This window comes from Amycolatopsis sp. NPDC041971, from assembly GCF_055588925.1.
Genome location: NZ_JBVJCE010000025.1, coordinates 1 through 56,247 on the forward strand (window position 1 = coordinate 1; position 56,247 = coordinate 56,247).

The following is a 56,247-nucleotide window of genomic DNA, read 5'->3' on the forward strand; positions in this document are numbered from 1 at the left end:
AGAGTAGGACACCGCCGGACTAACCTTGAAAACAAGGTCTGGGACCTGGTCGAGAACCCCGAGTTCTCCCAGGTCCCAGACCTTTTTTCCATACCCGGACCCCGCACCACCCGTGCCCAACCGGACGACACGACCTCGCGGCCCCCGCCACACCGTGTCGTCCGACCAAACACAAGAGTCATCCACCTGATCACACGAATCGCGGAACCACACACCCGTGACTGAACCCGTGACTCACGTGACCAGAGACGTCACGGATCCAGACACGCGAGTCACGGGCTCAATCACGCGAATTACGGGGCTGGTCACGCGAGTTACGGGGTGGGGCGCGGCGTTACGGGCGGGGCGGGGCGGCGTAGGTGGTAGATGTCCATGATCCAGCCCTTCCGTGAGCGCGCCGAGGCGCGGACGGAGCGGATCTCCGCGGCGAGGCCGGCGGACAGGGGGCCCGAGAGCAGGAGCTCGTCGGGGGTGCCGAGGTACGCGCCCCAGTAGATCTCCAGGCCAGTGTCCGCGAAGCTGGTGAACGTGCAGTTCGCGTCCAGCATCACGAACACGTCGTCCACGTCCGCGGGCCAGCCCGCCTCGAGGCGACGGCCGGTGGTGACCAGTACCGGGCGCCCGATCTGGTTCATCGTGGTCCGGTGTCGCGACGTCAGCGCGGCGACGCTGCTGACGCCGGGGATGACGTCGTACTCGAACTCGACGGTCCCTCGGGCTAGTACGGCGTCCAGCAACGTCAGGGTCGAGTCGTAGAGCGCCGGGTCACCCCAGACCAGGAAGGCACCCCGCTCGCCGGGGCCGAGTGAGGCGATCATGCTCTCGTAGACGTCGGTCCGGAGCCGGTGCCAGTCGGCGACGGCCTTCCGGTAGTCGTCAGGAGTACGGTCGCGTTCGGGGTCCGGGGCCCGTACGACGCGGTAGCCGGGCTGTTCGACGAAGCGGTCGAGGATCTCTTGGCGCAGGCCCACCAGGTCCTGTTTCTCCGACCCCTTGTCGAGGACGAAGAACACATCGGTCTCGTTGAGCCGCCGGACGGCCTGGACGGTCAGGTGTTCCGGATCGCCGGCGCCGATGCCGATGGCGGAGATCTTCCTCATTTCCGCAGTGTGCCCGCACCCTCTGTGTAAACCCCTACCCCCACTGGGTATAAAGGAAGTGATCGCTTCGCCCGTCCCGCAGAGGAGTTCGTACCGATGGCCGAAACCACCTACACCGTCAAGGGCATGTCGTGCGGACACTGCGCCTCCTCCGTCACCGAGGAGGTCAGCGGGATCGCGGGCGTCAGCGCCGTGAACGTGGACGTCACCAGCGGCCAGGTGACCGTCACCAGCGAGTCTCCGCTCGACGTCCAGGCCGTCGACGCGGCCGTGACCGAGGCCGGCTACGAACTCGTCTCGTGAGCACCGTCGTCAAGGTGTCGGCGTTCGCCGCGGCTCTGGCCGCGGTGTTCGCCCTCGCCTGGGCGATCGGGTCCGCGGTCGGGCCCCTGAACGAATCGCCCGCGCCGACCGGCGAGCACCACGGGCAGCACCCGGGAGGCACCCCGTGAGCGTCGGGACATCCCAGCGGGTCGAACTGGCCATCGGCGGGATGACCTGCGCGTCCTGTGCCGCGCGGGTCGAACGCAAACTGAACAAGGTCGACGGCGTCTCCGCCACGGTCAATTACGCCACCGAGAAGGCGCAGGTCGACTTCCCGCTCGCGGTCTCGGTCGACGATCTGGTCGGTGTCGTCGAGTCCGCGGGCTATACGGCCCAACCGCCCGAACCCGACGAGGACGACGACCAGGCCGCCTCCTTGCGAACGCGGCTGCTGGTTTCCGCCGTGCTCGCCGTGCCGGTGATCGTGCTGGCGATGGTCCCGGCCTGGCAGTTCGCCTACTGGCAGTGGGTCTCGCTGGCGCTGGCTGCCCCCGTCGTCACCTGGGGCGCGTGGCCGTTCCACCGCCCGGCTTGGACGAACTTCCGCCATGGCGCCGCGACGATGGACACCCTGATCTCACTCGGCGTCGCGGCCGCCACGCTCTGGTCGCTGTACGCGCTGCTGTTCGGCACCGCCGGGGTGCCCGGGATGCGGCACGGCTTCGAGCTGACCATGGAACGCGGGTCCGGCGCGGGCAACCTCTACCTCGAGGTCGCCGCCGGGGTGACCACGTTCCTTTTGGCCGGCCGCTATTTCGAGGCCCGGTCCAAGCGCCGCTCCGGAGCCGCTCTACGGGCGCTGCTCGAACTCGGCGCGAAGGACGTCGCGGTGCTCAAGGACGGTGTCGAGAGCCGTGTCCCGATCGGCGAGCTGAAGACCGGCGACGAGTTCGCCGTGCGGCCGGGGGAGAAGATCGCCACCGACGGTGTCGTGACCGGCGGCGGATCGGCCGTCGACGTGAGCATGCTGACCGGTGAAGCCGTCCCGGTCGAGGTGACCGCCGGAGACGCCGTCGTCGGCGGGACGGTGAACGCGGGCGGCAGGCTCGTCGTCCGTGCCACCCGGATCGGCGCCGACACCCGGCTCGCGCAGATGGCGCGGCTGGTCGAGGACGCGCAGAACGGCAAGGCGCGGGTCCAGCGGCTCGCGGACCGCGTGTCGGCCGTGTTCGTGCCGGTGGTGATCGCGCTCGCGGTCGGCACGCTCGGCTTCTGGCTCGGCGCGGGCAGCGGGGCGGACGCCGCCTTCACCGCCGCCGTCGCGGTCCTGATCATCGCCTGCCCGTGCGCGCTCGGCCTGGCCACGCCGACGGCACTGCTGGTCGGCACCGGCCGCGGCGCGCAACTGGGCATCCTCATCAAGGGACCGGAGGTGCTCGAGTCCACTCGCGCGGTCGACACCGTCGTCCTGGACAAGACCGGCACGGTGACCTTGGGGAAGATGAGTCTGACCAACTTGTACGGAGCAGCCGAGAGCGAAGTGCTCCGGCTGGCCGCGGCGGTCGAGCACGCTTCCGAGCATCCGATCGCCCGGGCGATCGTCGCGGCCGCCGAAAAGCGGCTGGGTGAGCTGCCGCCGGTCGACGGCTTCCGTAACGTCGAGGGTCTTGGTGTCATCGGTGAGGTCGAAGGCAAGACCGTCCTGGCGGGCCGTGCCGCTCTCCTCGATCGGCACGGCATCCCCATCGGTGACGAGTTCGCCCAGGTCAAGGCGACTGCCGAGGATCGTGGCGCGACCGCCGTCGTCGTCGCCTGGGATGGCGAGGCCCGTGGTGTGGTGGTCGTCGCCGACACGGTCAAGCCGACGTCGGCGCGGGCCGTGGCGGAATTGAAAGCGCTTGGGCTGCGGCCGGTCCTGCTGACCGGCGACAACGTCGGCTCCGCGAACGCCGTCGCGGCCGAAGTGGGGATCGACGAGGTCATCGCGGAGGTGCTGCCCACCGGCAAGGTCGAGGTCGTCAAGCGGTTGCAGGCGGAAGGCCGCGTGGTCGCCATGGTCGGTGACGGCGTCAACGACGCGGCCGCGCTCGCGCAGGCCGACCTCGGCCTCTCCATGGGTACCGGGACGGACGCCGCGATCGAAGCGGGCGACCTGACGCTGGTGCGCGGTGACCTGCGGGGGGCCGTGGACGCCATCCGGCTTTCGCGCCGCACGCTCGGCACGATCAAGGGCAATCTGTTCTGGGCGTTCGCCTACAACGTCGCGGCGCTGCCGTTGGCCGCACTCGGCCTGCTCAATCCCATGATCGCCGGGGCCGCGATGGCGTTCTCCTCGGTTTTCGTCGTCACCAACAGCCTGCGGTTGCGACGGTTCGCCGGCGTGGCCTGATCAGGAACGGACCAGCCGGGCGATGGCGTCGGACGCCTCCCGGACCTTGAGGTCGGCCTCCTCGCCACCCGCGGCGGCGGCTTGGACCACGCAGGTGGCGAGGTGCTCGTCCAGCAGTTCGAGAGAGAACGACTGCAGGGCCTTGGTGGCGGCGGACACCTGGGTCAGGATGTCGATGCAGTATTTGTCCTCTTCGACCATCCGCTGCAAACCGCGGATCTGTCCTTCGATCCGGCGCAGGCGCTTGAGATAGGCCTCCCGCTCGCTGCCGTAGCCCGTCATCGTGCACCCGTTCTCTCGTCCCTCACCCGTCGGCGATCACTATACCCACCCCGTGTATGTGCCCGGGAGCTCGAAATTCACGGGTGCCAGGATGTCGAAGACGATCCGGTGGCTCCGACTCCTGCGTGAGCGGCCGGACATCCGGCCCGGCGACCAGGAGGAACACCGATGAAGTACCTGATCATGATCACCATGAACCCTACCGCCTGGGACGCTCTTCCCGAGGAGGAGCGCAACGAGGTGGTCGCCCGCATCGACCCTTTCATGAAGAAGCTCACCGAGAGCGGCGAATTGCTCGGGACGCAAGCGCTGGCGGAGCCGAAGGAGACCGCGGTGGTCCGGGTGCGTGACGGCGTCCCGGTGGTCACCGACGGCCCGTTCGCGGAGTCGAAGGAGTACCTGGCCGGCTTTTACCTGGTCGAATGCGACAGCAAGGAGCGGGCGATCGAGATCGCGGGCCAGATCCCGGACGCGCACATCAACGCGATGGAGATCCGGCCGGTGGTGTTCTCCTCCGGACTGGGTTTGGACAGCCAGGCGTAGCCCGCCCGTCGAGGGTGGCAGTGGGGTCCGGGGCCTAAGCGGTGGCCGCTTCGGCGCCGGCGCGGGCTTCGGCCCTGCTCCGGCGCTGAACGGGCACCTCCGGTTCCGGGGAGTCGGGCACGGCCAGTACCGAGCCGGCCTCGGTGAGCAGTTCACGGCAGCTGACCAGTTGTTTCAGCACGTCATCGCGCAGGCGGAGGGACACGTCGGCTTTCTGCCGCGCTTCGGCGACCAGGCGCTCGCTCTCTTCGGCGGCGGCGTCGAGCAGTTTCCGCGCCCGCTCCTGCGCGGCTTCGTCCCGTGCGGCGAGCGCGCGCATCGCCTCCGCGCGGCGCAGCGTCATGGCGCGTTCGAAATCTTCGGTGATCCGCTTTCGCTCCGCCTCGGCCTTGGCGGCTTCTTCGGCGGCACGGGCGGTGATGTCGTCGGCTTCCTCGCGGGTGAGTTCCAGCATCCGGCGCGATCGTTCCTGCAACGCGTCCGGAGCGATCGGCACGCGGCTGATCCGGTCGACGCTGGCCTTCAGTTCGCGGTTTTCCTCTTGGGTGGCGGTGAGTTCGGCGGCGAGAGCCTCACCGCGGCGGATGGCCTCGTCGCGTTCGGCTTCCACTCGTCGTAGTTCGGCTTCCACCTCGCGAACGAATTCCCGGACCTGAGCGCGGTTGAATCCACGCCACGCCAGATCGAAGCCGGGTATCTCCATTGGTCACCTCCACAGTGGTCGATGTGTCGCCATTGGGCGCTTTCCCTTACAGCGCACGGGCGTTGCCACACGGGGCTTTCATCGACCAGTGTGCCTGAAGCCGCGACGACATGCGCCAGGGGTGGGTGGTCTTTGCGGTGAACGGTCCGCGCAAGCGGGAAGAAGGGTGATCCGGGGAACGATGAGAGAATGGACGATCATCCCTTGCCCCCACTGGAGGTGGCCGCGTGACGAGCAGCCGAATTCGGGTCCCTGGCCGGAATCCGGCGACCGCGGCCGAAGGGTATCGGCAGGTCAGGGAGAACATCGCGATCCTGCTCACCGATCACGCGGGCGCGGGCGAGCGGGCCGTCCCGGCGTGTCCACAGTGGACTGTCCGGGAGCTGATCGCCCATCTGGCCGAGATCTGTGATCGGGTGATCACCCGGTTCGGCGGCGAGGCCTGCCCGATTCCGGAAACGGCGTCGGTCGCCGAATTGCTGCGGCTTTGGCTCGAACGCGGCCCCGAGGCCGACGCGCTCCTCATCGCCGACGGTGACGGCAAGAGCCGCGGCGACATCATGGTGATGGACGCCTTCACCCACGAACTCGATCTCCGGTACGCGCTCGGTGCCCCGCCGCCCGGGGCGCACGGGGCCTGGCTGCGGGGTTTCGAAGTGCTCGTCAGCGGTCTCGGCGCGTCGCTGGGCAGGCATGGGCTGCCCGGCATGCGGATCGAGACCGAGGGCGCGACCTGGATCGCCGGTACCGAACCGGTCGCCGCGGTGCTCTCGGGTGAGCCCGTGGACCTGTACCGGTCACTCGCCGGGCGCCGGAGCCCGGCCCAGATCGCCGCCTTGGAGTGGCTGGGCGATCCGGAGCCGTGGCTCCGGGCCTTCACCTGGGGGCCGTTCGCCCCGCCGGACGAGGAGATCGAGCGCTGATCAGCCGGTCGGGGACATCGAGGACAGCGCCGCGGCCAGTGCGAGGACCACGGCCACGATCAGCACCTCGACCCCGACGCTGACCCGCAGTTTCCGCAGGTCGGCGGTCGCCACGCCGGTGCCGCCGCGGCCGGGGATCCCGCGCCGGACCGCGGCGCGGCTCAGGTTCGCCACCAGCAGCAACGCGGCGAACCCGGTGAGCTTCAGCACGAAGACGATGCCGTACGCCGACGTCCAGAGCGCCTCCACCGACGGGACCAGCCGGAAGCCCAGATACGCGCCGCTGACCACCATGATCACGATCGACCAGGTGGCGATCGGATGGAACCTCGCGAGCGCCGGCTCGGCGTCGGCCGCCGAGTACTCGCCGCGCAGGAGTACGGCCAGCTGGATCAACCCGCCCACCCAGACGGCCATGGCGCCGAAGTGCGCGAGGTCGGCGCTGACCGCGAGGAACATGATCTTGTCGGCCACCGCGTGCCCGGTCGCGGAGAAACTCAGCATCACGATGAACCCGGCCGCGATGCCGAGGTTCTCGTAGCGCGACCGCGGCCGCTGTGGCAGCTCACCCGCCAGCAGCCGTCGCACGATCACGGCGAGCGCGACGATCGCGGCCAGGCGCAGGAGCAGGAGCTTCCCGTACGCCACCCGCAGGGTCGCTTCGATCAGAGCCGGGTCGAAGACCGCGCCAACCCCACGGCCCGCGACATACGGGCCTTGCAGCAGGAACCCGGCCACGGCCGTGACCCCCGAGAGCCACAGTCCGGTGGTGATCAGCTTCCGCGCCGCCGGATCGGTCCGGCCTCCCGGACGGCAGACCAGCACGAACACCATTCCGCCGAGCAGCGCGACACCGCCGAAGGAACCCCAGCGGAAGGTGGTGAACAGCGCGTCGGTCACCGGATCGGTCCCGGTGGAGGCGGACACCGCGCCCGCCGAGGTGATCAGGGGGCCGGTGCCGATCACGAAGGCGATCGTGCCGCGTACCGGATGCGAGTCGGTCGAGACGAAGGCGTACTCGACGAGGTAACTGCCGTCGGGGAGGTCGGGCTCCAACTTGACGGCGACTTCTTCGGCGACCTCACCCGGCTGGAAGACCGGGCCGGACACCACGTCGGTCCCTTGCTGGTCGACGACCTTGATCGAGTTCGGCTGGATGCCGATGTTCTCCGACAGGGTGATCGAGACCTGTGCCGGTGCCGAGGTGAGCCGGGCGCCGTCGGCGGGATTCGATGAGCGGAGTTCGACGTGGGCCGAAGCCGGGGCCGCGGCGAGCACCGCGACCCCGAACCACGCCGCGACCAGGGCCAGGAGGGCGAAGAGCCTCCTGGTCACGATGCCGTTGTCGCCAGCTCACGCCGGCTTTCGGGCGAACACGTGCAGCCGGTCAGCTCCTGTTCGACGGCGGAGGCCTTCCGGTGCACGAGCATCGCGATGATCATCGGGATGGTGACGATCGTGTTGTAGAACAGGTGCAGCTCCACCCGCGGGATGAACAGCTGGATGATGCTGCTCGGCGCGGTGCCGCCGCCGAGACGCCAGCCGGTCTGCGCCTGGATCAGCAGGAGCAGATGCTCGATGTGATGCCAGAACTGCAGGCCGAGCGCGAGGTTCCACCACTGCCGCGAGCGGCCGGCGAAGCCCTTGCGCAGGGCGAACAGCGCGACCAGCATGACGATGGCGTAGCCGTAGTGCAGCCATTCGGAGCTGATCAGCTTGGGGAAGGGGATGCCGAGCACGCCGCGAGCGTCCGCGGTCTTCCAGCCGAGGGCGTAGATCTGGAACGCCTGCACCAGGTGTTCCGCCCAGTGGGCCACCACGACGACCGCGAAGACGCCGAGCGCGGCGCGGTGGTACTTCCCGTTGAGTGACGCGAAGAGACCGGGACGATCCGAATCGAGTGCGGCCATGAAGGGACTCCTTGGGCGAAAGACCGGCCGGTGACAGAAGTCGACGATAGCCCGCGAAACGACGGCTCGGTTACTCCGGAATGCTGATCCGGCCTGGGGTATTAGGCCATTCAGCGCACTACGATTCCTTGCGCGGCCTTGGGAGCCGCCGGAATGTGGAACAGTTCCGTGAACAGTTCCAGGTATTCGAAGGCGCCCTCGATACGGACTTTCCCGGTTCGCGTCGCTTCGGCGGCGGTGAGGTCCCCGGTCAGCAGATCCTTGATGAACGGGCCGAGCGGCTCGATGACCGCGTCGGCACCGGGCAGCGCGCCGTCCGCCACCTTCAGCGCGCCGTCTTCGACGATCGCGTGCAGGACCATGTCGCCCGGGTGGCGCACTTCGTAGGTGACCTGGACGCCCTTGGCCTTCTCGCTCTGGAAGGTCGTGTACAGCGAGAGGATCGCCGCGTCCATGGTGAACACGTCCTCGGGAGCGGGACGGCCGAGCGACCGCGCGCCCCAAAGGCCGAGGTCGAGCACGATCTGGTCGAGTTCGCTGCCGTATTCGGTGAGTTCGTAGATCACCGCTGCGTCGAGCTGGGGGAGCAGGCGGCGGCGGAGCACCCCGGACTGCTCGAGTTCGTTGAGCCGCGCGGACAGCGTGCTCGCCGAGATCTTGGGCAGACCCGCCTGCAGTTCGGTGAACCGCTTCGGGCCGAGGACGAGGTCACGGACGATCAGCAGTGACCAGCGCTCGCCGATGATCTCCAGCGCGCGGGCCAGACCGCAGAACTGTCCATAGGTACGACTGCTCATCCGTCGATCCTCACTTTCGTTTCCGTGGTGGGAGCGGGTTTCACGCGGGTTCACCCTCGGAAAGCAGGCCGTGGTGCAGTACCTGCAATTCGTCGCAGGGCTCGACGCCCAGTTCGTTGTTGAGCCTCGCGCGCACCTGACGGTACGTCGCGAGCGCGTCGGAACGCCGCCCGCTGCGGCCGAGTACGCGGATCAGCTGCCCGTGCAGGGCCTCGTCCAGCGGGTTCGCGGTGACAAGGGACCGCAGTTCGCCGATCAGCTCGTGCCGCATCCCGGCCGCGATGTCCGCCTCGATCCGCAGGTGCAGGGTGCTGCGCCGCTGTTCGACGAGGTCGACCGCGTAGGCCGACAACACTGGTCCACAGTGGACGTTCGCGAGCGGAGGCCCCGACCACAGGTCGAGCGCGGACCGGAAGGCCTTCGCCGCTTCAACGTGCTCGCCCCGCAGTTGCAGCTCCCGGCCCTTCTGCTGCAGCTCCTGGAACTGGAACACGTCCACCTGCCGCGGGGAGATCCGGAACACGTACCCCGGCGGTTTCGTCGCCAGCATGGTCTCGCCGTACGGGGCGAGGTCGTTCTCGTCGATGCACTTGCGCAGCTGGTAGACGTAGGTGTGCATGGTGGTGCGGACGCTGCGCGGTGGGTCGTTGGCCCACAGTTCCTGCACGATCGTGTCGATGTGCACGATCTTCCCCGGGCTCATCACCAGCATGGCGAGCACCTGCAGCAGCTTCGGCGTCGTCGGCGCGTAGTCGATCCCGTCCCGCACGAGTTCCAGCGGGCCGAGGAGCGTGAAGCGGACGGGGCTTGCGGGCGGGGCGGCGATCGGGTCGGGTGCCGAGCCGTGGTGCGTGTCCGCTACTCGTGATCCGGTGTACATCGCAAGCGCCCTCCAGCTCGATACGCGTCGTGGGCTGTTTCCCAGTACGTCGACAGTGACAGAGCGGCGGGTCGCCGGGCCAGTGAGCCGTCCACCAGGTCCCGCGTGCGTGCGTCCCGGGAAAACATGGGTTTTTCATGTTTGAAGCGTGAAACGGGCACTGGCCGGTACAAGGCTTCGCGCAGCAGGATTCGGGGACCACTCCACCTATGGGGGTCTTCATGCGCGAGGTATCGTCCACGCCCGGCTCGGTCAGCGGCGGTCTGGGATTCAAACGGCATCTGCGTGCGGAGATCAGCGAGGGCAACGGTGCCTACCTGTTCTCGGAACAGGGGGTCATCGCGATCCGCGGCGCGCACGTCGCGTCGGTGGCGGCCCTGCTCGACGGCACCCGTGACCTCGACGGTCTCCTGGCCGCCTGCCCGGACGGGATGAACGCCGAACAGGTCACCGGGGTGCTGGCCCGGCTGGTCGAGGCCGGTCTGGTCACCGTCCACGTGCCGGACGAGGTCAGCGGGGACGAACGCGCGCTCGCGTACTGGGACGCGTGCGGTCTCGACGCGTCCGCGGTGACCGGCCGTCAGAAGCCGGCGACGGCGAGCCTGATCGCGATCGGCCGCGGTGTCGACACCTCACAGGTGGCGAGCGCGCTCGCCGCGAGCGGCATCGAGGTGGTGGGGACGGCGTCCGAGCTGGCCATCGTGCTGTGCGACGACTACCTCGACCCGAGACTGGCCGAGATCGACGCCGAACACCGGCGCACCGGGCGGCCGTGGCTGCTGGCCAGGCCGTCGGGATCGCAGGTGTGGATCGGCCCGATCCTGCAGCCCGGCCGGTCCGGCTGCTGGCACTGCCTGACGAACCGGTTGTGGGGGCACCGGCACGCGGAGGCCTGTGTGCAGGAGGTCCTCGGACACGACGGTCCCGCGTCGTTCCCCATGCCCGCCGTGCCGCCGCTGACCGCGGCCGCGTCACAGCTGATCTCCCTCGAAGCGTCCAAATGGCTGGCCGGACACCGCTATCCGGGGCAGCAGGCCGTGTGGATCCTGGACACCCTCGACCTGCAGGGGCGGCTGCACGAACTGCGCCGCCGCCCGCAATGCCCCGAATGCGGGGACGAAGGGATCGTCGCCGCCCGGACCGCCGAGCCGATCGTGCTGCGCGAGGCCAAGAAGGCGACGTCGGGCGGCGGCGGGCACCGCACGCTCACCCCGGTCGAGGTGCTCGACCGCTTCGGCCACCTGGTCAGCCCGGTCACCGGCATCGTCAAGGAGATCGCCCGCGACCCGAGGGCACCGGCGTTCGTGAACGCGTACCGCTCCGGGCTGAACGTCGCGCGCCGCGTACGCGGTGAGGCGGGGTTGCGGGCCGGACTGCGCGGGGACAACGGCGGCAAGGGCGCGAGCCCGATCGACGCCGAGGTCGGCGCGCTGTGCGAGGCGATCGAACGGTTCTCGGCCAACTACCAGGGTGACGAACTGCGGATCCGCGACACCTTCCGCGCGCTCGGCGACGACGCCGTCCACCCGAACTCGTGCATGCTCTTCGACGAGCGCCAGTACACCGACCGGGTCGAGTGGAACGCCGAACACGCGAACTTCCAGCACGTCCCCGACCGGTTCGACATCGAGGCCGCCGTCGACTGGACGCCGCTGTGGTCGCTGTCGCGGCAGCGCCGGAAGCTGATGCCGACCGCGTACCTCTACTACGGTGTGCCGCCCGAATGCGGGATCACCGGGATGCGCGCGGACTCCAACGGCTGCGCGGCCGGAAGCAGTATCGAAGACGCGATCCTGCAGGGACTGCTCGAACTCGTCGAACGCGATGCCGTCGCGATGTGGTGGTACAACCGGCTTCCCATGCCCGGCGTCGATATCGCGTCGTTCGACGACCCGTGGGCCGAGGAGATGGTCGGCCAGTACGCGCGGGCCGGCCGGGAACTGTGGGTCCTCGACCTGACCGCGGACCTCGGGGTGCCGGTGATGGTCGCGCTGTCCAGAAGTATCGCCGGGCCGCGCGAGAACGTCATGATGGGCTTCGGCGCACACCTGGACCCCAGGACGGCGCTGAGGAGGGCGGTCAGCGAGCTCAACCAGATGATCCCGGCGGTGCTCCCGAACGACGTCGAACTCGACGATCCCGACGCGTCGAGATGGCTCCGGTACGCCACGGTCGCCAACCAGCCGTATCTGCTTCCGGCGCCGGGACGGTCGGCGAAACGCGCCGCGGACTTCAAGTTCGTCCGGCGGCCCGATGTCCGCGACGACGTGGAGAGCCTGGTACGCAAGCTTTCCGCGCTGGGAATGGAGACGCTCGTGCTGGATCAGACCAGACCCGACATCGACCTCCCGGTGGTCCGGGTGGTCGTTCCGGGGCTGCGTCCGTTCTGGAGCCGCTTCGCCCCCGGACGGCTGTTCGACGTGCCGGTGCGGATGGGCAGGCTCGCCGAACCGACCCCGTACGAACGACTCAACCCCTTCCCCATGTTCTTGTAGATCCGGCTGGAGCAGCAGTTGACGACAGATTCCCCCGGCGGTGTGGCCGAAACGATCCCCTTGTGGTCGCTTACCGACGACAGCCTTGTCGAGATCGGTGAGGACGGCTCGCTGGTGGTCGTCACCCGCTGGGGCGAGTACGAGTTCGACCAGGCGGAACCACTGGTGCGGGAATCGTTGCGGCGGATGGCCTTGGGACCGGTCTCTCTCGCGAACGTGACCTCGTCCTGGGAACCGGTCGAGCGGGAGCCCGATCTCGAAGGCGAGCTCAGTTGGACGGCCGAGGGCGCCGACGCATTGCGACAGGTGCTGAAGGAACTCGGCGGTTCCGTGGTGCGCTCGCTCGGTCTCGCCGACGGCCGAGGGCCGCTGCTGTCGGTGATCCCGGTGGTGCTCGCGCCGGTGTTCACGCCGGGGGACGTCCCGTCCACGCGCCCGATCCGGTTGTCCCGCTTCAGTTCCCTGCGTTCCGACGCCGACGGGATGGGGCTGGAGTCGCCGTCCGCGCGTTATCGCGTCGTGCTGTCCCAACCGTGGGCGGTGCACGTCGCGGCGACTCTGGCGACCGCGAAATCGGTCGGGGACATCGCGTCCACGACGGGCATCGACGCCGGGGTGGTCGGGGCGATCGTGTCGTACCTGGTCGCCGCGGGGGTGGCCCAGGTCGCGGAGGAGAACGGCCGGTTCGCCGAGGACGAGGATCCCGAACTGGGCCTGTGGTCCCCGGACGAACTGTCGTTCCACACCACGAGCCGGACCTGGCGGCCCGGTGGCCCGGCGGATCTGCCCGGGCTCGGGAAACCGCCGGTGGTCAAGGCCGCCCCCGGCGAGGGCCCGGCCTACGCGCTGTACCGGCCGGATCTGGACGACCGCGCGGAGACCGATCCGACGCTGACGGCGTTGCTGGAGCACGACCACAGCTGTCCCGAATTCACCGAGGGTGTGCTGTCCGCCGAACAGATCGGCGAGTTCCTGTTCCGCGGCGCGCGGATCCGGTCGATCGGTCCCGCCCATCTCCCGAACGGGCCCGCGCACAGCGCCTCGCAGCGGCCGTACTTCAGCGTCGCCTGCCTGTACGAGCTCGAGTTGTACGTCTCGGTCAACCGGTGCTCGGGGCTGGATCGCGGGATCTACCACTACGACCCGCTGGAGCATCGGCTCGTCCTGGTCAACGATGACGAAGCCGATCTCGACGCGATGCTCGACATGGCGATGATCGGCGGCGGCAACCATCAGCGGCCTTCGGCGCTGATCACCGTGACCGCGCGGATGCCGCGGATGGCGTCCGTGCTCGGCGGTGGCGCGTACGCCACGACGCTGGCGCATGTCGGTGCCCTGCAACAGACGCTGTACCTCGTCGCCCGCGCCATGGGGCTGGCCGCGCACGCCGTCCCGGTGGACGCCGGTGACCGCGTCGACCGCGCCCTCAAACTCGACTGGCCCGCCGAGGTGAGCGTCGGCGAGTGCGTGCTCGACCTCCCCGTCTGAGCCGGAAGCGTTGCGAAAGCCACTTTCCCGACCTTGAAGGTTGCGAGAGTGGCTTTCGCGACTCGACCTGCCGCCTGTGTGTCGTTCTCCGGACAACACCCGGACAGCCCATCTCCATCGCGAGTCGAGTGCTCCGAAATCGCCGCCGCGTTTGCTGTCAACAGAGGAAAAGCGACAGCGAATCCGAGGTTGGTCTGATGCAGCTACGAACAGTCGCCATGGCGGCGAACGAGAAAGGCGTCACCGAACCCGGCCGGCTCCCCGAGCCGGCGTCCCCCTTGCAACCTGCGGTGCTGCAGGCCATCTCATCGATGCACGCGAGGTACTTCGACCCGATCACCTTGAGCGACCTGGCATCGGAAGTCTTCGTCAGCCCGTTCCACTTCTCGCGGATCTTCACCAAGGCGACCGGGGTCACCCCCGGCCGGTACCTCACCGCGATCCGGCTGTTCGAAGCGAAGAGGCTGCTGCTGACGACATCGCTGACCGTGTCGGACATCGTGTGCAGCGTCGGCTACAGCAGCGTCGGCACCTTCACCAGCCGTTTCACCCGTGCGGTCGGGATGACCCCGACCCAGTACCGTGACCCCGAGGTCGGCGAACTGCTCGTCGCGCTGGCCCCGCACTTCCAGCGGCTTCCGACCCTGGAAGCCCTGCACAGCGCCGGAATGGGCAGCGCCACGATGCGCAGCGGCACCGGCACGATCAGCGTGCGCGTCGAGACCCCGCGCGGGGCCGGCCCGGCGAGTGTCCTCATCGGACTGTTCGCCGAGTCGATCCCGCAGTGCGGGCCGGTCGCGTTCGGCGGCAGGGCGAACCTCCTGTCGGCGGACATCGAGATCCAGAACGTCCCCGAGGGACGGTGGACCGTGATCGGGGTGGCCGAGCACGCCGCCGGGACCGCGGCTTCCACGTTCTCCGTGGGCACCCTGCCCGGCCGGGTCGACATCACCCGGTACGGCCGGGCGCATCTGCGGATGCCGATGCGCGCCCCCCGGCCGACCGACGCGCCGATGGCGATCACCCTCGCCGGCGGCCCGACGTCGGCGGGCAACCGGATGACCATGCCCGCTCCGGACTACCTCCGCGCGGTGGCCTGACCGAAGGTGTTCCCGCGTTCTCCCGGTTTCGCAAACCGGGAGAACCGCGGGCGCAACCGCGAAGTAGCCGCGCCCTCGTCGCGCGTGTGAGCCTTTAACCAATCCAGAATTCGAATCCACCCGTTAGGGGGAGAGTGCGTTGGGCAATGGTTGGCGCACGATCAGACGTCGCATGATCACGCCGGATGTCTCCGAGACCACGCTGGAGAAGCGGGGTTTCCACAAGAAGAGCCCAGCCGCTCAGGAATTGCTGGAGACCGTCGGTGAGAAATTCCTGCTCGGCTACGCGCACGCGGTCGAAGCGCGTACCACCGGGCAGGCCGAAGAATGGCTCGAGCGTATTCCGGTCAAATTCCGCGGCTTCGCCTACGAAGGCGCGGGAATGGGATACGGAATGCTGGACGGCCTGCCGGGCGGCGGCCGGGGGCATATCGCCGACTTCCTCGACGGCCCCGCCGAGAAGCACGACTACATCATCTACGTCGGCGTCGGCTGGGCGCTGGCGCGGCTGCCGCGGTTCCGCTGGCCGTCCGCCGAGGACTTCGACCCGTTGCTGCGCTGGCTGGTGCTCGACGGGTACGGCTTCCACCAGGCCTACTTCAAGACGGCGAAGTACATCGACGGCCAGTTCCAGGACCCGGACTTCTCCTGGCCGCCCGGTAACGACGGCTACTCGTCGCGGGCGATCGACCAGGGCATCGGGCGGGCGTTGTGGTTCATCTGCGGTACCGACGTCGATCTGGTCACCGACACGATCGCGCGCTTCCCGCAGCGGCGGCATGGAGACCTCTACGCCGGGGTCGGGCTCGCCTCGACCTACGCGTGCGGTGTGACCTCCGACGAACTGCTGAAGCTGGCCGAGTTCGCCGGTGAGCACCGCGGGAACCTGGCCCAGGGCAGTGCTTTCGCCGCCGAAGCCCGCGTCCGCGCCGGGCTGCTGATCCCCGAGACCGAGGTCGCCACACAGGCGATCTGCGGGCTGCCGGCCGAGCGGGCGGCGGCCATCACCCAGGAGGTCCGTCCTGTTGTGGTGGTCGACGGCGAGCTCCCGGCCTTCGAAACCTGGCGACAGCGCATCGCCGCTGAGGTTCTCAACTCTGGAGGTGCAGGGAAATGACCGCGACCTTGGGCTGGCTCCGCAAGCAGCTTGCGGGCATCGTGGCGCTGTTGCTGATGGCGGGACTGTTCGTGGTGGCCCAGCTGCCCACGGTCTCGACCGCCGAGGCCGACACGATGGCCTCGAAGTACGCGTTCGAACCGCTGACGATCGCCTTGCCGGAGGCGGCGAAGAGCCAGTCGATCCGGACGGTGAACAAGGAGTACGAGCACATCCGGGCCTGGATCTCCTCGGTCGGCGCCGCGATCGCGGTCAACGACCTCGACGGGGACGAGCTCGCGAACGATCTGTGCTTCGTGGACCCGCGCAGCGACCAGCTGGTGATCACCCCGACGCCGGGCAAGGGCGGCGACCGCTACGCGCCGTTCGCGCTCGACGCGGCACCGCTGCCGATGGGCAAGTACATCGCGCCCATGGGTTGTGTGCCCGCGGACTACAACGAGGACGGCCGGGTCGACCTGCTGGCCTATTACTGGGGCCGTACGCCGATCCTGTTCCTCTCGAAGCCGGGCGCGACCGAACTCGCGCCCAAGGCCTACGAGCCGGTAGAACTGGTGCCGGGCAACAACTCCAAGAACGGTGAGTACTCCGGTCCACTGTGGAACACCAACGCCGCCTCGGTCGGTGACTTCGACGGTGACGGCCACCAGGACATCTTCATCGGCAACTACTTCCCCGACAGCGCGGTGCTGGACGACCGCGTCTCCGGCGGGGTGGAGATGAACAAGTCGATGTCGCACGCGGACAACGCGGGTGGCAAGTACATCCTGCGGTTCACCGGTGCCACCCAGGGGGCGAAGCCGAGCGCGGCGTTCGCCCTCGACGACAAGGCCATCCCGGCCGACGCCCAGGGCGGCTGGTCGCTGGCGGCCAGCGCGACCGACGTCGACGGGGACAACCTGCCGGAGCTCTACATCGGCAACGACTTCGGGCACGACCGCCTGCTGTACAACAAGTCCCGCCCCGGGCACATCGAATTCGCCGAGGTGAAGGGGGTTCGCGGGCCCAACGAGCCGAAGTCGAAGGTGCTCGGCAACGACTCCTTCAAGGGCATGGGCGTCGACTTCGCCGACCTCGACCACGACGGTCTCTACGACCTGTACGTCAGCAACATCACGACGTCCTGGGGGATCGAGGAAAGCCACTTCCAGTTCATGAACACCGCCAAGGACACCGCGGATCTGCGTGGCCGTCTGCAGGGCGGCGAGGCACCGTGGGTGGACCGCAGTGCGCAGGCGGGCACCGCGTGGTCCGGCTGGGGCTGGGACGTGAAGATCGCCGACTACAACAACAGCGGTGAATCGGTGATCACCCAAGCGACCGGATTCGTCAAGGGCGACGTCAACCGCTGGCCGCAGCTGCAGGAGCTGGCGACCTCCAACGACGAACTGCTGAAGCACCCGTCCTTCTGGCCGAACATGGTGGCCGGTGACGACGTCGGCGGCGACCACACCTTGCACTTCTGGGCCAAGGGTTCCGACGGCCGGTACACCGACCTGGCCCCGCGCCTCGGTCTCGCCATCCCGGTGCCCACCCGCGGTATCGCCACCGGCGACGCCGACGGTGACGGCAAGCTCGACTTCGCCGTGGCCCGCCAGTGGGAGCAGCCGATCTTCTACCGCAACGTCAGTCCCGACTCCGGGTCGTACCTGAACCTGAAGCTGGTGCACGACAAGGCTTCGGCGGACGGTCCGCGCAAGGCGGCCGGCACCGCGGCGATCGGCGCGCAGGTCACCGTCGTCACCCCCGACGGCAAGAAGTACATGGACCGCGTCGACGGTGGCAGCGGTCACTCCGGCAAGCGCAGCCACGAGATCCAGATCGGACTCGGCGAGGTCACCGGGCCGGTGAAGGTGAGCCTGCAATGGCGCGACCTGACCGGGACCATCCGTACCCAGGAGGTCCAGCTGACCCCGGGCAGCCACACGTTCCAGCTCGGCGCTCAGGCTAAGGAGAAGTGACCGACATGGCTGAGCAGACACTCACCGCACCCAAGAGCAACAAGACGATCACGGCCCTTCGCCGGTTCGCGATCTCGATCACCGTCTTCAACATCATCGGCTACACCGTGCTCGGTTTCGAGCAGCCCTACACCTATCCGTTCATCGCGCTGGCGACGGCGTACGCCGCGGAGATCCTGCTGGAGATCATCGGCGCGCGGGCACAGGGCCGTCCGGTCCGCTTCCGCGGCAACGGGTTCAAAGGACTGGTGGAGTTCCTCCTCCCGGCGCATATCACCGGTCTCGCGCTGAACATGCTGACCTACGTCAACGACCAGGTGCTGGTCATGATGTTCGGCGTCGTGGTCGCCGTCGGCGCCAAGTGGGTCCTCCAGGCCCCGGTGCGCGGCAGGCTCCGGCACTACATGAACCCGTCGAACTTCGGCATCACGATCATCCTGCTGGTGTTCCCGTGGGCGAGCATCGCGCCGCCCTATCACTTCACCGAGCAGGTCGACTCGTGGGTCGGCTGGCTCATCGTCGGCATCATCATCGTGTCGGGCACGGTGCTCAACGCGATGCTGACCCAGCGGATGTGGCTGATCGGCGCGTGGCTCATCACCTTCGCGCTCCAGGCGATCATCCGCGGTCTGCTGTTCGACACCGCGATCCCCGGCGCGCTCGGGATGATGACCGGGGTGGCGTTCGTGCTCTACACGAACTACATGGTCACCGACCCGGGCACGACACCGTCGAAGCCCGCGTCGCAGATCCTGTTCGGTTCGGGGGTGGCGATCGCCTACGGGTTCTTCATGGTGGTCCACGTGGCGTACGGCCTGTTCCTGGCCACCGCCCTGGTCTGCCTGATCCGCGGCGCGTTCCTGTGGGGCCTGCACTTCTCCAAGAAGGCAGGAGAGAAGTGGGAGGCCGAGCAGGCGAAGTCGGCCGAGGTCACGAGCCTGCCGAAACCGGCCGAGAAGCCGGAAACCGGGGCCGTGGCGGCATGACCCACGAGGCGGAACTCAGCCGGGCGGCGCGTCTCGCGCCGCCCGGCCCGCCGCGCCGGGCGACCTTCGGTCTGCTGAAGAAGCTCTTCACCGACCGGCTGGCGCTCATGTCGGATTCGGCGGAGGCGCACGGGGACGTCGTCCGGATCGCGATCGGGCCCAAGACGATGTACCTGGTGAACCACCCCGAACTGGCCAAACACGTGCTCGCGGACAACGCGGCCAACTACCACAAGGGAATCGGCCTCCAGGAGGCGAGACGGGCGCTCGGCGACGGGCTGCTCACCAGCGACGGCGACGTCTGGAAGAAACAGCGCCGGACCATCCAGCCGGTGTTCCAGCCCAAGCGGATCGCGCGGCAGGCCTCTGTCGTCGCGAACGAGGTCGAAGGTCTCGTGAAACGCCTGCGGGACACCGAGGGTCCGGTGGAGATCCTGCACGAGATGACCGGGCTGACGCTCGCCGTGCTCGGCAAGAGCCTGCTCGACGCGGACCTCGGCGGCTTCACGTCACTGGGGCATTCGTTCGAGGCCGTGCAGGACCAGGCGATGTTCGAAGCGGTGACGCTGAGCATGGTCCCGCAGTGGGCGCCGCTGAAGAAACAACTGCGGTTCCGGGAATCGCGGGCGGACATCCGCCGGATCGCCGAGGAACTCGTCGAGCAGCGGCTGGCGAACCCGGTCGAGGGTGGCGAGGACGTGTTGTCCCGTCTCATCGCGACCGACGGGACCCGCGAGCAGATGCGGGACGAGCTCATCACCCTGCTGCTCGCCGGGCACGAGACGACGGCGAGCACCCTGGGCTGGGCTTTCCACCTGCTCGACGAACATCCCGACGTCGCGGCGAAACTGCGCGCCGAGGCCGACGCGGTGCTGGGTGATCAGCTGCCGACGCACGATGATCTGCACCGGCTGCCGTACACCGCGAGGGTGGTCGAAGAGGTCATGCGGCTGTATCCGCCGGTGTGGCTGCTGCCGAGGGTGGCGCAGGCCGACGACGAGATCGGCGGCTACCACATCCCGGCCGGATCCGACGTCGTCGTCGTGCCCTTCACACTGCACCGGCATCCGGCGTTCTGGCCGGAGCCGGAGAAATTCGACCCGGACCGGTTCGATCCGGACCGGCCGAGCGGGCGGCCCCGTTACGCCTACATCCCGTTCGGCGCCGGGCCGCGGTTCTGCATCGGCAACAGCCTCGGCGTGATGGAGGCCGTTTTCGTGCTGACAATGGTCCTGCGCGACCTCGAACTCAGGAAGGTCCCTGGCTACGACGTGGTCCCCGAGGCGATGCTGTCGCTGCGGGTACGCGGCGGGCTGCCGATGACCGTGCACACCAGGAACAGGAGGTAGGTTCCATGGATTCGGACGAACAGGTCAAGGTGTCCACTTTGGAGGCCTACGCGGACACGATCGTGCCGGGGGAGAAGCGGTTCCCGGGAGATCACGCGATCGCCGGCGCCTCGCCGGGGCCGGGCGCGGTCGTGGCGGGCGCGCTCGAACTGCTGCACACCGAGGCGACCGGGGTGACCGTCGGGCTGCCCTATCTGGCGCAGGCCCTCAACGAGCACGCGAAGCTCTACGCCAAGGAACACGGCCTCGAACTCGACGAGGGCTTGCCGTCGTTCGTCGCTCTGTCCTTCGTGGACAGGACGGCACTCGTGCGGGCACTGACCGCGCCGGGACATCCGGAGAAGGACGGCTGGGTCAGCCTCGCCTTGTTCTGCAACATGTCCTTCGACAGCGCGGCGCACAAGCACACCGCCGAAGCCATCGCCGAGGGGCACCCCGGGCTGCTGGCGATGGGGTACACCGCGCCGGACGAAGACGGCCTGTGGCGGTTCCCGAAGTTCTCCTACCGTCGCGAACTGGCGCGACTCCACCCTGACACCACGCCTTCCGGGAGCCCGGCATGAACGCTTACGACAAGACCGATGTCGTCATCGTCGGCAGCGGGTTCGGTGGCTCCATCCCCGCCTACCACTTGGCCGCGGGCGGGGCGAAGGTCACCGTGCTGGAACGCGGGCCATGGCTGGAGACGAAGGAGTTCGAACACGACTACCTGCTCGGTTCGTCCTACACCAGGGCCTTCGATTTCGTCGTCGGCGACGGGATGAGCGTGCTCGGCGGGAACTGCGTCGGCGGCGGCAGCGTCGTGTACTTCGCCGCGATGCCGCGCGCGCCGAAGTTCGTGTTCGAGCGCCACGGCGGTATCGGCCGTCGCATGTGGCCGTCGGTGCTGACGCGGGACACCCTGGAGCCTTGGTACGACCGGGTTTCGGATTCGCTTCCGGTGTCCACACAGGACTGGAACGACGTCTCGTACGCGGGCGGGCTGTGGGCCGCGTTGTGCGACCACTCCGGCCGGACCGCGAACCCGGCGCCGGTCGCGGTGGACAACGACCGCTGTGTGAACTGCAACTTCATGATGGCAGGCTGCCGGTTCGACGCGAAACGCTCGCTGCTGACCAACTATCTGCCCGCCGCGCTCGCGCACGGCGCGAAGATCCGGCCGCTGCACGAGGTCCAGCGGATCGAGCGGATCGACGACGGCGACTACCGCGTGCACTTCAACGTCGTCGACGACACGGACTACCGGGCGCAGACCGGCAGCGGCACGATCGACGCGAAGGTCGTCATCATCGCCGCGGGCGCCGGGGCGACCCCGGTGATCCTGCAGCGTTCGGAGGCGGCGCTGGGCACCATGCCGCACGCGGTCGGCCGGTACTTCTCGGGCAACGGTGAGCGGCTCAACACCGCGATCATCGACGAGGAGCGGGTCCGCGAGGTGCTCGGACTGTCCCGTGAGGACGGCAAGGTCTACGAGGCCAACCACATCGGCAAGGGCCCGACCGTGGCGAACTGGGACAAGCTCGACGGTTCGCTCCCGGAGTACGAGCGGTATTCGCTGGAGCAGCTGTACTTCCCGCCGGGACTGGGCACGATCCTCGCGCAAGTCCCCGACGGTGACGAACCGCGCTGGTTCGGCGCGCAGAAGAAGGAGATCCTCAAGAAGTGGTCGTCCTGGCTGACCATCTTCCTGATGACCGAGGACGACAACGAAGGTGTCTTCGGCGCTCCGCCGCCCACGGGCAATGCCTACCGCATTTCCCAGCAGATGCTCGGCCGTGGCCCGCTGAAGTACGACCCGACGCCGAACACCCTGCACGGCTGGTCACTGGCCGACGCGGAGTGCAAGGAGATCCTCGAAAAGGACGGCCTGGCGAAGGTGTCGCCGTGGACCAACGACGTCGTCGGCGCGTACACCGTGCACCCGCTGGCGTCGTGCCGGATCGGTGACGACCCGGAGACCTCGGCGCTGCACCCGAACCACGAACTCCGCGACCATCCCGGGATCTTCGTGACCGACAGCGCCTCCGTACCGGGCGCGCTGACGGTGAACCCGGCGATGACGATCGCGGCGCTGGCCGAACGTTCGGTGCCGGGCATCGTGCGGGCGTTGCAGGCACGCGGTGTCGACGTCACCTACGGCGCGCCGGCGCCGGACGGTTCGATCACCGGACGGCGGGCGGTCAGCAAGCTGTCGCTGGTGGCCGGGAGCTGAGCATGGCACCCGTGCTGGTGAGACTCGCGCTGAGACGGGTGTTGCGCGAAGTCCGGTACGTCCGGCCGGTCCCGTACGGCCGGGCGACCGGGCTCGTGCGCGACGTCTACCGCCGGCTGGAACGCGAATTCGGCATGCTGGCCCCACCGGTGGCACTGCATTCGCCGTCGCCGACGGTGCTCGCGGCGAGCTGGGTGATGCTGCGGGAATCGCTGGTGGCGTCGGGGGCGACGAGCCGGGCGGACCGGGAGGTCGTCGCGACACTGGTGTCGCGGGCGAACTCGTGCCCGTACTGTGTCGAGGTCCACGGGATGGCGCTGGATTCGCTCGGGCGTTCCTCGGAGGCTTCGGCGATCGCCGCGGGACGTCCCGTCGCGGATCCCTTCGCCGGGGCGTTGTCCGTGGCGGCCAGGGCGGAGCTGACCGCGGTCGCGTTCACGTTCCACTACCTGAACCGGGTGGTGAGCGTGTTCCTGGGACCTTCGCCGTTGCCTTCCTCCGTGCCGGATTCGGCTCGTGCGAAGGCGAAGGCCGTCCTGGGGCGGCTCCTTCGCCCGGTGGCGGAGGCCCTGCCCGGTGCATCGTTGGACTTGCTTCCGGCGGGGTCACGGGATTTCTCCTGGGCTGCGGGGAACCCGGTAGTGGAGGACGCGTTTTCCCGTGCTTCGTCGGCTTTCGCCTCATTGGCGGTGCCTTCGGCCGTACGGGATGCCGTGGCGCGGGAACTGTCCACATGGGATGGTTCCGCGCCGGGGCTGAGCCGCTCTTGGGTGGACGCCTTCGACGATCCAGCGGTCCGGCTGGCTTTGGTGGTGGCGAAGGCGCCCTATCAGGTCGACGACGCTTTGGTGACCGCCGCGGGCCTGGGTGATCGGGAGCTGGTCGAGCTCGTGGGGTGGACGAGTTTCGCCGCGGCCGCCCACCGCGTCTCGGTCTCAGGCTCGCCTTCAACAACATGAGAGAAGACTTCTCGCCCTGCTCCGGGTCATGCTTGACCGGACTGCAGGTGCGGACGGCGCCCTCGTTCCTGGAACAGAGTTCCCGGCGCCGGGACCGGATTCCGTGACTTGAGTGGTTGAGAGCTAGGGGAGTGCGGTGGCATGAGCGTTGAGCGGATTTCGATTGTCGGTATCGGTCTTCGATACCCGGACGCCGGTTCCCCGGAAGAACTGTGGGAGAACGTCCTCGCCGGCCGCCGGGCGTTCCGGAGACTGCCCGACGAGCGGATGAACCGCGAGGACTACTACTCGCCCGACGCAGGGGCGCCGGACCGTTTCTACGCCCAGAAGGCCGCGGTCCTCCGGGACTACGAGTTCGACCGGATCAAGTACAAGGTCGCGGGCAGCACGTTCCGTTCGACCGACACCACGCATTGGCTCGCCCTCGAAGTCGCCGCGCAGGCGCTGGCGGACGCGGGTTTCCCCGAGGGTGACGGGCTGCCGCGGCCCAACACGGGCGTGGTCATCGGCAACAGCCTCACCGGCGAGTTCTCGCGGGCCAACATCATGCGGCTGCGCTGGCCGTACGTGCGCCGGACCATCGCGGCGGCGCTCGCCGAGCGCGGCTGGGCCGAGGGCGACACCGCCGAATTCCTCCACGATCTCGAAGCGCAGTACAAGGCGCCGTTCCCCGAGATCGACGAGGACACGCTCGCGGGCGGGCTGGCGAACACGATCGCCGGCCGGGTCTGCAACTTCTTCGACTTCGGCGGCGGCGGTTTCACCGTGGACGGTGCCTGCTCGTCGTCGTTGCTTTCCGTGGTCACGGCGGCGAACGCGCTTTCGGAAGGCGACCTCGACGTCGCCGTCGCCGGTGGTGTCGACTTGTCGATCGACCCGTTCGAGGTGATCGGATTCGCCAAGACCGGTGCGCTCGCCAAACGGGAGATGAAGGTCTACGACGCCGATTCCAACGGTTTCTGGCCCGGCGAGGGTTCCGGCATGCTCGTGCTGATGCGCGAGGACGACGCGATCGCGCAGGGCAAGCGGATCTACGCCACCATCGGCGGCTGGGGTGTCTCCTCCGACGGCAAGGGCGGTATCACCCGCCCGGAGGCGTCGGGTCACCGCCTCGCGCTCAAACGGGCCTACGACAAGGCCGGCTACGGGGTCGAGACCGTTTCGTACTTCGAAGGGCACGGCACCGGGACCGCGCTGGGCGACGCCACCGAGATCGAGGCGCTCTCCACCGCCCGCCGCGACGCCGACCCGCTCGCCGACCCCGCCGCGCTGAGCACGATCAAGGGCAACATCGGCCACACCAAGGCCGCGGCCGGGGTCGCCGGCCTGATCAAGGCCACGCTGGCGGTCTACCACCAGGTCATCCCGCCCGCGACCGGCCACTTCGAACCGCACGAGTCGCTGGTCGGCGACTCCGCGCGGATGTACGTCCCGGCCGAGGCCGGGCTGTGGCCCTCGGACCACCCGGTCCGCGCGGGAGTCTCCGCGATGGGGTTCGGTGGCATCAACTCGCACGTCACCGTGACCGAAGCGCCGGGTGCGGCCCGGCGCAAGGAACTCGACGAGAGGACCCGGTCGCTGGTCGCCGGACGGCAGGACAGCGAACTGCTGCTCCTCGACGCCGACGACGCCGCGTCGTTGCGTGGCAGGGTGACCGGGCTGCTGGAGGTCGTGCCGAAGCTCTCGTTCGCGGAGCTGGCGGACCTCGCGGGCACGCTTTCCGCGGAACTGTCCGGGAAACCGGTCCGTGCCGCGATCGTCGCGGCCAACCCGGAGGACGCCGAACGCAAGCTGGCCAGACTCCTCGACCTTCTCGGCGAGGGAGAGCCGGAGATCTTCTCCTCCCGCGAAGGCATCTTCGCCAGTGCGCGCTCGACGGATCCGAAGATCGGTTTCCTGTTCCCCGGTCAGGGTTCCGGGCAGGGCACGGTCGGCGCGCTGCGCAAACGCTTCGCCCACGCCGACGACATCTACCGCGCCGCGGGCCTGTCGACCGGTGCCGACCAGGTCGCCACCGACGTCGCGCAGCCGCGGATCGTCACCGGCTCACTCGCCGGGCTCCGGGTACTGAAGAGCCTCGGCATCGAGGCGCGGACGGTCGCGGGGCACAGCCTCGGTGAACTGACCGCGCTGCACTGGGGCGGCGCGCTCACCGAACGCGAAGTCCTCCGGCTGGCCAAGATCCGCGGCAAGGTGATGGCGACCGCGAGCGACGGAAACGGTGCCATGGCGGGGGTCGCCGCCACCCCGGGGGTCACCGAGCGGCTCGCCGAGGGCGAAGAGGTCGTCATCGCGGGGTACAACGCGCCCGAGCAGACCGTCCTTTCCGGACCGGCGGACGCGATCGACCGGGTGGTCGCCCGTGCTCGCGCGGAGGGCGTCACCGCCACCCGTATCAACGTCTCGCACGCGTTCCACTCGCCCGCGGTCGTCCCGGCCGCCGAGGCGATGACCGGCGAACTCGCCACGTTCGACTTCGCCCGGCTCGACCGGCCGGTCGTGTCCACGGTGACCGGTGACGTCCTGCACGCCGCCGAAGACCTGCGTGACCTGCTGCGCGATCAGGTGGTCCTGCCGGTCCGCTTCCGTGAGGCGGCCGCGAAAGTCGCCGAGCGCAGCGACCTGGTGATCGAGGTCGGCCCCGGCCGCGTGCTCACCGGGCTGTTCGGCGCGATCGCGCCCGGCACCCCGGCACTCGCGATCGACACCGACAGCCCGACGCTGGCTTCGGTGCTGAAGGTGGCCGGCGCCGCGTTCGCGTTCGGCGCCCCACTGGAGACTTCCGCGCTGTTCGACGGCCGTGTCGTGCGGGCATTGCCGGCGGACGGGAAGTTCTCGTTCCTCACCAGCCCGTGTGAGGCGGCGCCGTCCATCGGTGCGGAACTGGCCCGCGACCGCGTCGCCGAACCCACCGAGGCCAAGACCGGGACGGCGTCGGAAAGCGGCGGCAGCAGCACCCTCGAACTGCTGCGCAAGCTCGCTTCCGAGCGGGTCGAACTGCCGCTCGAAGCGGTCACCGCCGACACGCATCCGCTCGACGACCTGCACCTTTCGTCGATCACCGTCGGTCAGCTGGTCAACGACGTGACCCGCGCGCTCGGCCGTCCGGCGCTGGAGGGCATGCCGAACTTCGCGACCGTCTGTCTCGGCGAACTCGCCGAGATGATCGACGAACTCGCGCAGACCGCCAAACCCGCCGACAGCAACCAGGCCGAGGTCGCGGGGGTCGGCCCGTGGGTCCGGCCGTTCGCGGTCGAGTACGTCGTCGCGCCGAAGCCGTCACCCGACCTCACGCCGGGCAACGCCGGCCTTTCGCAGGCGGAGTGGACGGCGTTCGCTCCGGACGGCCATCCGCTGGCGGAGCCGTTGCGCGTGGCGCTGGCCACCGCGGGTGTCGGCGACGGTGTCCTCTTGTGCCTGAACGAAGACAGCGATTCCGGTGACGTGGGCTTGTTCCTGGAGGCGGGGCGCGCGGTGCTGGCCGCGCCCAACGGCACGCGGTTCGTCGTGGTGCAGCACGGCCTCGGCGCCTCCGGTCTGGCGAAGACGTTGCGGCTGGAAGACCCGTCGGCCCGGACCACGATCGTCGACCTCGCCGACGTCCGTCCCGCCGAACCCGAGGCAATCCGTAACGCGGTGTCCATTGTGGTCACCGAAGTGGCGGCGACCAGCGACTTCAGCGAAGTCCGCTACGACTCCGCCGGTGTCCGCACGGTGCCGAAGCTCGGTGCCCTCAAACCTTCCGAGGCCGAAGGGACACCGCTGGGCGCCGAAGACGTCCTGCTCGTGACCGGCGGCGGCAAGGGCATCACCGCGGAGAGCGCCTTGGCGCTGGCCAAGGATTCCGGCGCGAAACTCGCGTTGCTCGGCCGGAGCGACCCCGCCGACGACGCCGAACTGTCGGAGAACCTCGGGCGGATGGCGGCGGCGGGCATCACCTACCGCTACGAACGCGCCGACGTCACCGACGCCCGTCAGGTGGCCGACGCCATCGGCCGGATCCAGGACGGATTCGGCCCGGTCACCGCGGTACTGCACGGCGCGGGCCGCAACGAGCCCGCCGCGCTGTTCTCCTTGACCGAGGAGACCTTCCGCAAGACGCTGGCCCCGAAGATCGGTGGCCTCAACGCCGTCCTCGACGCCGTCGACAAGGACAGGATCAAGCTGCTGGTCACCTTCGGCAGCATCATCGGACGGGCGGGGCTGCGCGGTGAGGCGCACTACGCCACGGCCAACGACTGGATGACGGAACTGACCGTCCGCTTCGGCCGCGAACACCCCCAGGCCCGCGCGATCGCCCTCGAATGGTCGGTCTGGTCGGGGACCGGGATGGGCGAGAAGCTCGGCGTCGTCAGCGCTTTGATGCGCGACGGCATCACCCCGATCCCGACCGAGGAGGGCATCGAGATCCTCCGCCAGGTCGTCGGCGATCCGGCCGCCCCGTCGGTACTGGTCGTCTGCGGCCGGACAGCGGGCCTGGTCACCCTGCCGGTGGAGAAGCGCGAGCTGCCGCTGACCCGTTTCGTCGACCGCGCCGTCGTGCACTACCCGGGGGTCGAGCTGATCACCGAAGCCGACCTCTCCGCGGGCAGTGATCCGTATCTGGCCGACCATTTGCTCGATGGCCAGCTGCTGTTCCCGGCGGTGATCGGCATGGAGGCGATGACCCAGGTCGCCAAGGCCGCGCTGGCCGTGGAAACCCTGCCGGCGCCGGTGTTCTCCGACGTCGAGTTCCTGCGCCCGATCATCGTCTCGCCGGGCGGGTCGACCACGATCCGGCTCGCCGCGCTGGCCAGGGACGCCGAAACGGTGGACGTGGTGCTGCGCAGCGGGGAGACCGGGTTCAGCGCCGACCACTTCCGTGCCCGGCTGCGGTTCTCCCGGCCGGATCCGCTCGGGGACACCGTGGTCCGCGACGTCGCGCTGCCGCCGGTCCCGGTCGACCCGACGACCGAGCTTTACGGCACGGTCCTGTTCCAGGGCAAGCGATTCCAGCGGGTCACCGGCTATCGCCGGGCCAGCGCGCGGCACGCGGTCGCGGAGATCGCGACCGGCGCCGAGGTCGATTGGTTCGCGCCGTTCCTTCCGCAGGAACAGCTCCTGGCCGACCCGGGCACCCGCGACGCGATGATGCACGCCATCCAGTGCTGTGTCCCGGACGCGACCCTGCTGCCGCAAGGGATCGAGCGGCTGTACCTGGCCGAGCCCGGCGAGCAGGACCCGGAGTACGTGCTCCTCGACGCCCGCGAGCGTTCGCAGGACGGCGACAGCTACCTCTACGACCTCGACGTCCGCAACCCCGACGGGAAGCTGGTCGAGCGATGGGAAGGGCTGAAACTGCGCGCGGTGCGCAAACGTGACGGCGAAGGGCCGTGGGTCCCGTCGATGCTCGGGTCCTATTTGGAGCGTTCCGTCGAACGGCTGCTCGGCTCGTCCCGCGCGATCGTCGTCGAACCGGACCCGGTCGGCGTCTCCGTGGAGACCACGCCGGAACGGCGGGCGCAGACGGCACTGGCCGCCGGCCGCGCCGTCGACAGCCCGCTCGAGATCCGCTACCGGCCGGACGGCAAACCGGAGGCCGACGGGGTCGAGGTCAGCGCGTCGCACAGCGCCGGACTGACCTTGGCGATCGCGGGCGACGGCCGGATCGCCTGCGACGTCGAGACGGCGATCGAACGGACGCCGGAGGACTGGGCGGGTCTGCTCGGCGAGGATCTGCTTTCGGTGGGCGAACTGCTCGCCGCGGACGCCCGCGAACCGCTTTCGGTCGCGCACACCAGGGTCTGGAGCGCGCTCGAATGCGTGCGCAAGACCGGGGACATGACACAGGCACTCACCGTGCACCGGGTCGATCCGGACGGCTGGGCGGTGCTCTCGCACGGCGCCGCTCGCATCGCCACCTGGGTGACGACCGTCAACGACCGGACCGATCCCGTGGTCTTCGCGGTGCTCCAGGGAGAGGGAAACTGACATGGCCGACTACTACGAGATCCTGCACACGGTCGGGTTCGAAGAGACCAACCTGGTCGGCAACGTCTACTACGTGAACTACGTGCGCTGGCAGGGCCGGTGCCGCGAGATGTTCCTGAAGGACAAGGCGCCGGCGGTGCTCGAAGAGGTCCGCCGCGACCTCAAACTCTTCACGCTCAAGGTGGACTGCGAGTTCTACGCGGAGATCACCGCGTTCGACGAGCTCTCCATCCGGCTGCGACTGGAAGAGCTGACCCAGACCCAGATCCAGTTCACCTTCGACTACGTGCACCTCACCGACGAGGGGGAGCGGCTGGTGGCGCGCGGACGGCAGCGGATCGCGTGCATGCGCGGCCCCAACACGGCGACGGTGCCCAGCCGGGTGCCCGAGCAGCTGCGTGAGGCGCTGGCCCCGTACGCCGTCAACGGCAAGGGGGAGTGACGTGGGCGAGGTGGAGGAGCCTTCGCGGCCGGTGCTGAAACGCCTGCCGACGCCCGCCGCGCGACGCCGGTTGTCCGCGCAGTCCGGGTTGCGGGAGGTGATGGGCCAGTTCGCCACCGGGGTCACCGTGCTGACCGCCGGGGGTGAACGGGCCCACGGGATGACCGCCAACGCCGTCACCTCCGTGTCGCTGGAGCCGCCGATGGTGCTGTGCTGCGTTTCCCGCGCGGCACGGATGCACGAGGCGATCGTGACGGCCGGTTCGTACGCGGTCACGGTGCTGGCGTCGGACCAGAAGGAGCTGGCGAAGTACTTCGCGGACTGGCGTCGCCCGGCCGGGCTCGCGCAGTTCGACTCGGTGGACTGGACGGCGGGGCCGCAGACCGGCGCTCCGCTGCTCGACGGCGCGCTGGCGTGGCTGGAATGCGAGCTGGCGGAGGTCTACGAGGGTGGTGACCACTCGATCTTCCTCGGCAAGGTGGTCGCCTCCAGCCGCGGCACCGCGCAGGACTCGCTGGTCTTCTACGGCGGCGGCTACCACCAGATCGACGGCCGGATACGGGCATCGGCCTGACAGGGAGAGGAATTGTCATGACCATCAACGAATCCGCCACGCCCGCCCCGGCGTCCTCGTCCGAACGGCCGCCGGTGGTGACCACGATGCCCCGTCTCGGGCGGGGGGTGTGCTGGCGCGACATCAAGCGGGAAATCGAACTCGACGAGCTCGAGCGCGAGGCCAGGCTCAGGGAGGCGGCGTGACCCTGCAGGGCGATCCGGGCGCTCAGCGCGCGGAGGACTCCGAGGTGGTGCCGCTGCCGGAGGACCGGCTGCGGCGCCCCCGGATCCCGAGGGCGACCGACGGGCAGGTGATCCCGCTCGCCAGGGGCGCCGAACCGGTGCACCCACCGGAACCGACGATGCCGTTGCTGCGCACCCAGCGCGACGAACTGCGCGAGCATATCGTCGACGGGCGGCTCGAGGGCGTCCGGCGTCAGCATTCGCTCGGGAAGCACACCGCGCGCGAACGGCTGGATCTGTTGCTGGACCCCGATTCCTTCACCGAGGTCGAGCTGTACCGGCGGCATCAGGCGAGCGGGCTCGGGCTGGCGGAGAACCGGCCGTACACCGACGGGGTCATCGCCGGCTCGGGCACCATCGACGGACGGCGCGTGTTCGTCTACGCGCAGGACTTCACCGTTTTCGGCGGTTCGCTCGGCGAGGCGCACGCGGCGAAGATCCACAAGGTGATGGATCTGGCGATCGCCACCGGTTCGCCGCTGATCGGGCTCAACGACAGCGGGGGAGCGCGGATCCAGGAAGGCGTCATGGCGCTCAACGGCTACGGTGGCATCTTCCGCCGCCAGGTCGAGGCGTCCGGCGTCATCCCGCAGATCAGCGTGGTGCTCGGGCCGTGCGCGGGCGGGGCGGCGTATTCGCCCGCGCTCGCGGATTTCGTGTTCATGGTGCGCGACACCGCCCGGATGTACCTGACCGGGCCGGACGTCGTCGAGACCGTGACCGGGGAACGGGTCAGCCACGACGAACTGGGCGGCGCGGACGTGCACGGCGCGTCGTCGGGCGTGGCGACCGTGGTGCACGACGACGAGGAGAGCTGCCTCGCCGACGTCCGCTACCTGGTTTCGCTGCTGCCGTCGAACTATCTGGAATCCGCGCCTCGCGAGCCGTCACAGGACGCGGGCAAGGACCGGCGGCCGAGGTTCGCCGAGCTCGTCCCGGTGGAGCCGAACAAGCCCTACGACATGCGGGACGTGTTCACGGAACTGGCCGACGACGGCGAGTTCTTCGAGATGCACGAGCGATGGGCGCAGAACGTGCTGTGCGCGCTCGCGCGGATCGACGGACGTGTGGTCGGCCTGGTCGGCAACCAGCCGATGGTGTTCGCCGGCGTGCTCGACGGTCCCGCTTCGCAGAAAGCGGCGCGGTTCGTGCGGTTCTGCGACGCGTTCAGCATCCCGCTGGTGACCCTCGTGGACGTCCCGGGCTTCCTGCCGGGGGTCGAACAGGAACACTCCGGGATCATCCGGCACGGCGCGCAGCTGCTGCACGCCTACTGTGAGGCGACCGTGCCGCGGATCCAGGTCATCCTGCGCAAGGCGTACGGCGGCGCGTACATCGTGATGGACTCGCGGTCCATCGGCACCGACCTGTCGCTGGCGTGGCCGACCAACCAGATCGCCGTGATGGGCGCCGAGGGCGCGGTCAACGTGCTGTTCCGCAAGGACCTCGCCGTCGCGCCCGATCCGGACGCGTTGCGCGCCCACCTGGTCGCGGAGTACACCGAGGAGTTCATGAGCCCGCAGTACTCGGCGGAACGCGGGCTGGTCGACGACATCATCGACCCCGCCGACACCCGTTCCGCCGTCGCCAGGGCGCTGGACATGCTGCAGGACAAGCGAAAGGCGGCGCCTCAGCGCAAGCACGGCAATCATCCGATCTGAACGGGGGAGCCATGCCACCGTCCGAAAAGGACAGTGCGCCGGTCTTCCGGGTCCTGCGGGGGGACCCGGAAGACGCCGAACTGGCGGCGCTCGTCGCCGTCTTCACCGCGCTCGCTTCGGCCGCGCCCGCGCCCGTCGTGGCGGCGCGGTCCGCCTGGACGTCTCGAACGCCGGCGACCTGGCGCACTTCGGTCTTGCGCTGACGGACGCCGCCACATGACGCGAAAACCACTTTCGCAACCTTCAACGTTGCGAAAGTGGTTTTCGCGTCATGTGTGCTTGGACGCGGGACTCGCGTGATCGAAGGCGGGACTCGCGTGATCGGGCGCCGCTTACGCGGTGAGCCGTCGCGCGGCCTCGGTCTCCCGCCGCGGCGGATACGTGCTGTGGCAGGTGTGCACGGCGACGTAGAGGACGCCGCCGTCGATCACCGCCTCCAGATCCGTTCGCTCTTCAGGTTCGAACGGGCCCCCGCAGGCCGCGCAGGTCCGCTGCCGTTCCGCCGCGCTCACGGCCGGTCCCGCTGCTCGGGGACGGCGGGGTCGGGCCACGACAGGCCCAGCAGGTCGACGTCGAGTTCGTCGTCGGCGTAGATCTCGTACGGGTCGAGGCGCTCGGTCATGGTGTGCTCCTTGGATTTTCCGGATACCACAAGGGCACTACCGGCACCCCCTCAGCGGCGACTTTTTCTTTGCTCAGCACGAGCCCCCGGCGTCTTCGATCACGTCACGACCGGCTCCCGATCGGGCGGGTCCATCCTGGTTGTCAAGTGAGTCGTTCATCGAAGGTCGGGAGGAACGCCATGACGGCACAGGTGCGAATTCGAGTGGTGGGCGATGACGCCGACCCGCGCGGGACCACCGAGGCCGACGCGACGGCGTTCGTCCCGGAGCCGAGGCAGGCCGCCGACAACGAGCTCCCGGCCGACCACATCGTCCTCGGTTACAACTAGGCCGTGTCCGGTAAGTCTGTCCGCGGTCTTCGCGCCCAGGCGGTCCCTGACGGCACGGGCGGTCCAGCCGAACAGACTTACCGGACACGGCCTAGGCCGGTACGAAAAGCACGGACAAAGAAGACCACCGGGTATCGCGCGCGCGAGAATGAAGAACGCCCACGACCCGGCCAGACCACGAGGAGGCCTCCGGATGGCTATGCGCCTCCAGCTCACGTCGGGTTTGCAGGTGCTGGAAGAATGGGCGATCAATGCTCCGCAGGCCGATCGAAATGTCATCTACGAAGCACTTTTCGCGGTGGCCGACGGATCCGCCTTTCTCATCTACGACATTTTCGGGGACGGCCGCGATCCGCATCAGTTCATTATTCTGGTGAAGCAAGATCTCGTGATCCGGATAGGGCTCAAGCGGTCCGATTCCTCGTTCGAGATCGTCTACATCGGCGCGCTGGAGCACGGCACGCCCGCCGCTGCCTGGGCCGAGGACTCCGACGGTTCCTGAGCGGGTACCGCTGAACGGCCCAGTCTCCTTCTCCGTTACCGGCGGCCTTTCGTACCAGCGGGTCAGGTGTTCCTCATCTTGACATCGTCCAGTTCGGCGTGAAATTCTTCCGGTGTTTGGGGTGGGGGAATTTCGCCGAGCTGGAATTGTGTGCTGTGTTCATCTCAAGGGCTGGAGGCACAAAAGATGTCATCACCTGAATTCCCGGGCTTGGATGTTTCCACACGGGTACGCGCACGTGACATTCAGATGGCCGGGGTCGCCGACGTCCGCCGACGGGTGCTGATGATCTCCGGCGCGATCGACACCACCGATCACGACATCTCGGTCAGCGTCAATCTCCCGGAGCCGGGACGCTGGCAGGTGATCAAGTCCGAGACCAACCTGACCGACAAGACCTGGGTCGCGATGCAGGTCGTCACCGACGAGGACTCGACCTTCGTCAACGACGCCGAAACCCTCGTGCTTTCCCGCCAGTTCTCGAAGTCCTTCATGACGCCGGACCAGCGCCGCCTCACCTTCTACGACGGTGAAGTCCGGCCGGGGGAGGCCGTGCTCAAGGTGTACTCGCTGGACGCGGGCGGGCGGAAGCCGACCTACTCCTACTCCCGGTACAGCCCGATCGCGACCGACACCGCGGAGCAGTCCCAGCAGACCCTGGACGAACTGATCAGCAACGGGATGAAACAGCGCCCCGTGATCGAGCTGATCGTCCCGGTGACCGTGATCGGCTGAGTACGCCGGTGATCACGTTCGTCCCGGAACCCCAGCTGCTCGAATCGCCGCGCGGGCGGGAATGGCCGGTCGTCCCCGGCACCCGCGCGGCGGCCACGGCCGGACCGCCGTCCGGCGCCGACGTCGTCATCGTCGGCGCGGGCCCGGCGGGGCTCGCGGTCGCTTCCGCGTTGTGGCACCACGGCGTGCGCGACCTCGTCGTCGTCGACCGCGACGGCCGTCCCTGCGGCCGGTTCTTCGACCGTATCGACCTGCTCGGCCAGCGCGTGCTGCGGTCACCGTACGAGCACCACCCCGGCGTCGAGGGCTACCGCGACTGCGAACTGCTGGACTTCGCCCGGCTGCACTGGTCGGTGCTGACGCCGGTGGAACGCCGCGAGATCCGGATGGCGCAGGCCGGGCACCGGTCCGTGGTCCCCGTCGACGTCTTCGAGGCCTACTGCCGGCATCTGGCCGCGAGCCACCACGTCACCGAACGGACCTGGCGCGGTTCGGTGCGTGAGGTGCTGCCGGCTGGAGTGTCCTCGGACGCGGTCACCGTGCGCGCCGACCGGTTCTCCGTGACCGCGCGCCACGCCGTGCTGTGCCTCGGCGAGGAGCGCCGGTCCGCCCCGGACACCTGGTGGGGCGGCGGCCATCCGCCGCGCGGGGTGAGCTACTGGGACGAACCCGTTCCCGGCGGCGGACAGCGGCTCGCCGTCGTCGGCGCCGGCCTCACCGCCGCGCACCTGATCTCCAACGGGCTCGCCCAAGGCCGCGAGGTGCACTGGGTGGTCCGCGAAACGGGCGAACGCTACCAGTGCGCCGACGTCAACTCGTCGTTCTTCCGTCCCGAAGGCCGCGCCCGTTTCGACGGGGTGAGCTGGTCGGAACGGCTCGAACTGATGGGCCGCTTCCGGCGCGCGTCGATCATGTTCGAGTTCCGCCCGATGCTCGAGGCGGCCGAAGCCGAAGGACGGCTGATCGTGCATCGCGGCAAGGCGATCGTGAAGGTGACGCCGGGGGTCGGCCTGCACCTCGAAGACGGTTCGCGGGTTTCCGTGGAGCACGCCGTCCTGGCGCTCGGCACCACGCCGTCGATCGGTGACGGCCTGATGCCCGACGAGGCCGTTCTCGACCGCGGCGGCTGGCCTCAGCTGGACGAGCGCACCTTCGCCTACCTCGGCGCGCCCCGGGTCTTCGCCGTCGGCGCGGCCGCGGGCATGGCGCTGGGCCCGGCCGCCCGCAACATCGACGGCCACCGCGTCGCCACCGCGCGGGTCGCGGCCGCCGTCGCCGAGAACTTGCGGCGGGAAGCCCGGCCGCGGACGGCCGCGAAGGACGTCACCCGTGTCTGAGCCGTACGACTCCCGCTTCACTCTGCCGTCGATCGACGACGCTCCCTCGACCGAGTCGGGGGTGATCCTGCTGGGCCTGGACGCCGAACGCCTGCTGGCAAGCGTCGGGCTCGCGCGTCTCGCCGACGAGCCCGCGCTGGTCGCCCTCGCCGTGGACCAGGCCCGGCACGACGCGCTCGACCTGAGCATCGGCGCGCTCGTCGAAGCCGGGATCCTCCGCTGGCGCGCGGTGCGCCCGTTGATCGAAGCAGGTCCGGAGATGACAGCGGCGGGTTCCCTGCGCCGAGAATGGGAACACGCCACCACGCGGGTCACCGCCACGGTGACCGGGCTGGGACCGGCGTCGGTGGTTTGCCTCGCGGCCTGCTGGCTGCGTCGCGATGACGTCGAAGAGTTCACCGGACAAGGGCGGGCGCCGGACAAAGGGAGCACCACGGACGATGTCCTATCTCGGGTCTTTGCCGACTGACACCACGCTGCTGCAGGTCTTCCGGAAGTTCCCCGCGCCCGCGTCGAAACTGCTGGATCTCCACGAATTGATCATGCGGGCGCCGTCGGCGTTCGGCGCGGGGGAGCGGGAGCTGATCGCGGCCTACGTCTCCGGTGTCAACGACTGCCGGTACTGCCACGGGGTCCACACCGTCACCGCGGAGGCTTTCGGTGTGCCGGAAGGGCTTCTGGCGGCCGCTTTGGCCGATCTGGACTCCTCGCCCGTGGACGGGCGCATGAAGCCCGTACTGGCGTACGTGGGCAAGCTGACGCGCACGCCGTCCCGGATGACCGATGCCGACGCCGAAGCGGTGTTCGCGGCGGGCTGGGACGAGGCCGCGCTGCACGACGCCGTCCTCGTGTGCGCCCTGTTCAACTTCATGAACCGGATGGTCGAGGGGCTCGGGATCCGGGCCGACGACGCCTACGCGAAGATTTCGGGTTTGCGGCTGAAGGAGGACGGGTACTCCGGATTGGCGCGCCTGCTCGAATCCTGATTCGACTGTCCACACCGGACAAGACCGGACACCGTGCCTCGCTGAGACCGGTTCGCCGCTTTCCGTCACCGGCAAGGGCCGCCGTTACTCCGTTCGACAGCCGGGGGAGCGGAAGTGGAGCAGTCGAGGAGAACCTTCTGGCGTAGGTGAAAAGCACATCGCCGCGATGATGCATGGCACTGGCCGCGAACAGGCCCTGGGCAGCACGATTCCCTCATCGAAGGAACACCACCGAACAGCCTGGGAGCCATTCGATGAAGAACGCTGTGACCGACAACGTCCGCTCGCTCTTCGCCGTCCGGGGAATCGACACCGATTTCGCCGGAAACCAGGTCGATCTGGTGATCGACCGGTTCGACAACTGGACCAATCAGCCGCGTGGTGAGGTCTTCAACTGCTTCACCGGCGCCTGTTGCACCGCTCCGCCGCTGGCCGAGGCGAGCTGAGAGCACCCCACCGGACCGCCACTCGCACCCCGAAGCGAGTGGCGGTTCGGCATGTCGACGGAAAGTAGCCGACCGACTGCGCAACCGGTCGCTCCGCGCCCTTTCGCCGTGTCGCCCGGAAAACGAGCCGGACCGACGCACCACCCGAACGGTGGAACGCGTTCCGTCCGGGCGTGTTTATGTTGGGGCCATGGGGGTGCGCGTGAGGGGACGGCGCGATGGTGATCAGAGTTCTCGTGGCCGAAGACATGCATATCGTCAGGGGCGCGCTCGTGGCGCTGCTGCGGCTGGAGCCCGATATCGAAGTGGTGTCCGAAGTGGCTTCCGGTGACGAGATCCTCGGCGCCGCGCGGATTTCACGAACTCAGGTCGCGGTCATCGACATCGATCTCCCCGGCAAGGACGGGCTCACCGCGGCCACCGAACTCCACGAGCAGCTGCCCGAGGTCAGGACCCTGATCCTGACCAGCCTCGGCAGGCCAGGCACGCTCCGCAGGGCGCTGGCGGCCAAGGTGAACGGGTTCCTGTTGAAGGACGCCCCCGCGGAGAAACTCGCCAACGCCGTGCGCGGCGTGGCGGCCGGCCGGAGGATGGTCGACGGTGACCTGGCACTCGCGGCCTGGGACACCGTGGAATGCCCGCTGACCCCGCGGGAGATCGACGTCCTGCGGCTGACCGCCGAAGGCCGCGACACCTTGGAGGTCGCGGCGAAGGCCTTTCTTTCCACCGGAACCGTGCGCAACTACCTGACCACCATCGTTTCGAAGCTCAACGCGCGCAACCGGGTCGACGCGATCCGGATCGCCAAGGACTCCGGCTGGATCTAGCGCCGACCTAGACCGGCACTACGGCGCGCAGCCGGAACCGCCCGTCGGCCTCGACCCCGGCGGTCAGCTCCCCGCCGAGTCCGGCGACGCGGTCGGACATGTTCGTGATGCCGCTGCCCGGGGCCTCGACTCGCGCCGGCCGCTCCGGCCGCTCCGGATTCAGTGGCCGTCCGTTCTGGACGCCGTCGTTGACGATGTCGAGCGCGACACCGTTCCCGGTCCGCCGCACGGCGATCTCGCAGCGTTCGACCTTGCTGTGCCGCAACACGTTCGTCACGCCTTCGCGCAGCACCACGGCGAGCACCGTCCGCACCGTCGTCGGCAGGTCGTCCTGCTCGATCTCCAGCCGCACCTGGACGTCGGCGGCCACCAGTACCGCCCGCGCCGATCGGGACTCCTGATCCAGCGACAGTTCCCGGTAGCCGCTGGCCACCGAGCGGACGTCGGCCAGCGCCTGCCTGGTCAGCCCGAGGATCTCCAGCAGCTCGTCGGAGGCGCGGGTGGTGTCGATGTCCATGATCCGGCTGGTCAGCTCGCTCTTCAGCGCGATCGCCGACAGACTCATGCCGAGCAGGTCGTGCAGGTCGCGGGCGAACCGCAGCCGCTCCTCGGCGACCGCGACCTCGGCGAGGCGTTTCCTGGTCTCGCCCAGCTCGGTCACCAGCCGGATCAGCCAGATGAGACCGAAGACCATCAACCCGGTGTTCAGGATGGAGGCGAAGCTGTAGAAGCCGCCGATGAAGTCGGTGCCGTAGCCGATCCGGATCAGCACCACGCCCGTCGCGGTCGCGGCGAACGCCGTCCACCCGGCCAGCGGCGGCAGCACCAGCAGCGCGGTGCCGGCGAACAGGCTGGGCAGGCTCACCCAGGCGTGCCCGAGCGGGATCAGCGGCAGGAAGATCAGGCAGGCCTGCACCAAGAGCAGCGCGTAGCTCTGCCGCGAGCGCAGCCGGACGTTCGGCCGGGCGAAATAGGACAGTTGCAGGGTGGTCAACGCGGTGAGGTACCCGGCGATGAGCGTGAGGGCCCAGCCGTCGTCGGTCAGCATGAAGGCCCGGGTCATCGCGGAGAGGCTGAAGAAGATGAAGACCGCGGTCATCGTCCATTGGACGTTCCTGGCGTCGATCCGGGACCAGTGGCCGGGCCCCTGCTCCAGCGCCGCCTCGGCGGGTTCGGCCTGCTCGGGCACCGGGAGTTCGGCGTGCAGCCGCCACCGGCCCGCCGCGTCGGGACCCGCGCTGAGCTCCCCGCCGTATCCGGCGACCTCTTCGGTCACCTCACGCAGGCTCTCCGCCGTCTCCTGCGGGACGTCCTCGTGCGCCGTCCCGTCGTGCACGATCTCCAGCACGACGAGGGCGCCGGTCTCGCGCACGGTGATCTCGCAGTTCTCGACGCCGGTGTAGCGGAGAACGTTCGTGACCCCCTCGCGCAGCACCTTCGCCAGCAGGGTGCGCAGCTTCACCGGGAGCTCGACCTGCTCGAGGTCGACCCGCACCGCGACGTTCGACGCCGAGAGCAGCGACACCGCGGTCCGTGCTTCCTTGTCGAGCGAAAGCTCCCGGTAGCCCCTGGCCACCGACCGCACGTCGGACAGCGTCCGCTGCGCGATCCCGGTGATCTCGGCGAGTTCCGCACGTGCCTGATCCAGGGATTTGCGCAGCAGGCGGTGCACCAGTTCGCCCTTGAGCGCGATCGCGGACAGGCTGAGGCCGAGCAGGTCGTGCAGGTCCCTCGCGAAGGCCAGCCGCTGCTCGGCGACGGCCCGCCGCGCCAGTTCGGTCCTGGCCTGGTGCAGTTCGGTCACCAGCCGCGCGAGCCAGGTCAGCAGGTAGACGACCAGGGCGTAGAAGACCGCGGTGACGCTGTCGAACAACGCCCCGAGCCAGGTCTCGTCGTAGGTCCACAGGATCCAGATCGTGCCCGCCATGAACACGGTGAACACGGTCCAGCCCGTCCTCGGCCGGAACAGCAGCAGCGCGCTGCCCGCGGCGAGGGTGGTCAGCGAGCTCAGCGCCGCGTCGAAGTGCAGGGTCGCCAGGTAGGCCAGGCACGCCTGCACCACCAGCATCGCTTTCGCGAGCCTGGTGTCCAGACGGACCGACGGGCGGCTGAAGTACAGCAGCTGGATCGCCAGCACGGGCCCGACGTACAGCACCGCCAGCAGGCCATGCCAGAAGTCCACCCCCGGCCGCAGCAGTACCGCGAGGAGACCGAACAGGCAGGAGTTGACGAAGACGACGGTGATGATCAGCCCGGCGAGGAACAGTGCCCGCCGGGGGCGCCGGTCGACCCCGGCGGTACCCAGAGGTTCGGCGGTCACCGCGAGCTGTTCCGGCACAGGCACCCCAGAGGTAACAGAAGATGTCTCGGTCCTTGTCGTGCTTCCCCCCGCGTCGGCCGTGGTCAGCCGCCGCGCGACCTTCCATCGCCGTGTGATTCGGATCCTAACCCATGTTCGTTACCCCGGTTGCTTCTTCCGGGTCGGGGAGGAAGGCCGACAGGGAGACGTTTTCCCCGCTGGCGACAGGGAAAATCGCTCGATCACCCGCGCGGGTGTGGGGCGTTCGGACCATGAACGCGATCGTGGGACACGCCACGATGGAAGACGTGTGCCGATCCGCTGTTCCGGGTGTTCCGGGCGTTCCACTGTGTACCCCGCCGTGTACGCCACGCCGGGCGGGCTCTCGCGGCGACCGGGGGCCCGTGGCCCTAAGCTCGGCGCATGGCCAGGTATTTCGACGTGCATCCGGAAAATCCGCAACGACGCGCGATCGGACAGGTCGTCGACATCCTGCGCGGAGACGGGCTCATCGCGTACCCGACGGATTCCTGTTTCGCGCTCGGCTGCCAGCTGGGGAACAGGCAGGGCATCGACCGCATCCGGAGCATCCGCAAACTGGACGACCGCCACCACTTCACCCTGGTGTGCCAGGATTTCGCCCAGCTGGGTCAGTTCGTGCACGTGGACAACGCGGTCTTCCGCGCGATCAAGGCGTCGACGCCGGGCAGCTACACCTTCATCCTGCCCGCCACCAAGGAGGTTCCGCGCCGCCTGCTGCACGCCAAGAAGAAGACCGTCGGCGTGCGCATCCCGGACCACGTGGTCACCCAGGCGCTGCTCGGCGAACTCGGCGAGCCGCTGCTGTCGAGCACGCTGCTGCTGCCCGACCAGGAGGAGCCGATGACCCAGGGCTGGGACATCAAGGAGCGCCTGGAACACGTGGTGGACGCGGTGATCGATTCCGGGGACTGCGGGGTCGAACCCACCACGGTCATCGATTTCTCGTCGGGCGAGCCGGAGATCGTGCGGCGCGGCGCCGGCGACACCGCACGCTTCGAGTAGCCACCGCGAGTGACCCGGCGGGACCGGCGTCCCGGTCCCACCGCGACAGGTCTTCAGTGCGTGACGAGGCCTTCGGTCTTCGACGGGGCCGAGGGAATGTGGAACAGCCGGGTGAACAGCTCCAGCATCGCCGGGTCGCCCTTGACGGCCACCGCGCCGCAGGTCAGCGCGCTCGTGGCGTCCAGCTCGCCGTTCAGCAGCTTGAGCACGACCGGGCCGCGCGGCTCGATGACGAGGTCCGGCTCCGGAAGCGGGCCCTCGCCCGCCGTCACCGCGCCATCGTCGATCAGCGCGTGGACGATCATCTGGTCGCCGTAGTGGAGCTCGAAGGAGCATTGGACGCCGCGGGCGGCGTCCGGCTGGAACGTCGTGTACAGCGACAGGATGGCCGCGTCGAGGGTGAACAGGTCGTCGGCCGCCGGATCGGTCAGCGAACGGGCGCCCCACAGGCCCAGCTGCAGAAGGATCTGATCGAGGTCGTTGCCGTACTCGGTGAGCTCGTAGACCACCCCGGCGTCGAGCTGCGAGAGCACCCGGCGCTGGACGACGCCGTGCCGTTCGAGTTCGTTGAGCCGGGTCGACAAGATGCTCGTCGGGATCTTCGGCAGGCCGTGCTGCAGCTCGTCGAAACGCTTCGGGCCGAGCACCAGGTCGCGGATCACGAGCAAAGACCAGCGTTCCCCGATGATCTCGAGCGCGCGGGCGAGGCCGCAGAACTGGCCGTAGGTGCGAGCGGTCATGCTTGACTCCTCAACTTCCTTGATCTGGTGACGGGGTGGTGCTCGTTCAGCGGACGGGGTGTCCCTCGGAAAGCAGTTCGCGGTGCAGCTCCCGCAGTTCGGCGCAGGGTTTCACCCCCAGTTCGTCCTCGAGCCTGGTTCGCAGCCGCTCGAACGACGCCAGCGCGTCGCTGCGCCGCCCGCTGAGCCCGAGCGCGCGGATCAGCTGGCCGTGCAGGGTTTCGTCGAACGGGTCGGCGGTGGTGAGCGACCGCAGCACGCCGAGCATCTCCCGGTGGTTCCCGGCGCGGATCTCGGCCTCGATCCACAGGTCGCGAGCGTTGCGCCGATGCTCCAGGAGATAGACGGTGTAGGCGGCCAAGGTCGGTCCACAGTGGATGTTCGCCAGCGGGGGACCGGACCACAGGTCCAGCGCGGTGCGGAACGCGTGCGCGGCCGCCGCGTTGTCGCCTTCGTCCAGCAGGTCGCGGCCGAGGCGGTGGAGCCGGTGGAATTCCGATACGTCGACCACGCCCGCGTCGATGTCGAGCCGGTAACCGGGCGAGCAGGTGACCAGCAGGCCGCCGGTGCCGTCCGGGTCGAGATGGCGGCGAAGGTGATGGACGTAGGTGTGCAGGGTCCGGCGGACACTGCGCGGCGGCGTGTCGTTCCACAGTTCGTGGACCAGCGAGTCGACGTGGACCGTCTTGCCGGGACGGATGAGCAGCATCGCCAGCAGTTGCAGGAGTTTCGGTGTGCTCGGCGCGCGATCGACACCGCCGATGTGCAACTCGAGCGGCCCCAGAACCCTGGCCGTGTCACCTGGTCCGATGGTCATCGCGTACATCCCCTGCCCTCCGGCGGACTCCCCCTCAAGGACGGTGACAGAGGCGGAACCTTCGGAACAGTGCCGGGAACACCCGGTGTACCGTGATTTCTTCGTTGCCCCGTATGCGATCGTCACGACCTGGAGCGGTGAACCGGTTGTGGCAAAAGAGAAGACGCGGCAGGCTTCAAAGCCAGTCGGAATCGGTGGCGATGCGAATGGCGTCCACTCGGTTGCGGGCGTTGAGTTTCGTGACCACCGTGGCGAGATAGTTCCGCACGGTTCCCGGTGACAGGAACAGCTCCGCCGCGATGTCGGCGACCGTGCGCCCGTTCGCGGCGAGGCGGAGGATCTCGACTTCCCGCGGTGTCAGCGGGCAATCCTCGGTTTCCCAGGCGGACAGCGCGAGTTCGCTGTCGATGACGCGGCGGCCGATGGCGACCGAGCGGACGGCGTTGGCGAGCTTGTCGGCCGGTGCGTCCTTGAGGAGGAAGCCGTTCACCTTCGCGTCGAGCGCGCGGCGCACGGTGCCCGGACGGCCGAGCGAGGTGAGGATCAGCGTGCGGACGTTCGGAAGTTGCTGATAAAGCTCGGAAGCGGCGGCGAGCCCGTCCTTGGCGGGCAGGTCGATGTCGATGATCGCGACGTCCGGCAGATACTCCGCGGCCATCGGAAGGATCTTGTCGCCCGAGCAGACCTCCGCGACGACCTCGATGTCCTGTTCGAGGTTCAGCAGAGCGACCAAGGCGCCGCGGACCATGTGCATATCCTCGGCCAATAGGACTCGGATCACTCCGACCTCCTCTTCCCCAGAAACGCGCTAACTCTCAGTGTACATAGCAAACCCGGAAGAGTGAATCGAAATCGCACGATACGAGGTTGCGCTTTTTTTGGCAGCCTGCTCGGCCGATCAAGACCCTGGTGAGCTGCGACGATGGCATGGCTTCGAGCATACTGAAACTGAGAGCGGTCGATTACACGCTGTTAGGTGAGGCGACGGTAAAACTATTGCCATAAGTGGTTTCTTTGTCTGTCGAGAACGTTCCATTACAGTGAATTCGTCCGGCGAACGGGTGAATTCGACCCCTTTCGAAGACGCGGATGGACTGTTCGGCGGTACCGGCGCAGACCTCGATCGGCCGTCGAGCACGGCGTGGTCTCCTCGGTACGAGCCGAGTTCGCGCGCGAAGCCGACACTATCCACAAAGGACGTAAGTGATGAGCTCATTGCTGGGTGCCCTGCGCAAGGTCATGTTCGCGCCTTCGCTGGCTTCGGTCGGCTTCGAGGGGCGAGGCTTCGGAGTGCCGCCGACGCCGGCGACCGCCCGTCTGGAGTCGATCCCGCAGTCGGTGGTGTGCGGCTTCGAGTGGGGGATCGACGCGCCGGCGCTGTGGGAGGCCGAGCGGCGGCTGGACATGGTCGAGCCGGAGATGCGCGGGTTCGCCTACGAGGGCGCGGCGATGGCGTTCACCATCCTCGACGTCATGCCCGGCGGCCGGACGGACCGCACGGCCGAACTGATGAGCGGTCCCGGGCTCCCGCACGTGTTCCTGACCTACATCGGCATCGGGTTCGCGATGGCCCGGTTGCCCCGCCCGCTGTGGAAGAAGGTGCTGCCGGAGCTGGACGGCGTCCCGTTCCATCCGACGATGAGCTGGCTGGCGGTCGACGGCTACGCCTTCGACCGCGCCTACTTCGACACGCGTAAGTGGGTCGACGAGCAGTTCGTCCCCAAGCCGTACCCGTGGGCGGGCGCCCCCGCGTACTTCCCGCGCGCCTGCGACCAGGGCATCGGGCGGGCGCTGTGGTTCATCAACGGTGGCGACCCGGTGAAGGTCGCCGCGGCCGTGAACCGTTTCCCCGCCGGGCGCCGTCCGGACCTGTGGAGCGGGGTCGGGCTGGCCTCGACCTTCGCGGGCGGCTGCGACCGGCCGGGGCTGGTGAGGCTGCGCGAGTCGGCGGGGGAGCACCAGGACGAACTCGGCCTCGGTGTCGTGTTCGCGGTGAAGGCGAGGACGTTCTCGTCGTTCGTCCCGCCGCACACCCGCCGCGCCGCGCGGGCGCTCGCCGGGCTGAGCATCGAGGAGGCCGTCGACCTGGCCGACTCGACCGAGGTCACCGAGGACGCCTCGGACGGGACCCCCGCCTATGAACTGTGGCGGCAGAACATCCGGGACGGTCTGGCGCCCGCGGCCGGCCGCCTGTCCGCCTGAGGTCGCGTAGATGTCAGGAAAGGGTCGTTCAAGACGTTTTTCGTCCTGAACGACCCTTTCCTGACATCCGGGAGAGGATCAGGCCGCGCGTTTGAACGGCTCCGGCCGGTGCCGCAGGTCGGGCAGCGCGAGCAGGACCGGCGGGTCGAACAGGCGCTTGGGGCGCATCCGCAGGTCCGCCAGCCGCGCCGAGACGCCCGGTTCGACGGTGAGCGGACCGTGGTGCCCGGTGTACCCGGTGCCACGGCGCATGGGCGGGCCGCTCACGCAGTGCGCGACGAGGTGCCAGGTGCCTTCCGGGACATCGGTCAGCTGATAGGGGCCGGGGGCGTCGATGACCGTGTAACGCACGGGCGCGCCCTCGGGGATGCGCGTCGGGAAGAGGCCGACGAAGACGAGGCCGGGCGAGATCTCCGGCGGCGCCGACACGAAACCTCGGACGACCGCCCGCTTCGCACCCGGACGGGGATCGCCCGCGAGGTGGCGCTGGAAGCCGCCCTGCCGGCGGTACACGGACGGGGAGAGGCCGACCCGGCTGCTGAACCGCGTGCTGAAGGTGCCGACACTGTTGTAGCCCACCTGGCGGCTGATGTCGGCGACCGTGATCGAGGTCGTCAACAGCAGGTTCTTGGCCTCGTCGAGCCGCAGCGCGGACAGGAACCGGCCGGGCGAGACGCCGGTGGCCTGCTGGAACACCCTGGTGAAATGGAATTTGCTGAACGTCGCCGCACGGGCGATGTCATCGATCGTGAGCTCCTCGCCCAGTTTCTCGTTCATGGCCCCAATGGCTCGCTCCACGGCTCGCCGGACAGTCTCATCCATTGTACCGTCCTTTCGCTCGAGGAATTCTGGCTTGCTTTACGGTTTCCGACAGTAGTGTTCGCCGCCGCTTCTCCTGAAGTGCTTGATTCACCGCCGGATATGGATTGATGTGTGCGCCGACGTGAAAATTTCACAGGGCCCCGACCATGCGAAAACCACGGTCCGGCGGTGCTGGTCACACTGGATCTCCCCGGCCCGCGGCCGCAGAATTCCTGGTAGCGCATTCACACCGGAACTTCCCCGGCCGTGTTGGCGCGGTCCGAAGAACGTATTCCCGCGGCAACACAGAACCGGCCCTTGACCGCGTCCCCCGCGGCGGTCACGGGCCGGTTTCCATTTCGCGGATCGTGTGTGTGAGGATAGTATCGGCGGCTCGGGGGCGGGACGCGGGCGAAAGGCAGATGGGGTCGATGATCAAGGTCCTGGTGGCCGAGGACATGCACATTGTCCGTGGAGCCCTGGTCGCGCTGCTCGGATTGGAACCCGACATCGAGGTCGTCGCCGAATGCGCCAGCGGCGACGAGATCCTCCCGCTCGCGCGGTCCGCGAGTCCCGACATCGCGCTCATCGACATCGACCTGCCCGGCAAGGACGGGCTCACCGCGGCCGCCGAACTGCACGAACAATTGCCCGGCGTGCGCACGCTGATCCTCACCTCACTCGGCAGCCCGGGAACCCTCCGGCGGGCGCTGGCCGCGAAGGTCAACGGTTTCCTGCGCAAGGACGCGCCCGCCGACAGGCTCGCCAACGCGGTCCGCGGGGTCGCCGCCGGGCGACGCGTCGTCGACGGCGATCTGGCGCTCGCCGCCTGGGACAGCGAGGAATGCCCGCTCACCGCCCGCGAGATCGAGGTGCTCCGGCTCGCGTCGGTCGGCTCCGACCCCACCGAGATCGCGTCCGAACTGTTCCTGTCCGCCGGTACCGTGCGGAACTACCTGACGACGATCGTGTCGAAGCTCAGCGCCCGCAACCGGGTCGACGCGGTGCGGATCGCCAAGGAGTCCGGCTGGCTGTGACGCCGGCCGGTTTCACCTGGTCGGGACGGTCATCGTCGCGTGGGCGAGTTCCGCGGCGAACTCGCCCAGCGAAGTGGCCTCCGCGAACAACCGGCGCTGCCGGGCCGCGCCGGTCCCGTGTTCGAACAGCGAGTCCAACCCCCGCTCGACGTCCTCCTCGTCGCCCGCGGTCTTGAGCGCCGGCCGGACGAAATCGACGAGTTCGCCGAGTAGATCGCGCTGATCGGCCTCCCTGCCGGTGAAGACGTCGACGCCCGGCCCGTCGAGACCCCCGCGGGCGGCGGCCGTCAAAGCCGCGCTGATCCGGGCACCGCGGGCTCGCGGCGGCCGCGTCGTCTCGGCGCAGGTCGCGACCAGTCCGCGCACCAGTGCCGCGAGGAGCACCGCGTCGTCGACGGACAGGCAGACGTCGGCGATCCGTACCTCGATCGTGGGATGGCGCGGGGAAAGACGGGCGTAGAAGTACACACCCCCCGCGTCGAGTGCGTCGCCTCGGCGCAAGGCGTCGCCGATACTCCGGTCGTACGCGGCCGCGCCGGACCATTCGTCGGGCGGTTTCGCCGTCGGCCAGCGGTCCCAGATCGGGAAGCGCCTGCTCGACCACCCGGAGTCGGCGCCGCGCTCCACCGGGGAGTTCACACTGAGCGCCAGCAACGGGCCGAACCAAGGCCGCAGCCCGGAGAGGACCCGCGCGCCGAGATCCCGCGACGGCAGGCCGACGTGCACATGACAGGCACACGTCCCCGCCTCGCCGATCAGCTCCGGAAACGCCCGCGCCATCCGTCGGTACCGGGGTTCGGGGGTGAGCAGGTCTCCTCGCAGGTCACCGGGCGGGATGCCCGCCGCCACCATGAGGCAACCGTCGGCCTCCGCCGCCTTCGCGACCGTCTGCCGCAGCCGCGTCAGCTCCGAGCGCACCTCGTCCAGACCGCGGCAGACGCCGGTCGCGGTCTCGATCTGGAACCGCATCAGCTCGCCGCTGACGTCCGGTTCGGGGCCGAGACTCGCGAGCAGTTCGGGGGCACGTAACGCGACAGAGCCGTCCACAGGGTCGAGCAGGATGAATTCTTCCTCCACCCCAAGGGTGAAGTCCGTGCCGTCCACCGCCATGTCTCTCCGTTCCCGGGGATCTTCTCCGGTACCACTGAATCTCCTCCTTCGAGCGCGACGATGAAAGGGCCGGTGTGCTGAACTTCGTTGCGGCGAAAGTGTTTCGTGGCCTCACGGACGGTCTAGGCTGGGTTCATGATCGGTCTGTATCCCCCCTGTCGAGCCGTACGACAAGGGGCTGCTCGATGTAGGTGACGGCAACTTCGTCTACTGGGAAACAGGGCTGCACGCCGGGGATGCGACCTGGAACGGTTGCGGGAGCATCTGGGCATCGAACGCTGGTTCGTGACCGGTGATTCGTGGGGGACGACACTCGCGCTCACCTACGCCGAACGGTTCCCGGAGCGGGTCACGGAGATCGTCGTCAGCTCGATCAGCACGACACGGCGTCCGAGATCGACTGGTTGCACCGCGGCGTCGGCCGGTTCTTCCCCGAAGAATGGACGCGCTTCCGCGGAGATCTCCCCGGTGACCTCGTCGCGGCCTACGCGCGGCTGATGGAAGACCCAGACCCGCACGTGCGGACCGGGGCCGCGCGCTCATGGTGCACCTGGGAGGACACCGTACTGTCCCTGGAGCCCGGCGCGACCGTCCACAATGGTCCGATCGGCGAAGGGGAACTCGCTTTCGCGCGCATCGTCACACACTATTATTCCCACGCGGGCCGGCTGAAACCCGGCGCGCTGATCCGCGACGCCGGTCTGCTGCGGGGCATTCCCGGTGTGCTGATCCACGGACGCCGGGACCTGAGCTGTCCGGTGGACACCGCCTGGGAACTCGCCCGCGCCTGGCCCGGCGCGAAGCTGCTGATCGACGACGGCTCCGGGCATCGGTCGAGCGACGTGAAACGGGCCTGGACGCTGGCGGCGCTGGACCGGTTCGGTTCCTGAGGACTGCCCTCACGGCGATTGCGACAGCTTTCCCTTGTGGCTGTGGATGACCTGCTGGACGGTCGGTCTAAATCCTCAAGTGCATGGTGTTGCGTCTCGGTGTTCCGGTGGGGTCGAGGTAGGCGGGTGCGGTGAATTCCGGCAAGCCGTCTTGGGCGATCTGGACTTTCCATTCGCTGTGGTGGATGAGCCGGTGGTGCTTGGTGCACAGCAGCACGAGATTGTCGATCTTCGTTTCGCCGTGGTGTCGCCAAAAAACGATGTGGTGGGCCGTACAGCGGGGCACGGGCATATCGCATCCCGGGTAGGCGCAGCCACCGTCGCGGATGGTGAGCGCGTACTTCTGGGCGAGGGACACGGTCCGTTTCGATCGGCCGATGTCCAGGGGTTCGCCTGCGGTACCGAGAACTCCGGGCCGGACGCGGGCGTCGCAGGCGAGGATGCGGGCGTCGGTGGCGCTGATCGGTCCGACCAGATCTAAGTGTGCTTCGCCGATGTCACGCATGAGGTCGTCGTAGGACATGGTGACAAAAATGTGGGTCGCCTCGCCCGCCTGACCGGGAAGGTTCCGGCTGGTGGTCTTCAACCGCACATAATCGGTGAACGCATCCCCATAGCGCTCATCTTGAGTGCGGGAGTCCCGGACGCCGTCGATGGCCTTGTGCGGCTTGGCCATCGGATCCAGGTCGGATTTCAGGCGGGCGTAGGTTTCCAGGTCCAGGGTGGCTTTCAAGCCGAGGGTGCCGTCGCGGTGTTTGACGAACCGCATCTCCGGACGGGTGTCCTTCGGGTCCTCGTTACGGGGCTCTTTCCCGTCCGGATCCAGCTTGTCCAGCAGGCGGCGCCCAGCCCGGGTGATCTGCCGCGGCCCCGCATGCCGAGCCAAGTCGACCAGGATCTTCTCCCCGTTCCGTACGTCCTCATCCGGCACAGTGGACGGGATTCGCGCGAGGGTGCGGATGATGGCGTCGATCTGCGAACCCCCGATCGCGCCCTCCACAGCAGCCAGAGCGGTCAACGGTGCCAGGGGTGGCTCGGGGTCACCGCCGAAAGATGGGCCGGGATGCAGGGCCAGCACGCGGTCGGCGCGGATGCTGGCTTCCTTGTCCGTCACACGAAAGTCCTCGAAAATCAACGCCGCCAACGTCGAATGACCAGAACACCCCCGCACCCCACGGGAATTGATTTCCGCCAGAATCGCATTCTGCTCCGCATCGATCCGACGCTTCTGAAACTCGAGTTCCTGTTTGCGAGCGTGCAGCGTCGCGGTATCGACGCGCCACCACTCGGTGGACGTCTCCGGGGATGCGTCATCGCTGGCCACAACCCCACACTACTCCAAATAGAACAGGTGTGCTAGCCCGAACAGCCTAGTGATCGAAGTCCGTGAAATGCACATGCAGAGAAAGCAGTGAAGCGCGCGAAGCAACGAGAATGAGCGAAGCAAAGCGCATCGTAGTTAGTCGACTAATTGCGAAACCTCGCACCATCGAAAGTCGCGAAGAAACTCTCAGCTGGCACCGCCGCCCAAAGACCACAACCCGCGACCGGGAACGCCAGGCCTCAAGCCGTGCGACGGCCGATGACGACATCACAGCGCCCGTTCGATCCACTGCCACGTCCACTTGCCGGAGTGTCGAGCTTCTTTGCGATCAGCCCTTTCGAGACCGTGCTCCCGGGCGACCTCGAACAGCCGACAGGAAGATGTCGCCGTCGGTATACCCCGGTGGGATGACAACGCGGCCACCGCCGCCCAGCGACGTCAGCAGTCGCGGCGGGCGGAGTAGGGCTCGTCGAGCAGGAGGTCGCCGTCCCTTTGTACTCGTACCCCCACTCGCCGGTGGGCAGGTCGCCTGCATCGGGGCGATCGCGTCCGGCACGGTGCTCATGCTTCACGGTACCGTCGAAGGGTGCCTGAAGAGCGGATAACGGTCGAGGTCGAGGGGCGGCGGCTGGGGCTGTCCAATCTGGACAAGGTGCTCTACCCGGCGCATGGTTTCACCAAACGGGAGGTGCTCGACTACTACCGCCGGATCGCCCCCGTCCTGCTCCCGCATCTGCGCGACCGCGCCGCCACGTTCCGCCGTTTTCCCGACGGTGTCGACGGGGAACCGTTCTACGAGAAGAACGTCTCCCGGCACGCGCCGGATTGGGTGCGCACCGCGCGGCTCGCCAACCGGGGCCGACGCGGCGTGGAGGAAACGCTCGACTACCCGGTCGTCGGTGACCTGCCGACGCTGATGTGGGCCGCCAATCTCGCCGCACTGGAACTGCATGTTCCACAGTGGACGGTCGGCCCGCGCGGCGCGCGGAAATCCCCCGATCTGCTGGTGTTCGACCTCGATCCCGGCCCGCCCGCCGACGTCGTCGACTGCTGCCGGGTGGCCGAGACGCTCAGCGACCTGCTCACCGGAGACGGGCTGACCGTGTACGCGAAGACCAGCGGCAACAAGGGAATGCAGTTGTACTGCCCGGTGCGCACCCGGTCGGACGAACGCACCTCCGAATACGCCAAGGCGGTCGCGGAGGAACTCGCGCGCCGGTCACCGGAAACCGTGGTCGCGCGGATGACGAAGGCGATCCGCCCCGGCCGCGTGTTCATCGACTGGAGCCAGAACAACACCGCCAAGACCACCATCGCGCCGTACTCGCTGCGAGGCCGCGCCATCCCGACCGTCTCCACACCCGTCACCTGGGAGGAGGTCGAAGCCTGCCACAAGGCCGCCGACCTGCTGTTCACCGCCGATCAGGTGATCGAACGCGTCGAGGAGATGGGCGACCTGTTCGGCGACATCGCCGAGCATCGCGCGGCCGTCCCCGCGCGGTGAACCGGTGTGATGTTTGAACGGCCGTGGACGGGAAACTCCAGGTCAGAGGAGTGAACCTGAATGAATGAGACAGTCGAAGAACCCGAAGCCCTGTCGTATCGAGCCCGGGCCATGCTGCGAGCCGTGGCGCAGGGCAGGGCCGAGATCACCGTCAGCCTGGAGCCGGATCTCTACGTCGACGGTCTGCCGTGCAGTGACCAGAGCATGGCTCACCGCCTCGCCCACGCCGGGCTGATCCGGATGCCGCGGGAAGGCGTTCCCGGCAGCCGGGTGGCCGCCGAGTTGTCCGAAACCGGACAGGATCTGCTGGAGCCCTTGGCGTCCGTCGCCTAGCACGGAGCAACCCGGAAAGACCACTGTGGACTCCCACCCGTTCCGCATACGATCGGCGGAGCGGGCGCGCGGGGGTGCGCGCCCACCGGGCTGGTACCTCCGGGGCCGGTGAGGATGTGGCTGTTGACCGGGTATCACACACTGGCCGAGACCGAGAACGCCGTGCGGGCCAAACTCGGCGGGATCCCGCTGTCGTGGGAGCGGATGGAGGCGGTCGCCAACCTCCACCGCGCGGCGACGGCGGTGCGGCTGCACTTCGAGAACTCGGTCCTGCGCAACGCCGGCCTCACCTGGACCGCGTTCGTGGTGCTCTGGGTGGTGTGGATCTTCGGCGAGAAGGAGACCAGGCACGTCGCCGCCGAGTCCGGGATCACCAAGGGCACGCTCACCGGCGTGATGAAGACCTTGGAGGCGCACGGCCTGGTCGCCCGGCGCAAACATCCTGTCGACGGACGTTTGGTGCTGCTCGCGCTGACGGCCGAGGGGGAGCGGCTGATGCGGGAGCTCTTCCCCGAGTTCAACCAGGAGGAAGCGTTCGTCACCGAGCGGCTCAGCCCCGCGGAGTGCACCGGGCTGGCCGCTTCGCTGCGCGAGATCGTCAGGCAGCTGGAGGAGAAGGGCGAGGAGCGGCGGCAGGCGGCGGCCCGGGGGAACTGACCCCTACCGAAGACGGTTGCGCGAGGACTCCGGCGACTCCTACGTTTTTTGGAGCCGAACGAAGCGAAGGGCGCGCTTGATGGACTTCCGGTACTGGCTCGGTCAGGCGTTGACGTCGAACGAGGCGTGGGCGGAGACGTTCGCGCCCTTCCGGCCGCATCCGTCGCTGGAGATCTCCGACGGGCGGTTCGAGGCCGCTTTCGAAGAGCTCACCGAGCGGTTGAAGGACAACTACCCGTTCTTCCATCCGTCCTACGCCGGTCAGATGCTCAAACCGCCGCATCCGGCCGCGGTGGTCGGCTATCTGACCGCGATGCTGGTCAATCCCAACAACCACGCGCTCGACGGCGGCCCCGCGACGGCCGAGATGGAACGCGAGGTCGTCCGTGAGCTGGCCACGATGTTCGGTTACACGGAGCATCTGGGGCATCTGACCACCAGCGGCACGGTGGCGAACCTCGAGGCCCTGTTCGTCGCACGAGAAACGCATCCCGGCAAGGGGATCGCATACAGTGCCGAGGCGCATTACACGCACGGCCGGATGTGCGGCGTACTCGGCGTCGAGGGGTATACGGTGCCCGTCGACGCCCGCGGGGCGATGGATCTCGACGCACTCGAAGAGCTGGTGCGCACCGGAAAGATCGGCACCGTGGTGCTCACCGCCGGCACGACCGCGCTCGGCACGGTGGAACCGGTCCACGAGGCGCTGGCGCTGCGTGAACGGTACGGCGTCCGGGTGCACGTCGACGCCGCCTACGGAGGGTTCTTCCGGCTGCTGTCCGGTTTGGACGGTCCGGAAGGGTTGCCCGAAACTCCCTGGCTCGCCATCGCCGAGGCCGATTCGATCGTCATCGACCCGCACAAGCACGGCCTCCAGCCCTATGGCTGCGGCGCGGTGTTGTTCAAGGACCCCGGGGCGGGCCGGTTCTATCTGCACGATTCGCCGTATACCTACTTCACCTCGGAAGACCTGCACCTCGGCGAGATCAGTCTCGAATGCTCCCGCGCGGGTGCCGCGGCCGCCGCGTTGTGGCTCACCTTCCGGCTGCTGCCGCCCACTCCCGACGGCCTGGGCCGGGTGCTCGCGGCCGGGCGCCGCGCGGCGTTGCGGTGGGCGAAGCTGCTGGAGGACTCCGAGCGGTTCGACCTGTACCAGCCGCCGGAACTCGACATCGTCACCTACTTCCCCCGCACGGAACCGTTTTCGCTGTCGAAGATCGACCAGGAGAGCGCGCGGATCCTGCGCGACGGCATGGCCGCGGCGAGGGAACCGATGTTCCTCAGCACGCTCCGGGTGAGCGAGCCACAGTTCGGTCTGCGTCACATCGGGGTCGACGCGGATGCGGACGGCGCGAGGATCCTGCGTAGCGTGCTGATGAAGCCCGAAAGCGAGGACCACGTCGACCGGCTCCATGAGCGGCTGGAAGAGTTGTCCCGCGGTTGAGCTTCTCCAGTACCGCCGCAGACGAATGGATCCGCCATGCCCGCACCAGGTCCCGCCGAACCCGTGACCGCGACCGAGACCCGGTCGCTCGGCACCGGTTTCCGGCGGCGCCACGTCACCATGCTGGCCATCAGCGGGGCCATCGGCGCCGGGCTGTTCGTCGGCACCGGCGCGGGGATCAAGACCGCGGGCCCCGGCATCCTGCTGTCCTATGTGGTCGCGGGCCTGCTCATGGTGCTGGTCATGCGCATGCTGGGCGAGATGGCGGCCGCCGAGCCGAGCAGCGGGTCGTTCTCGGTATACGCGGAGAAGGCGCTCGGGCGCTGGGCCGGGTTCACCGTCGGCTGGCTGTACTGGTCGCTGCTGGTGGTCGTGGTCGCCGCCGAGGCCACCGCGGCGGCGGGGATCGCGAACGGGCTGCTGCCGGTCGTTCCACAGTGGACCTGGGTGCTGCTGTTCATGGCGGTGCTGACCGTGGTGAACCTGTTCGCGGTGCGCTCGTTCGGGGAGTTCGAGTTCTGGTTCGGCGCGATCAAGGTGACCGCCGTGGTCGGGTTTCTCGTATTCGGCACCCTGGCGGTGTTCGGGATCCTGCCGGGAACGTCGCCGGTCGGACTGGACAATCTCACCGGACACGGCGGTTTCCTGCCCAACGGCTTCCAAGGGGTGCTGACCGGTCTGCTCGCGGTGGCGTTCTCCTTCGGCGGTATGGAACTGGTCACCATCGCCGCGGCGGAGTCCGACGACCCGGCGGACTCGATCCGCCGCGCCACCCGCACGGTCATCGTCCGCCTGCTGCTGTTCTACATCGGTTCCGTGGCGCTGATGGTGTTGTTGCTGCCGTGGGAGTCCGCCTCGGCGAACACCAGCCCGTTCGTGACCATCCTGGAGCAGATCGGGGTGCCGTCGGCGGCGCTGCTGATGAGTTTCGTCGTGCTGACTTCGCTGCTCTCGGCGCTGAACGCGAACCTCTACGGCGCGTCGCGAATGGTGTTCTCCCTCGCCGAGCGCGGTGAAGCGCCGCGCGCGATGCTCAAGCTGTCGGGAGCGGGCGTCCCCCGGACGGCGGTGCTGGCGTCGGTGGCCTTCGGTTTCGTGGCCGTCCTGCTGAACTTCCTCGCCCCCGAACACGTGCTGCCGTTCCTGCTGAACGCCATCGGCGCCAACATCCTGCTGGTGTGGATCTTCATCGCGATCTCCCAGCTCAGACTGCGCCGGGCCGCCGACCGCGACGGCACGGCCGCGGATCTGCCGGTGCGGATGTGGGGTTTCCCGTGGCTCAGCCGGGTCGCGCTGATCGCGATGGCGGGCGTGCTCATTCTCATGTGGACGGACGCCGACGCGCGGACGCAACTGTTCACCAGCGGTGCGGTGGCCGTGCTGATCGTGGTGATCGGCCTGCTCAGGCGACATCCGCGACGCTGAACAGCTCGTGCTCCACGCGGCTGAGGGCGAGCCGGACCGCGCCGAGCGCCACCGAGTCTTCGCCGAGCGTCGACGGCTCGACGCGCACCGGGAACAGGCACAGCCGGGCAAGTTCGGCGCGCAGTGGCGACGTCAGCAGGTTCGCGGTGCCGCCGATCACCACCAGTTGCGGGTCGACGGCGAGGACGGTGGCGGCGACGAGCTCGACGAACCCGCCGGGCGACGCGGACCGGCTCAGCGCGCCGATCTCGCCGGCCGCGCCGTGGTGGCCCGCGTGCAGTTTCCCGCCGAGCAGCAGGCCCAGTGAGACGGTGCGCCCGGCGTGCACGTAGACGACGTCGTCGAGGCCGTGCGCGGCGCCACGCCAGTGTTCGGCCAGTGTCGAGAGCTTGGTGTCGTTCCCTGCCAGCACCGGGCATCCGCCGCCGAACTCCGCGGGCAGGTCGACGCCGGTCCAGCCGGGAAGACGGTCGTCGCGCACGACCTTGCCGCCGGCCACCACGCCG

53 protein-coding genes and 1 pseudogene (1 of these 54 only partly in view) are annotated in these 56,247 nt (G+C 68.7%); 38 read left to right on the forward strand and 16 right to left on the reverse strand.

The features are described 5' to 3' along the window. Positions 1–314 precede the first annotated feature (314 nt). Positions 315–1,100, reverse strand: a complete 786-nt coding sequence (gene cobF / locus ACZ6DT_RS36195) for a precorrin-6A synthase (deacetylating) (RefSeq protein WP_465603688.1) — start codon at positions 1,098–1,100, stop codon at positions 315–317. A 96-nt stretch (positions 1,101–1,196) separates the two neighbouring features. On the opposite strand from cobF, the gene ACZ6DT_RS36200 reads away from it, so the two are divergent. Genes ACZ6DT_RS36200 through ACZ6DT_RS36210 form a run of 3 tightly spaced genes read left to right on the forward strand, consistent with a single transcriptional unit; the run spans position 1,197 to position 3,753 of the window. Continuing rightward, complete coding sequence (locus ACZ6DT_RS36200) at positions 1,197–1,403, forward strand: heavy-metal-associated domain-containing protein (protein WP_465603689.1); 207 nt, start codon at positions 1,197–1,199, stop codon at positions 1,401–1,403. Further along, positions 1,400–1,552 carry a hypothetical protein gene (locus ACZ6DT_RS36205; protein ID WP_465603690.1) on the forward strand — a complete coding sequence of 51 codons (153 nt, stop codon included), beginning with the start codon at positions 1,400–1,402 and terminating at the stop codon, positions 1,550–1,552. Before ACZ6DT_RS36200 ends, ACZ6DT_RS36205 begins: the two co-directional genes overlap by 4 nt. Continuing rightward, the gene (locus tag ACZ6DT_RS36210) at positions 1,549–3,753 is read left to right on the forward strand and encodes a heavy metal translocating P-type ATPase (RefSeq protein WP_465603692.1); all 2,205 of its coding nucleotides are present in this window, start codon (positions 1,549–1,551) and stop codon (positions 3,751–3,753) included. Before ACZ6DT_RS36205 ends, ACZ6DT_RS36210 begins: the two co-directional genes overlap by 4 nt. Here ACZ6DT_RS36210 and ACZ6DT_RS36215 read toward each other — a convergent pair whose 3' ends face one another. Further along, positions 3,754–4,035: a metal-sensitive transcriptional regulator gene (locus ACZ6DT_RS36215; RefSeq protein WP_009081418.1), complete on the reverse strand. Its 282-nt coding sequence runs from the start codon at positions 4,033–4,035 to the stop codon at positions 3,754–3,756. A 168-nt stretch (positions 4,036–4,203) separates the two neighbouring features. On the opposite strand from ACZ6DT_RS36215, the gene ACZ6DT_RS36220 reads away from it, so the two are divergent. Continuing rightward, the gene (locus ACZ6DT_RS36220) at positions 4,204–4,578 is read left to right on the forward strand and encodes a YciI family protein (protein ID WP_465603694.1); all 375 of its coding nucleotides are present in this window, start codon (positions 4,204–4,206) and stop codon (positions 4,576–4,578) included. A 34-nt stretch (positions 4,579–4,612) separates the two neighbouring features. Here the strand turns inward: ACZ6DT_RS36220 and ACZ6DT_RS36225 are convergent, their stop codons facing one another. Continuing rightward, positions 4,613–5,281, reverse strand: coding sequence for a M protein (locus ACZ6DT_RS36225; protein ID WP_465603696.1), 669 nt, complete (start codon positions 5,279–5,281; stop codon positions 4,613–4,615). 314 nt (positions 5,282–5,595) lie between these two features. Between ACZ6DT_RS36225 and ACZ6DT_RS36230 the strand changes: the two genes are divergently transcribed. Then, complete coding sequence (locus ACZ6DT_RS36230) at positions 5,596–6,204, forward strand: maleylpyruvate isomerase mycothiol-dependent enzyme family protein (protein ID WP_465603848.1); 609 nt, start codon at positions 5,596–5,598, stop codon at positions 6,202–6,204. Here the strand turns inward: ACZ6DT_RS36230 and ACZ6DT_RS36235 are convergent, their stop codons facing one another. The 4 genes from ACZ6DT_RS36235 to ACZ6DT_RS36250 form a co-directional block, all read right to left on the reverse strand. Beyond that, a complete protein-coding gene (locus tag ACZ6DT_RS36235; protein WP_465603698.1) occupies positions 6,205–7,539 on the reverse strand; it encodes a copper resistance CopC/CopD family protein in 1,335 nt (444 codons plus the stop codon). It lies immediately after the preceding gene. Beyond that, positions 7,536–8,114: a hypothetical protein gene (locus tag ACZ6DT_RS36240; protein ID WP_465603699.1), complete on the reverse strand. Its 579-nt coding sequence runs from the start codon at positions 8,112–8,114 to the stop codon at positions 7,536–7,538. Before ACZ6DT_RS36240 ends, ACZ6DT_RS36235 begins: the two co-directional genes overlap by 4 nt. Positions 8,115–8,224: 110 nt before the next feature. Beyond that, positions 8,225–8,911, reverse strand: a complete 687-nt coding sequence (locus ACZ6DT_RS36245; RefSeq protein ID WP_465603700.1) for a winged helix-turn-helix transcriptional regulator — start codon at positions 8,909–8,911, stop codon at positions 8,225–8,227. Between the two features lie 40 nt (positions 8,912–8,951). Beyond that, positions 8,952–9,791, reverse strand: coding sequence for an AfsR/SARP family transcriptional regulator (locus tag ACZ6DT_RS36250; protein ID WP_465603702.1), 840 nt, complete (start codon positions 9,789–9,791; stop codon positions 8,952–8,954). Between the two features lie 221 nt (positions 9,792–10,012). Here ACZ6DT_RS36250 and ACZ6DT_RS36255 point away from each other — a divergent pair, with 221 nt between their 5' ends. The 16 genes from ACZ6DT_RS36255 (at position 10,013) to ACZ6DT_RS36330 (ending at position 32,532) form a co-directional block, all read left to right on the forward strand. Next, on the forward strand, positions 10,013–12,286 hold the full coding sequence (locus tag ACZ6DT_RS36255; RefSeq protein WP_465603703.1) for a TOMM precursor leader peptide-binding protein: 2,274 nt from the start codon (positions 10,013–10,015) through the stop codon (positions 12,284–12,286). A 42-nt stretch (positions 12,287–12,328) separates the two neighbouring features. Beyond that, complete coding sequence (locus tag ACZ6DT_RS36260; RefSeq protein WP_465603850.1) at positions 12,329–13,774, forward strand: SagB family peptide dehydrogenase; 1,446 nt, start codon at positions 12,329–12,331, stop codon at positions 13,772–13,774. 197 nt (positions 13,775–13,971) lie between these two features. Further along, positions 13,972–14,874: a helix-turn-helix domain-containing protein gene (locus ACZ6DT_RS36265; RefSeq protein WP_465603705.1), complete on the forward strand. Its 903-nt coding sequence runs from the start codon at positions 13,972–13,974 to the stop codon at positions 14,872–14,874. Between the two features lie 160 nt (positions 14,875–15,034). Further along, the gene (locus ACZ6DT_RS36270) at positions 15,035–15,991 is read left to right on the forward strand and encodes a DUF1702 family protein (RefSeq protein ID WP_465603851.1); all 957 of its coding nucleotides are present in this window, start codon (positions 15,035–15,037) and stop codon (positions 15,989–15,991) included. Next, entirely contained in the window at positions 15,988–17,952 is a 1,965-nt protein-coding gene (locus ACZ6DT_RS36275) for a CRTAC1 family protein (protein WP_465603707.1), read from the forward strand. The genes ACZ6DT_RS36270 and ACZ6DT_RS36275 overlap by 4 nt, the downstream gene beginning before the upstream one ends. A gap of 5 nt (positions 17,953–17,957) precedes the next feature. Beyond that, positions 17,958–18,938: an enediyne biosynthesis protein gene (locus ACZ6DT_RS36280; protein ID WP_465603709.1), complete on the forward strand. Its 981-nt coding sequence runs from the start codon at positions 17,958–17,960 to the stop codon at positions 18,936–18,938. Then, positions 18,935–20,287 (forward strand): cytochrome P450, encoded by a 1,353-nt coding sequence (locus ACZ6DT_RS36285; protein WP_465603711.1) that lies wholly within the window; start codon positions 18,935–18,937, stop codon positions 20,285–20,287. Before ACZ6DT_RS36280 ends, ACZ6DT_RS36285 begins: the two co-directional genes overlap by 4 nt. 5 nt (positions 20,288–20,292) lie before the next feature. Continuing rightward, positions 20,293–20,850, forward strand: a complete 558-nt coding sequence (locus tag ACZ6DT_RS36290) for a DUF5987 family protein (RefSeq protein ID WP_465603713.1) — start codon at positions 20,293–20,295, stop codon at positions 20,848–20,850. Next, positions 20,847–22,499 (forward strand): GMC family oxidoreductase N-terminal domain-containing protein, encoded by a 1,653-nt coding sequence (locus ACZ6DT_RS36295; protein WP_465603714.1) that lies wholly within the window; start codon positions 20,847–20,849, stop codon positions 22,497–22,499. The genes ACZ6DT_RS36290 and ACZ6DT_RS36295 overlap by 4 nt, the downstream gene beginning before the upstream one ends. 2 nt (positions 22,500–22,501) lie before the next feature. After that, positions 22,502–23,458 (forward strand): carboxymuconolactone decarboxylase family protein, encoded by a 957-nt coding sequence (locus ACZ6DT_RS36300; protein ID WP_465603716.1) that lies wholly within the window; start codon positions 22,502–22,504, stop codon positions 23,456–23,458. Positions 23,459–23,599: 141 nt separating this feature from the next. After that, positions 23,600–29,428 carry a type I polyketide synthase gene (locus ACZ6DT_RS36305; RefSeq protein WP_465603718.1) on the forward strand — a complete coding sequence of 1,943 codons (5,829 nt, stop codon included), beginning with the start codon at positions 23,600–23,602 and terminating at the stop codon, positions 29,426–29,428. Between the two features lies 1 nt (position 29,429). Then, positions 29,430–29,870 (forward strand): acyl-CoA thioesterase, encoded by a 441-nt coding sequence (locus ACZ6DT_RS36310; RefSeq protein WP_044855858.1) that lies wholly within the window; start codon positions 29,430–29,432, stop codon positions 29,868–29,870. Position 29,871: 1 nt separating this feature from the next. After that, entirely contained in the window at positions 29,872–30,444 is a 573-nt protein-coding gene (locus tag ACZ6DT_RS36315; protein ID WP_465603720.1) for a flavin reductase family protein, read from the forward strand. A 17-nt stretch (positions 30,445–30,461) separates the two neighbouring features. Continuing rightward, the gene (locus ACZ6DT_RS36320; RefSeq protein WP_465603721.1) at positions 30,462–30,629 is read left to right on the forward strand and encodes a DUF6222 family protein; all 168 of its coding nucleotides are present in this window, start codon (positions 30,462–30,464) and stop codon (positions 30,627–30,629) included. A gap of 158 nt (positions 30,630–30,787) precedes the next feature. Beyond that, positions 30,788–32,329 carry an acyl-CoA carboxylase subunit beta gene (locus ACZ6DT_RS36325; RefSeq protein WP_465603853.1) on the forward strand — a complete coding sequence of 514 codons (1,542 nt, stop codon included), beginning with the start codon at positions 30,788–30,790 and terminating at the stop codon, positions 32,327–32,329. Between the two features lie 11 nt (positions 32,330–32,340). Then, positions 32,341–32,532 carry an acyl-CoA carboxylase subunit epsilon gene (locus ACZ6DT_RS36330; protein WP_465603722.1) on the forward strand — a complete coding sequence of 64 codons (192 nt, stop codon included), beginning with the start codon at positions 32,341–32,343 and terminating at the stop codon, positions 32,530–32,532. Positions 32,533–32,661: 129 nt separating this feature from the next. Here the strand turns inward: ACZ6DT_RS36330 and ACZ6DT_RS36335 are convergent, their stop codons facing one another. After that, positions 32,662–32,841, reverse strand: a complete 180-nt coding sequence (locus tag ACZ6DT_RS36335; protein WP_465603723.1) for a hypothetical protein — start codon at positions 32,839–32,841, stop codon at positions 32,662–32,664. 290 nt (positions 32,842–33,131) lie between these two features. On the opposite strand from ACZ6DT_RS36335, the gene ACZ6DT_RS36340 reads away from it, so the two are divergent. From ACZ6DT_RS36340 to ACZ6DT_RS36375, 8 genes are all read left to right on the forward strand, one after another. Then, on the forward strand, positions 33,132–33,281 hold the full coding sequence (locus tag ACZ6DT_RS36340) for a hypothetical protein (protein ID WP_465603725.1): 150 nt from the start codon (positions 33,132–33,134) through the stop codon (positions 33,279–33,281). Positions 33,282–33,474: 193 nt separating this feature from the next. Further along, the gene (locus ACZ6DT_RS36345; protein WP_465603726.1) at positions 33,475–33,783 is read left to right on the forward strand and encodes a DUF6235 family protein; all 309 of its coding nucleotides are present in this window, start codon (positions 33,475–33,477) and stop codon (positions 33,781–33,783) included. A 249-nt stretch (positions 33,784–34,032) separates the two neighbouring features. Continuing rightward, the gene (locus ACZ6DT_RS36350; protein ID WP_465603728.1) at positions 34,033–34,518 is read left to right on the forward strand and encodes a DUF6423 family protein; all 486 of its coding nucleotides are present in this window, start codon (positions 34,033–34,035) and stop codon (positions 34,516–34,518) included. An 8-nt stretch (positions 34,519–34,526) separates the two neighbouring features. After that, complete coding sequence (locus ACZ6DT_RS36355) at positions 34,527–35,855, forward strand: NAD(P)-binding protein (protein ID WP_465603729.1); 1,329 nt, start codon at positions 34,527–34,529, stop codon at positions 35,853–35,855. Beyond that, the gene (locus ACZ6DT_RS36360; protein ID WP_465603732.1) at positions 35,848–36,324 is read left to right on the forward strand and encodes a DUF6187 family protein; all 477 of its coding nucleotides are present in this window, start codon (positions 35,848–35,850) and stop codon (positions 36,322–36,324) included. The genes ACZ6DT_RS36355 and ACZ6DT_RS36360 overlap by 8 nt, the downstream gene beginning before the upstream one ends. Further along, positions 36,296–36,841, forward strand: coding sequence for a carboxymuconolactone decarboxylase family protein (locus ACZ6DT_RS36365; RefSeq protein WP_465603733.1), 546 nt, complete (start codon positions 36,296–36,298; stop codon positions 36,839–36,841). Before ACZ6DT_RS36360 ends, ACZ6DT_RS36365 begins: the two co-directional genes overlap by 29 nt. A gap of 254 nt (positions 36,842–37,095) precedes the next feature. Further along, a complete protein-coding gene (locus ACZ6DT_RS36370; RefSeq protein WP_276368101.1) occupies positions 37,096–37,287 on the forward strand; it encodes a hypothetical protein in 192 nt (63 codons plus the stop codon). 218 nt (positions 37,288–37,505) lie between these two features. Further along, the gene (locus ACZ6DT_RS36375; RefSeq protein WP_465603735.1) at positions 37,506–38,114 is read left to right on the forward strand and encodes a response regulator transcription factor; all 609 of its coding nucleotides are present in this window, start codon (positions 37,506–37,508) and stop codon (positions 38,112–38,114) included. A gap of 7 nt (positions 38,115–38,121) precedes the next feature. Here ACZ6DT_RS36375 and ACZ6DT_RS36380 read toward each other — a convergent pair whose 3' ends face one another. After that, a complete protein-coding gene (locus ACZ6DT_RS36380; RefSeq protein WP_465603737.1) occupies positions 38,122–40,452 on the reverse strand; it encodes a sensor histidine kinase in 2,331 nt (776 codons plus the stop codon). Positions 40,453–40,836: 384 nt separating this feature from the next. Here ACZ6DT_RS36380 and ACZ6DT_RS36385 point away from each other — a divergent pair, with 384 nt between their 5' ends. Next, complete coding sequence (locus ACZ6DT_RS36385; protein ID WP_465603738.1) at positions 40,837–41,457, forward strand: L-threonylcarbamoyladenylate synthase; 621 nt, start codon at positions 40,837–40,839, stop codon at positions 41,455–41,457. Positions 41,458–41,510: 53 nt separating this feature from the next. Here ACZ6DT_RS36385 and ACZ6DT_RS36390 read toward each other — a convergent pair whose 3' ends face one another. The 3 genes from ACZ6DT_RS36390 to ACZ6DT_RS36400 form a co-directional block, all read right to left on the reverse strand. Continuing rightward, entirely contained in the window at positions 41,511–42,197 is a 687-nt protein-coding gene (locus ACZ6DT_RS36390) for a winged helix-turn-helix transcriptional regulator (protein ID WP_465603740.1), read from the reverse strand. A 46-nt stretch (positions 42,198–42,243) separates the two neighbouring features. Continuing rightward, positions 42,244–43,023, reverse strand: coding sequence for an AfsR/SARP family transcriptional regulator (locus tag ACZ6DT_RS36395; protein ID WP_465603742.1), 780 nt, complete (start codon positions 43,021–43,023; stop codon positions 42,244–42,246). 166 nt (positions 43,024–43,189) lie between these two features. Beyond that, complete coding sequence (locus ACZ6DT_RS36400) at positions 43,190–43,795, reverse strand: response regulator transcription factor (RefSeq protein ID WP_465603744.1); 606 nt, start codon at positions 43,793–43,795, stop codon at positions 43,190–43,192. Between the two features lie 425 nt (positions 43,796–44,220). On the opposite strand from ACZ6DT_RS36400, the gene ACZ6DT_RS36405 reads away from it, so the two are divergent. Then, positions 44,221–45,216 (forward strand): DUF1702 family protein, encoded by a 996-nt coding sequence (locus ACZ6DT_RS36405; RefSeq protein WP_465603745.1) that lies wholly within the window; start codon positions 44,221–44,223, stop codon positions 45,214–45,216. Positions 45,217–45,294: 78 nt separating this feature from the next. On the opposite strand, the gene ACZ6DT_RS36410 is transcribed toward ACZ6DT_RS36405, so the two are convergent. Continuing rightward, positions 45,295–45,993, reverse strand: coding sequence for an AraC family transcriptional regulator (locus tag ACZ6DT_RS36410; protein ID WP_465603747.1), 699 nt, complete (start codon positions 45,991–45,993; stop codon positions 45,295–45,297). Between the two features lie 455 nt (positions 45,994–46,448). On the opposite strand from ACZ6DT_RS36410, the gene ACZ6DT_RS36415 reads away from it, so the two are divergent. Then, a complete protein-coding gene (locus ACZ6DT_RS36415; protein WP_276368141.1) occupies positions 46,449–47,054 on the forward strand; it encodes a response regulator transcription factor in 606 nt (201 codons plus the stop codon). Between the two features lie 12 nt (positions 47,055–47,066). Here the strand turns inward: ACZ6DT_RS36415 and ACZ6DT_RS36420 are convergent, their stop codons facing one another. Next, the gene (locus tag ACZ6DT_RS36420; protein ID WP_465603748.1) at positions 47,067–48,164 is read right to left on the reverse strand and encodes a carboxylate-amine ligase; all 1,098 of its coding nucleotides are present in this window, start codon (positions 48,162–48,164) and stop codon (positions 47,067–47,069) included. Positions 48,165–48,299: 135 nt separating this feature from the next. Here ACZ6DT_RS36420 and ACZ6DT_RS36425 point away from each other — a divergent pair. After that, positions 48,300–49,054: pseudogene (locus ACZ6DT_RS36425) on the forward strand (alpha/beta fold hydrolase). 67 nt (positions 49,055–49,121) lie between these two features. On the opposite strand, the gene ACZ6DT_RS36430 reads toward ACZ6DT_RS36425, so the two are convergent. Beyond that, positions 49,122–50,378 carry an HNH endonuclease signature motif containing protein gene (locus tag ACZ6DT_RS36430; RefSeq protein WP_465603749.1) on the reverse strand — a complete coding sequence of 419 codons (1,257 nt, stop codon included), beginning with the start codon at positions 50,376–50,378 and terminating at the stop codon, positions 49,122–49,124. A gap of 586 nt (positions 50,379–50,964) precedes the next feature. On the opposite strand from ACZ6DT_RS36430, the gene ligD reads away from it, so the two are divergent. From ligD to ACZ6DT_RS36455, 5 genes are all read left to right on the forward strand, one after another. After that, positions 50,965–51,882: a non-homologous end-joining DNA ligase gene (gene ligD, locus ACZ6DT_RS36435; RefSeq protein ID WP_465603751.1), complete on the forward strand. Its 918-nt coding sequence runs from the start codon at positions 50,965–50,967 to the stop codon at positions 51,880–51,882. Between the two features lie 60 nt (positions 51,883–51,942). After that, the gene (locus tag ACZ6DT_RS36440) at positions 51,943–52,215 is read left to right on the forward strand and encodes a hypothetical protein (RefSeq protein WP_465603752.1); all 273 of its coding nucleotides are present in this window, start codon (positions 51,943–51,945) and stop codon (positions 52,213–52,215) included. 114 nt (positions 52,216–52,329) lie between these two features. Beyond that, complete coding sequence (locus ACZ6DT_RS36445; RefSeq protein ID WP_465603855.1) at positions 52,330–52,872, forward strand: MarR family winged helix-turn-helix transcriptional regulator; 543 nt, start codon at positions 52,330–52,332, stop codon at positions 52,870–52,872. 79 nt (positions 52,873–52,951) lie between these two features. Beyond that, positions 52,952–54,316 carry a pyridoxal phosphate-dependent decarboxylase family protein gene (locus ACZ6DT_RS36450; protein ID WP_465603753.1) on the forward strand — a complete coding sequence of 455 codons (1,365 nt, stop codon included), beginning with the start codon at positions 52,952–52,954 and terminating at the stop codon, positions 54,314–54,316. Positions 54,317–54,352: 36 nt separating this feature from the next. Continuing rightward, positions 54,353–55,741: an amino acid permease gene (locus ACZ6DT_RS36455; protein WP_465603755.1), complete on the forward strand. Its 1,389-nt coding sequence runs from the start codon at positions 54,353–54,355 to the stop codon at positions 55,739–55,741. Here ACZ6DT_RS36455 and ACZ6DT_RS36460 read toward each other — a convergent pair. Next, positions 55,719–56,247, reverse strand: partial view of an ROK family transcriptional regulator gene (locus ACZ6DT_RS36460; RefSeq protein ID WP_465603756.1) — the 3' portion only. 455 nt of this gene lie beyond the right edge of the window; only the last 529 of its 984 coding nucleotides appear in the window; its start codon lies beyond the right edge, outside the window; it ends in the stop codon at positions 55,719–55,721. The two genes, ACZ6DT_RS36455 and ACZ6DT_RS36460, sit on opposite strands and share 23 nt — an antisense overlap.

Excerpts from the sequence above, each read along its gene's own strand:
- cobF (WP_465603688.1), bottom strand. The coding sequence starts at position 1,100 with ATGAGGAAGATCTCCGCCATCGGCATCGGCGCCGGCGATCCGGAACAC.
- ACZ6DT_RS36200 (WP_465603689.1), top strand. The coding sequence starts at position 1,197 with ATGGCCGAAACCACCTACACCGTCAAGGGCATGTCGTGCGGACACTGC.
- ACZ6DT_RS36215 (WP_009081418.1), bottom strand. The coding sequence starts at position 4,035 with ATGACGGGCTACGGCAGCGAGCGGGAGGCCTATCTCAAGCGCCTGCGC.
- ACZ6DT_RS36220 (WP_465603694.1), top strand. The coding sequence starts at position 4,204 with ATGAAGTACCTGATCATGATCACCATGAACCCTACCGCCTGGGACGCT.
- ACZ6DT_RS36225 (WP_465603696.1), bottom strand. The coding sequence starts at position 5,281 with ATGGAGATACCCGGCTTCGATCTGGCGTGGCGTGGATTCAACCGCGCT.
- ACZ6DT_RS36240 (WP_465603699.1), bottom strand. The coding sequence starts at position 8,114 with ATGGCCGCACTCGATTCGGATCGTCCCGGTCTCTTCGCGTCACTCAAC.
- ACZ6DT_RS36245 (WP_465603700.1), bottom strand. The coding sequence starts at position 8,911 with ATGAGCAGTCGTACCTATGGACAGTTCTGCGGTCTGGCCCGCGCGCTG.
- ACZ6DT_RS36250 (WP_465603702.1), bottom strand. The coding sequence starts at position 9,791 with ATGTACACCGGATCACGAGTAGCGGACACGCACCACGGCTCGGCACCC.
- ACZ6DT_RS36255 (WP_465603703.1), top strand. The coding sequence starts at position 10,013 with ATGCGCGAGGTATCGTCCACGCCCGGCTCGGTCAGCGGCGGTCTGGGA.
- ACZ6DT_RS36265 (WP_465603705.1), top strand. The coding sequence starts at position 13,972 with ATGCAGCTACGAACAGTCGCCATGGCGGCGAACGAGAAAGGCGTCACC.
- ACZ6DT_RS36275 (WP_465603707.1), top strand. The coding sequence starts at position 15,988 with ATGACCGCGACCTTGGGCTGGCTCCGCAAGCAGCTTGCGGGCATCGTG.
- ACZ6DT_RS36280 (WP_465603709.1), top strand. The coding sequence starts at position 17,958 with ATGGCTGAGCAGACACTCACCGCACCCAAGAGCAACAAGACGATCACG.
- ACZ6DT_RS36285 (WP_465603711.1), top strand. The coding sequence starts at position 18,935 with ATGACCCACGAGGCGGAACTCAGCCGGGCGGCGCGTCTCGCGCCGCCC.
- ACZ6DT_RS36290 (WP_465603713.1), top strand. The coding sequence starts at position 20,293 with ATGGATTCGGACGAACAGGTCAAGGTGTCCACTTTGGAGGCCTACGCG.
- ACZ6DT_RS36295 (WP_465603714.1), top strand. The coding sequence starts at position 20,847 with ATGAACGCTTACGACAAGACCGATGTCGTCATCGTCGGCAGCGGGTTC.
- ACZ6DT_RS36300 (WP_465603716.1), top strand. The coding sequence starts at position 22,502 with ATGGCACCCGTGCTGGTGAGACTCGCGCTGAGACGGGTGTTGCGCGAA.
- ACZ6DT_RS36305 (WP_465603718.1), top strand. The coding sequence starts at position 23,600 with ATGAGCGTTGAGCGGATTTCGATTGTCGGTATCGGTCTTCGATACCCG.
- ACZ6DT_RS36310 (WP_044855858.1), top strand. The coding sequence starts at position 29,430 with ATGGCCGACTACTACGAGATCCTGCACACGGTCGGGTTCGAAGAGACC.
- ACZ6DT_RS36320 (WP_465603721.1), top strand. The coding sequence starts at position 30,462 with ATGACCATCAACGAATCCGCCACGCCCGCCCCGGCGTCCTCGTCCGAA.
- ACZ6DT_RS36325 (WP_465603853.1), top strand. The coding sequence starts at position 30,788 with ATGCCGTTGCTGCGCACCCAGCGCGACGAACTGCGCGAGCATATCGTC.
- ACZ6DT_RS36330 (WP_465603722.1), top strand. The coding sequence starts at position 32,341 with ATGCCACCGTCCGAAAAGGACAGTGCGCCGGTCTTCCGGGTCCTGCGG.
- ACZ6DT_RS36340 (WP_465603725.1), top strand. The coding sequence starts at position 33,132 with ATGACGGCACAGGTGCGAATTCGAGTGGTGGGCGATGACGCCGACCCG.
- ACZ6DT_RS36345 (WP_465603726.1), top strand. The coding sequence starts at position 33,475 with ATGGCTATGCGCCTCCAGCTCACGTCGGGTTTGCAGGTGCTGGAAGAA.
- ACZ6DT_RS36350 (WP_465603728.1), top strand. The coding sequence starts at position 34,033 with ATGGCCGGGGTCGCCGACGTCCGCCGACGGGTGCTGATGATCTCCGGC.
- ACZ6DT_RS36365 (WP_465603733.1), top strand. The coding sequence starts at position 36,296 with ATGTCCTATCTCGGGTCTTTGCCGACTGACACCACGCTGCTGCAGGTC.
- ACZ6DT_RS36370 (WP_276368101.1), top strand. The coding sequence starts at position 37,096 with ATGAAGAACGCTGTGACCGACAACGTCCGCTCGCTCTTCGCCGTCCGG.
- ACZ6DT_RS36375 (WP_465603735.1), top strand. The coding sequence starts at position 37,506 with ATGGTGATCAGAGTTCTCGTGGCCGAAGACATGCATATCGTCAGGGGC.
- ACZ6DT_RS36385 (WP_465603738.1), top strand. The coding sequence starts at position 40,837 with ATGGCCAGGTATTTCGACGTGCATCCGGAAAATCCGCAACGACGCGCG.
- ACZ6DT_RS36390 (WP_465603740.1), bottom strand. The coding sequence starts at position 42,197 with ATGACCGCTCGCACCTACGGCCAGTTCTGCGGCCTCGCCCGCGCGCTC.
- ACZ6DT_RS36395 (WP_465603742.1), bottom strand. The coding sequence starts at position 43,023 with ATGTACGCGATGACCATCGGACCAGGTGACACGGCCAGGGTTCTGGGG.
- ACZ6DT_RS36405 (WP_465603745.1), top strand. The coding sequence starts at position 44,221 with ATGAGCTCATTGCTGGGTGCCCTGCGCAAGGTCATGTTCGCGCCTTCG.
- ACZ6DT_RS36410 (WP_465603747.1), bottom strand. The coding sequence starts at position 45,993 with ATGAACGAGAAACTGGGCGAGGAGCTCACGATCGATGACATCGCCCGT.
- ACZ6DT_RS36415 (WP_276368141.1), top strand. The coding sequence starts at position 46,449 with ATGATCAAGGTCCTGGTGGCCGAGGACATGCACATTGTCCGTGGAGCC.
- ACZ6DT_RS36420 (WP_465603748.1), bottom strand. The coding sequence starts at position 48,164 with ATGGCGGTGGACGGCACGGACTTCACCCTTGGGGTGGAGGAAGAATTC.
- ACZ6DT_RS36440 (WP_465603752.1), top strand. The coding sequence starts at position 51,943 with ATGAATGAGACAGTCGAAGAACCCGAAGCCCTGTCGTATCGAGCCCGG.
- ACZ6DT_RS36445 (WP_465603855.1), top strand. The coding sequence starts at position 52,330 with ATGTGGCTGTTGACCGGGTATCACACACTGGCCGAGACCGAGAACGCC.
- ACZ6DT_RS36450 (WP_465603753.1), top strand. The coding sequence starts at position 52,952 with ATGGACTTCCGGTACTGGCTCGGTCAGGCGTTGACGTCGAACGAGGCG.
- ACZ6DT_RS36455 (WP_465603755.1), top strand. The coding sequence starts at position 54,353 with ATGCCCGCACCAGGTCCCGCCGAACCCGTGACCGCGACCGAGACCCGG.